55 protein-coding genes, 3 pseudogenes and 2 riboswitches (2 of these 60 cut by a window edge) are annotated in these 57,671 nt (G+C 34.3%); of the genes and pseudogenes, 15 read left to right on the top strand and 43 right to left on the bottom strand.

Going from position 1 to position 57,671, the window contains the following annotated elements:
- Together Q3V31_RS10905 and Q3V31_RS10900 are read left to right on the top strand one after the other, a co-directional pair.
- On the top strand, positions 1-627 hold the 3' end of the coding sequence (locus Q3V31_RS10905; protein WP_329765052.1) for a serine hydrolase domain-containing protein. 633 nt of this gene lie to the left of the window's left edge; only the last 627 of its 1,260 coding nucleotides appear in the window; its start codon lies beyond the left edge, outside the window; its stop codon occupies positions 625-627.
- A gap of 159 nt (positions 628-786) precedes the next feature.
- Positions 787-1,158 (top strand): cupredoxin domain-containing protein, encoded by a 372-nt coding sequence (locus tag Q3V31_RS10900; protein WP_090814335.1) that lies wholly within the window; start codon positions 787-789, stop codon positions 1,156-1,158.
- Between the two features lie 162 nt (positions 1,159-1,320).
- Here the strand turns inward: Q3V31_RS10900 and Q3V31_RS10895 are convergent.
- A pseudogene (locus Q3V31_RS10895) lies at positions 1,321-1,874 on the bottom strand (alpha/beta fold hydrolase); the annotation flags it as partial.
- Between the two features lie 475 nt (positions 1,875-2,349).
- Complete coding sequence (locus tag Q3V31_RS10890; protein WP_000531369.1) at positions 2,350-3,579, bottom strand: serine hydrolase domain-containing protein; 1,230 nt, start codon at positions 3,577-3,579, stop codon at positions 2,350-2,352.
- A gap of 425 nt (positions 3,580-4,004) precedes the next feature.
- Here Q3V31_RS10890 and Q3V31_RS10885 point away from each other — a divergent pair.
- Positions 4,005-4,286 (top strand): annotated as a pseudogene (locus Q3V31_RS10885) (recombinase family protein); the annotation flags it as partial.
- A 2-nt stretch (positions 4,287-4,288) separates the two neighbouring features.
- Here Q3V31_RS10885 and Q3V31_RS10880 read toward each other — a convergent pair.
- Both Q3V31_RS10880 and Q3V31_RS10875 read right to left on the bottom strand, forming a co-directional pair.
- Positions 4,289-4,426 (bottom strand): annotated as a pseudogene (locus Q3V31_RS10880) (small, acid-soluble spore protein, alpha/beta type); the annotation flags it as partial.
- A gap of 128 nt (positions 4,427-4,554) precedes the next feature.
- A complete protein-coding gene (locus tag Q3V31_RS10875; protein WP_000541014.1) occupies positions 4,555-4,677 on the bottom strand; it encodes a hypothetical protein in 123 nt (40 codons plus the stop codon).
- 409 nt (positions 4,678-5,086) lie between these two features.
- Between Q3V31_RS10875 and Q3V31_RS10870 the strand changes: the two genes are divergently transcribed.
- Positions 5,087-6,502, top strand: a complete 1,416-nt coding sequence (locus Q3V31_RS10870; protein WP_000743643.1) for a S8 family peptidase — start codon at positions 5,087-5,089, stop codon at positions 6,500-6,502.
- Positions 6,503-6,512: 10 nt separating this feature from the next.
- On the opposite strand, the gene Q3V31_RS10865 is transcribed toward Q3V31_RS10870, so the two are convergent.
- From Q3V31_RS10865 to Q3V31_RS10795, 15 genes are all read right to left on the bottom strand, one after another.
- Positions 6,513-7,967: a sensor histidine kinase gene (locus Q3V31_RS10865; RefSeq protein ID WP_000914412.1), complete on the bottom strand. Its 1,455-nt coding sequence runs from the start codon at positions 7,965-7,967 to the stop codon at positions 6,513-6,515.
- Positions 7,967-8,647, bottom strand: a complete 681-nt coding sequence (locus Q3V31_RS10860) for a response regulator transcription factor (RefSeq protein ID WP_001014563.1) — start codon at positions 8,645-8,647, stop codon at positions 7,967-7,969. The genes Q3V31_RS10865 and Q3V31_RS10860 overlap by 1 nt, the downstream gene beginning before the upstream one ends.
- A 64-nt stretch (positions 8,648-8,711) precedes the next feature.
- Positions 8,712-10,559: an FtsX-like permease family protein gene (locus Q3V31_RS10855; RefSeq protein ID WP_016129902.1), complete on the bottom strand. Its 1,848-nt coding sequence runs from the start codon at positions 10,557-10,559 to the stop codon at positions 8,712-8,714.
- Entirely contained in the window at positions 10,534-11,313 is a 780-nt protein-coding gene (locus Q3V31_RS10850) for an ABC transporter ATP-binding protein (protein ID WP_329765047.1), read from the bottom strand. The genes Q3V31_RS10855 and Q3V31_RS10850 overlap by 26 nt, the downstream gene beginning before the upstream one ends.
- A gap of 25 nt (positions 11,314-11,338) precedes the next feature.
- Positions 11,339-12,097, bottom strand: a complete 759-nt coding sequence (locus Q3V31_RS10845; RefSeq protein WP_000646187.1) for an ABC transporter permease — start codon at positions 12,095-12,097, stop codon at positions 11,339-11,341.
- Positions 12,098-12,116: 19 nt separating this feature from the next.
- Positions 12,117-12,947, bottom strand: coding sequence for an ABC transporter permease (locus tag Q3V31_RS10840; protein WP_001214556.1), 831 nt, complete (start codon positions 12,945-12,947; stop codon positions 12,117-12,119).
- Entirely contained in the window at positions 12,944-13,678 is a 735-nt protein-coding gene (locus Q3V31_RS10835) for an ABC transporter ATP-binding protein (RefSeq protein ID WP_001058380.1), read from the bottom strand. Before Q3V31_RS10835 ends, Q3V31_RS10840 begins: the two co-directional genes overlap by 4 nt.
- 145 nt (positions 13,679-13,823) lie before the next feature.
- Positions 13,824-14,432: a flavoprotein gene (locus Q3V31_RS10830; RefSeq protein WP_001072911.1), complete on the bottom strand. Its 609-nt coding sequence runs from the start codon at positions 14,430-14,432 to the stop codon at positions 13,824-13,826.
- A gap of 25 nt (positions 14,433-14,457) precedes the next feature.
- The gene (locus Q3V31_RS10825) at positions 14,458-15,813 is read right to left on the bottom strand and encodes a lanthionine synthetase C family protein (protein ID WP_001177658.1); all 1,356 of its coding nucleotides are present in this window, start codon (positions 15,811-15,813) and stop codon (positions 14,458-14,460) included.
- 17 nt (positions 15,814-15,830) lie between these two features.
- Positions 15,831-17,714, bottom strand: a complete 1,884-nt coding sequence (locus tag Q3V31_RS10820) for an ABC transporter ATP-binding protein (RefSeq protein ID WP_016129903.1) — start codon at positions 17,712-17,714, stop codon at positions 15,831-15,833.
- Positions 17,686-20,901 (bottom strand): lantibiotic dehydratase, encoded by a 3,216-nt coding sequence (locus tag Q3V31_RS10815; RefSeq protein ID WP_329765038.1) that lies wholly within the window; start codon positions 20,899-20,901, stop codon positions 17,686-17,688. Before Q3V31_RS10815 ends, Q3V31_RS10820 begins: the two co-directional genes overlap by 29 nt.
- Positions 20,902-20,987: 86 nt before the next feature.
- Positions 20,988-21,128, bottom strand: a complete 141-nt coding sequence (locus Q3V31_RS10810; protein ID WP_000606628.1) for a gallidermin/nisin family lantibiotic — start codon at positions 21,126-21,128, stop codon at positions 20,988-20,990.
- A 48-nt stretch (positions 21,129-21,176) separates the two neighbouring features.
- Positions 21,177-21,317: a gallidermin/nisin family lantibiotic gene (locus Q3V31_RS10805; protein ID WP_000606628.1), complete on the bottom strand. Its 141-nt coding sequence runs from the start codon at positions 21,315-21,317 to the stop codon at positions 21,177-21,179.
- A gap of 48 nt (positions 21,318-21,365) precedes the next feature.
- A complete protein-coding gene (locus Q3V31_RS10800; protein ID WP_000606628.1) occupies positions 21,366-21,506 on the bottom strand; it encodes a gallidermin/nisin family lantibiotic in 141 nt (46 codons plus the stop codon).
- A 48-nt stretch (positions 21,507-21,554) separates the two neighbouring features.
- Positions 21,555-21,695: a gallidermin/nisin family lantibiotic gene (locus Q3V31_RS10795; protein ID WP_000606628.1), complete on the bottom strand. Its 141-nt coding sequence runs from the start codon at positions 21,693-21,695 to the stop codon at positions 21,555-21,557.
- A gap of 239 nt (positions 21,696-21,934) precedes the next feature.
- Between Q3V31_RS10795 and Q3V31_RS10790 the strand changes: the two genes are divergently transcribed.
- From Q3V31_RS10790 to Q3V31_RS10770, 5 genes are all read left to right on the top strand, one after another.
- Positions 21,935-22,108: a hypothetical protein gene (locus Q3V31_RS10790; RefSeq protein WP_001030236.1), complete on the top strand. Its 174-nt coding sequence runs from the start codon at positions 21,935-21,937 to the stop codon at positions 22,106-22,108.
- Positions 22,083-23,051, top strand: a complete 969-nt coding sequence (locus tag Q3V31_RS10785) for a polyprenyl synthetase family protein (RefSeq protein ID WP_016129906.1) — start codon at positions 22,083-22,085, stop codon at positions 23,049-23,051. Before Q3V31_RS10790 ends, Q3V31_RS10785 begins: the two co-directional genes overlap by 26 nt.
- The gene (locus Q3V31_RS10780) at positions 23,044-25,185 is read left to right on the top strand and encodes a sensor histidine kinase (RefSeq protein ID WP_001244598.1); all 2,142 of its coding nucleotides are present in this window, start codon (positions 23,044-23,046) and stop codon (positions 25,183-25,185) included. The genes Q3V31_RS10785 and Q3V31_RS10780 overlap by 8 nt, the downstream gene beginning before the upstream one ends.
- Complete coding sequence (locus tag Q3V31_RS10775; protein ID WP_016129907.1) at positions 25,157-25,765, top strand: response regulator transcription factor; 609 nt, start codon at positions 25,157-25,159, stop codon at positions 25,763-25,765. Before Q3V31_RS10780 ends, Q3V31_RS10775 begins: the two co-directional genes overlap by 29 nt.
- An 854-nt stretch (positions 25,766-26,619) precedes the next feature.
- Positions 26,620-27,183, top strand: a complete 564-nt coding sequence (locus Q3V31_RS10770) for a GNAT family N-acetyltransferase (RefSeq protein ID WP_000553354.1) — start codon at positions 26,620-26,622, stop codon at positions 27,181-27,183.
- Positions 27,184-27,502: 319 nt separating this feature from the next.
- Here the strand turns inward: Q3V31_RS10770 and Q3V31_RS10765 are convergent, their stop codons facing one another.
- The 3 genes from Q3V31_RS10765 to Q3V31_RS10755 all read right to left on the bottom strand — a co-directional run bounded on the left by Q3V31_RS10765 (position 27,503) and on the right by Q3V31_RS10755 (position 31,558).
- Positions 27,503-28,171 carry a protein kinase family protein gene (locus Q3V31_RS10765; RefSeq protein WP_002076388.1) on the bottom strand — a complete coding sequence of 223 codons (669 nt, stop codon included), beginning with the start codon at positions 28,169-28,171 and terminating at the stop codon, positions 27,503-27,505.
- A gap of 921 nt (positions 28,172-29,092) precedes the next feature.
- Entirely contained in the window at positions 29,093-30,733 is a 1,641-nt protein-coding gene (locus tag Q3V31_RS10760) for a M20 family metallopeptidase (protein ID WP_329765023.1), read from the bottom strand.
- Between the two features lie 75 nt (positions 30,734-30,808).
- Positions 30,809-31,558, bottom strand: a complete 750-nt coding sequence (locus tag Q3V31_RS10755) for an IclR family transcriptional regulator (RefSeq protein WP_000250741.1) — start codon at positions 31,556-31,558, stop codon at positions 30,809-30,811.
- A gap of 264 nt (positions 31,559-31,822) precedes the next feature.
- Here Q3V31_RS10755 and Q3V31_RS10750 point away from each other — a divergent pair, with 264 nt between their 5' ends.
- Positions 31,823-33,247 carry an amino acid permease gene (locus Q3V31_RS10750; protein ID WP_000195514.1) on the top strand — a complete coding sequence of 475 codons (1,425 nt, stop codon included), beginning with the start codon at positions 31,823-31,825 and terminating at the stop codon, positions 33,245-33,247.
- 174 nt (positions 33,248-33,421) lie between these two features.
- On the top strand, positions 33,422-33,769 hold the full coding sequence (locus tag Q3V31_RS10745) for a VOC family protein (RefSeq protein ID WP_000589586.1): 348 nt from the start codon (positions 33,422-33,424) through the stop codon (positions 33,767-33,769).
- Between the two features lie 218 nt (positions 33,770-33,987).
- On the opposite strand, the gene Q3V31_RS10740 is transcribed toward Q3V31_RS10745, so the two are convergent.
- Positions 33,988-34,758 carry a putative protein N(5)-glutamine methyltransferase gene (locus Q3V31_RS10740; RefSeq protein WP_090814331.1) on the bottom strand — a complete coding sequence of 257 codons (771 nt, stop codon included), beginning with the start codon at positions 34,756-34,758 and terminating at the stop codon, positions 33,988-33,990.
- 425 nt (positions 34,759-35,183) lie between these two features.
- On the opposite strand from Q3V31_RS10740, the gene Q3V31_RS10735 reads away from it, so the two are divergent.
- Positions 35,184-36,530, top strand: coding sequence for a short-chain fatty acid transporter (locus Q3V31_RS10735; RefSeq protein WP_000490043.1), 1,347 nt, complete (start codon positions 35,184-35,186; stop codon positions 36,528-36,530).
- A 179-nt stretch (positions 36,531-36,709) separates the two neighbouring features.
- Here Q3V31_RS10735 and Q3V31_RS10730 read toward each other — a convergent pair whose 3' ends face one another.
- The 4 genes from Q3V31_RS10730 to Q3V31_RS10715 all read right to left on the bottom strand — a co-directional run bounded on the left by Q3V31_RS10730 (position 36,710) and on the right by Q3V31_RS10715 (position 38,642).
- Positions 36,710-37,072 carry a group-specific protein gene (locus Q3V31_RS10730; RefSeq protein ID WP_329765018.1) on the bottom strand — a complete coding sequence of 121 codons (363 nt, stop codon included), beginning with the start codon at positions 37,070-37,072 and terminating at the stop codon, positions 36,710-36,712.
- Positions 37,069-37,644, bottom strand: coding sequence for an NAD(P)H-dependent oxidoreductase (locus Q3V31_RS10725; protein WP_016129912.1), 576 nt, complete (start codon positions 37,642-37,644; stop codon positions 37,069-37,071). The genes Q3V31_RS10730 and Q3V31_RS10725 overlap by 4 nt, the downstream gene beginning before the upstream one ends.
- Before the next feature lie 29 nt (positions 37,645-37,673).
- Complete coding sequence (locus Q3V31_RS10720; protein WP_000271519.1) at positions 37,674-38,057, bottom strand: SWIM zinc finger family protein; 384 nt, start codon at positions 38,055-38,057, stop codon at positions 37,674-37,676.
- Between the two features lie 264 nt (positions 38,058-38,321).
- Complete coding sequence (locus Q3V31_RS10715; protein ID WP_002094492.1) at positions 38,322-38,642, bottom strand: hypothetical protein; 321 nt, start codon at positions 38,640-38,642, stop codon at positions 38,322-38,324.
- A 38-nt stretch (positions 38,643-38,680) separates the two neighbouring features.
- Positions 38,681-38,779, bottom strand: a riboswitch (SAM riboswitch).
- A 123-nt stretch (positions 38,780-38,902) separates the two neighbouring features.
- Between Q3V31_RS10715 and Q3V31_RS10710 the strand changes: the two genes are divergently transcribed.
- On the top strand, positions 38,903-39,094 hold the full coding sequence (locus Q3V31_RS10710; RefSeq protein WP_000284539.1) for a hypothetical protein: 192 nt from the start codon (positions 38,903-38,905) through the stop codon (positions 39,092-39,094).
- A 30-nt stretch (positions 39,095-39,124) separates the two neighbouring features.
- Here Q3V31_RS10710 and Q3V31_RS10705 read toward each other — a convergent pair whose 3' ends face one another.
- The 7 genes from Q3V31_RS10705 to rraA form a co-directional block, all read right to left on the bottom strand.
- On the bottom strand, positions 39,125-39,847 hold the full coding sequence (locus tag Q3V31_RS10705; protein WP_016129913.1) for a YwiC-like family protein: 723 nt from the start codon (positions 39,845-39,847) through the stop codon (positions 39,125-39,127).
- A gap of 193 nt (positions 39,848-40,040) precedes the next feature.
- A complete protein-coding gene (locus Q3V31_RS10700) occupies positions 40,041-40,742 on the bottom strand; it encodes an ECF transporter S component (protein ID WP_000044912.1) in 702 nt (233 codons plus the stop codon).
- Positions 40,715-42,376 (bottom strand): ABC transporter ATP-binding protein, encoded by a 1,662-nt coding sequence (locus Q3V31_RS10695; RefSeq protein WP_329765017.1) that lies wholly within the window; start codon positions 42,374-42,376, stop codon positions 40,715-40,717. Before Q3V31_RS10695 ends, Q3V31_RS10700 begins: the two co-directional genes overlap by 28 nt.
- Positions 42,349-43,227 (bottom strand): energy-coupling factor transporter transmembrane component T, encoded by an 879-nt coding sequence (locus tag Q3V31_RS10690; protein WP_329765016.1) that lies wholly within the window; start codon positions 43,225-43,227, stop codon positions 42,349-42,351. The genes Q3V31_RS10695 and Q3V31_RS10690 overlap by 28 nt, the downstream gene beginning before the upstream one ends.
- Positions 43,228-43,255: 28 nt before the next feature.
- A complete protein-coding gene (locus Q3V31_RS10685; protein ID WP_329765015.1) occupies positions 43,256-44,062 on the bottom strand; it encodes a DUF4430 domain-containing protein in 807 nt (268 codons plus the stop codon).
- Positions 44,063-44,185: 123 nt separating this feature from the next.
- Positions 44,186-45,994, bottom strand: a complete 1,809-nt coding sequence (locus Q3V31_RS10680; protein ID WP_329765014.1) for a DUF4430 domain-containing protein — start codon at positions 45,992-45,994, stop codon at positions 44,186-44,188.
- A 353-nt stretch (positions 45,995-46,347) separates the two neighbouring features.
- Complete coding sequence (rraA, locus tag Q3V31_RS10675; protein ID WP_000266029.1) at positions 46,348-46,833, bottom strand: ribonuclease E activity regulator RraA; 486 nt, start codon at positions 46,831-46,833, stop codon at positions 46,348-46,350.
- A gap of 193 nt (positions 46,834-47,026) precedes the next feature.
- Here rraA and Q3V31_RS10670 point away from each other — a divergent pair, with 193 nt between their 5' ends.
- Positions 47,027-48,457 carry a YfcC family protein gene (locus Q3V31_RS10670; RefSeq protein WP_001176937.1) on the top strand — a complete coding sequence of 477 codons (1,431 nt, stop codon included), beginning with the start codon at positions 47,027-47,029 and terminating at the stop codon, positions 48,455-48,457.
- Between the two features lie 142 nt (positions 48,458-48,599).
- On the opposite strand, the gene Q3V31_RS10665 is transcribed toward Q3V31_RS10670, so the two are convergent.
- From Q3V31_RS10665 to ybaK, 9 genes are all read right to left on the bottom strand, one after another.
- On the bottom strand, positions 48,600-49,448 hold the full coding sequence (locus tag Q3V31_RS10665; RefSeq protein WP_000672203.1) for an endonuclease I family protein: 849 nt from the start codon (positions 49,446-49,448) through the stop codon (positions 48,600-48,602).
- A gap of 529 nt (positions 49,449-49,977) precedes the next feature.
- Positions 49,978-50,859, bottom strand: a complete 882-nt coding sequence (locus tag Q3V31_RS10660; RefSeq protein ID WP_000739901.1) for a 5'-methylthioadenosine/S-adenosylhomocysteine nucleosidase — start codon at positions 50,857-50,859, stop codon at positions 49,978-49,980.
- 177 nt (positions 50,860-51,036) lie between these two features.
- Positions 51,037-51,140, bottom strand: a riboswitch (purine riboswitch).
- 186 nt (positions 51,141-51,326) lie between these two features.
- Positions 51,327-52,352: an alpha/beta hydrolase family protein gene (locus Q3V31_RS10655; protein ID WP_329765013.1), complete on the bottom strand. Its 1,026-nt coding sequence runs from the start codon at positions 52,350-52,352 to the stop codon at positions 51,327-51,329.
- A gap of 16 nt (positions 52,353-52,368) precedes the next feature.
- On the bottom strand, positions 52,369-53,493 hold the full coding sequence (locus tag Q3V31_RS10650) for a helix-turn-helix domain-containing protein (RefSeq protein WP_001206778.1): 1,125 nt from the start codon (positions 53,491-53,493) through the stop codon (positions 52,369-52,371).
- Between the two features lie 285 nt (positions 53,494-53,778).
- Positions 53,779-54,072 carry a hypothetical protein gene (locus Q3V31_RS10645; RefSeq protein WP_000751573.1) on the bottom strand — a complete coding sequence of 98 codons (294 nt, stop codon included), beginning with the start codon at positions 54,070-54,072 and terminating at the stop codon, positions 53,779-53,781.
- 450 nt (positions 54,073-54,522) lie between these two features.
- On the bottom strand, positions 54,523-55,032 hold the full coding sequence (locus Q3V31_RS10640) for a DUF6141 family protein (protein WP_071735426.1): 510 nt from the start codon (positions 55,030-55,032) through the stop codon (positions 54,523-54,525).
- A 25-nt stretch (positions 55,033-55,057) separates the two neighbouring features.
- Complete coding sequence (locus Q3V31_RS10635; protein WP_329765012.1) at positions 55,058-55,240, bottom strand: hypothetical protein; 183 nt, start codon at positions 55,238-55,240, stop codon at positions 55,058-55,060.
- 296 nt (positions 55,241-55,536) lie between these two features.
- Positions 55,537-55,716 (bottom strand): DUF4177 domain-containing protein, encoded by a 180-nt coding sequence (locus Q3V31_RS10630; protein WP_000272495.1) that lies wholly within the window; start codon positions 55,714-55,716, stop codon positions 55,537-55,539.
- Between the two features lie 607 nt (positions 55,717-56,323).
- Positions 56,324-56,800, bottom strand: a complete 477-nt coding sequence (gene ybaK / locus Q3V31_RS10625) for a Cys-tRNA(Pro) deacylase (protein WP_000710871.1) — start codon at positions 56,798-56,800, stop codon at positions 56,324-56,326.
- Positions 56,801-57,140: 340 nt separating this feature from the next.
- Between ybaK and Q3V31_RS10620 the strand changes: the two genes are divergently transcribed.
- Positions 57,141-57,671: the beginning of a histidine--tRNA ligase gene (locus Q3V31_RS10620; protein WP_329765011.1), read on the top strand. The gene runs 762 nt beyond the window's last position; the window shows 531 of its 1,293 coding nt (coding positions 1-531); the start codon lies at positions 57,141-57,143; its stop codon lies beyond the right edge, outside the window.

The raw sequence follows: 57,671 nt of genomic DNA, 5'->3' as shown, positions 1-57,671 counted from the left end.
AGTAATATTTTATCCCGAGGAAAAAACTACGAGGGCCCTATGAAAATTTATGATATGTTACTAGAAGCAGAAGAAACTGCACCACCCGGTTCCGCTTTTTCTTACAATAACGGATCAACAGAAACACTCGCTTGGATTATCCGAACCATTACAGGGAAATCGTTAGCTGAAAATGTAAGCGAACGAATTTGGTCTCAAATTGGTATGGAAGAAAACGCGTATTACGTTACAGATGAAACAAAAGTAGAACAAGCAAGCGCTGGCTTAAATGCAACTGCTAGAGATATGGCGAGGTTCGGACAATTACTATTAAATAATGGTCAATATAACGGAAAACAAATCGTCCCTTCTTCTATTACAGAAAGTGTGAAAAATGTACAAGAAGGTGAGCTCGCAATTGGTCGTGGTGCTTCCATTTCTTATCATAATCAATGGTGGATTCCGCACAATGAACAAGGTGCTTTCGAAGTGTTAGGCAGTTATGGACAAACTCTTTACATCGATCCGAAAGCAAATATGGTAATCGTCCACTTCTCTTCTAACGCTGCGCCTAGTAATGAAATTCATTCGGTTTATTCCGATATGTATATTGATATTGCACATCATTTGGAGAAGCTTCCACAGTAGTGGAGGCTTTTTTTATTTACCTAACTCCTACTCCAGTTAGCACTTAGTTAGTAGGATTTGCCGAAAGAATTACTATTTGAACCACTCCTAACCCCCATTTATATTGATAATATTTTAGTAATTTGAAAACACTAGTGCTTAGGAAAGGAGGGATTACGAATGTCTGTGAAAAAGCTATTAACTGGATTAATCATTTCACTTGCGATGATTGTAGGTATGACTACTTTAGGTTCGCCCCGTGTATTTGCCGAATCCGACGCTGTGAGACAGCCTATTGAGGTTGAATTGAATGATGATTACTTTAATCCGAGTACCATCACTGTTCCGGTTGGGAAAACGACAACGTTGCTATTGAAAAACAAAGGAAATAGAGAACATACCTTCACGGTGAAAAAACTCGGAATTGATGCCGAAGTCCCGTCAGGAAAAGAAATAACAATTACCGTAAAACCTGAAACTCCCGGTACATATGAACTAATATGTCGGTTCCACTACTTGAAAGGAATGGATGGGAAAGTAATAGTCAAATAACGAGCGGTACCGGTCCTTACAAGACAGAATTATCAATTACTGAGTATTAATATTCTATAATTGGGTAACAGCTCCAAAACTGATTTTCAATAGAAAAAAGGTTACAAATTCGATTGTAGCCCTTTTTCCAAATGTTTTTGTTTTATGCAATTCCTATAATAATTATAGGAGTGAAGTATGGTTCGAAATAGCGCTGATTGTATGAATCCAATCGTCGCAATGAATCTCGTGCCCCGTCCTTCTAGGGTTAGTAATACAGCATGGAGAATTTCATTAACAAGAGCAAGACCAAAACCATGCTCGTATGGGAGCACTGTATCTTCTGTACCGTGGATAACCAAAGTAGGTATATTAATTTCTTTTAACTTCCCCTCATAAGAATCATCGCCTTTAAGAAGTGAGTGATTAAACATACTGAGTAGGTTATTTGCTCGTTTTATTTCTTTTTCTACCTGCTTATAAGCCCTCTTCTCATCGAACTTATGCTTTGAACCACAGAGTAACACTGATCCTGTAACCAAGTAATTTGCAACAGATTCTTCATCCGACGAATTTAGTTTGGCCCCATTAGCATGGTAAGTGAGTATCTTCTCATCGATCGGAGGCAAATTCCGTTTGTTGTCTTCAGAGCCAAAAATACTTGATGCAATCAAAGTTATACTTAGAAATCTCTGAAGGTTCCTCAAGGCTACAATTTGAGCAATCATTCCACCCATTAGAAAAAGCAGGAAAATAATATTAAATTGGCTTCCATTCGCAGGAGTTTAGGCCTTGCATTTATGACTATTTGGTTGAGCAATCGATATGTTGTGCTGAAACGTCAATATATTTAAAAAAGGATCTCTCTTGATAAAGAGAGATCCTTTTCTTATTTCTTCTTCTTTTCTGTCGGTTGGCTTTGTTTAGCGAAATTAGATGAATCATCGAAATTCGGTTGCTTTTTACCAGCATTATTACTTCTACCTTTTCCCATATGTAATGCACCTCCCCTCACCCTTACTATTCCCAAATAAAAAATCCTCTTACATCCAAGAGGATTTTTTATTTGGCTCTTATTAATAATGCCAAACTGTTCTCATAGCATTTCCAACACTTCCCGTCCTGCCATACCTTTTAACCATGGTGTTGATGGTGGCCATCATGCGTATAATTGTCTTGGAGTTCTCCTTTAAACAATACCTAAGTTCAGTTTCAGTCTTCGATTGCTTGGTAGACTGTGGTCCAGAAGTCTTGGATAAGATGCGATGAGGCCGGAGTGGACATCCCAACCTGGGTGAACAGAATTCCAATAAACTGTTTGTCTGGATCAGCGTAAGCTGTAGTGCCAGTTCCGCCATCCCAGCCGAATTGACCGATAGACGCGTAATCTCCAAGATAGGTACGCACCGCCATCCCAAAGCCCCAGCCACCTTGTATCCCTTGTCCAAACGACAAATGGACGTTGTTTTTGGCCAAATCGTCTCGGTATACTTGTTGTTCAAGAGTAAGACGGTTGGTGGTCATCAACTGGACTGCGGGCCTAGACAGAATCCGTTTGGTTCCGTGCATCCCTTTGTTCAACAGCATCTGCAAATACGCATGATAATCGTCGATGGTTGCGAGCAGCCCACCACCGCCTGCTTGAAATGCTGGAGGTTTGCTGTAACGTCCGCCTGCACCCTCATCCCACACGATGAACTCACCTGTCTGCGGATCGGGATTGAAGGCAGGTGGAAGCCGATCAATCTTGAGCTCAGGCACATAGAAACCAGTGTCCTTCATTCCCAGTGGATTGAATATGCGTTCGCGCAAGAACGACTCGAATGTCTGACCCGTGATCCTGGCAACAAGAATGCCGAGCACTTCAATACTGATATGATACTGCCACCGCTCTCCGGGCTGGTAGCTTAGCGGAAGTGCACCTAGGCGACACATAAACTCATCTGGATCGGGCATATCCTGCCCTGGCGTGTCGAATATCCCACTCTCGAAGAACGCGTTCATGATCGGAGAACCCATCAACGTGAGATCCACTCCGAGCCCGAATGTGGAGGTCAACAGGTCTCGTACAGTGATAGGACGCCGTGCTGGGACGGTCTCTTCCAATGGACCATCGGGTTGTTTCAACACCTGCCGGTCAGCGAGTTCGGGCAGCCATTTGTCTACTGGGTCGTCTAAATGCAGTTTGCACTCGTCGAGCAGAACCATTACTGGTGAAACTGCGATCGGCTTGCTAGTGGACGCCAATCGAAAGATCGTGTCCCGACGCATTGGTGCACCACCATCATGCCTCATTGTTCCAAGCGCTTCGACGTGCGTCTCGCCGTTTCGGCTGACTAAGGCGACGAGCCCAGGAATCTTTCCAGAATCGACATGCTGCGCCAGTACATTGCGCATTTTGCGCAATCCTGTTTCAGAAAAGCCTTTATTGTTTTGTCCCATTTTGTTCTCCTTTAGTTTAGATTGAGATTTCTAATACATATCGACAATCAATTATTAGTTCTTCAAATAGAAAAATTCCCCTTTTTAATAATTTCGACAAAATGCATTTATGTATATGGAGGCATCATACATCACTATCAACCTAAGATAAACTTATATCCATACTTCATAAAGAACGTTATTCTTTTTGTAGACATATACAGAAAGGATGGCGATGTATTGCTATCCCATTGTAGATTAAGTAGGAAGAGGCACTTTGAGGATAGTGCCTTTTCTTTATAAAAAATCCAAATGCTGATACATAATGAATTAATAAAGATAGGCTAATTTAAATTTATAGAGATTTAATAATAAGGATAGTAGACTTATAAAATCTTAGTTAAGAGCGTCTCATAAGACTTAATCTCAAAAAAGGGGGTGATATTTTGCGGAAAATCGGTTATATACATGTCAGTTCGACTAGCCAGAACCCTTCAAGGCAATTTCAGCAACTGAACGAAATTGGAATGGATATTATTTTTGAAGAAAAAGTTTCTGGAGCAACAAAGGATCGCGAGCAACTTCAAAAAATGTTAGAGGATTTACAGAAATGTGACATTATTTATGTTACAAACTTAACTCGGATCACTCGTAACACACAGGATTTAATTAAATTAATTGAGTTTATACGAGGTAAAAAAGCGAGCTTAAAATCACTAAAGGATACATAGCTAGATTTAGCAGATGTTTCTGGACCAAGTGTAATCCCTAGTTCACGAGCAAATTCACATTTCATCTGCTCGATTGCACTTGCAACAGCGGAAATATGAATTTCATTATTATTATTTTCGTGTCTTTGAATATTCATAATTACACCGCCATTTTATTCGTATATAACATGTGCGTGATTATGATATTTATACATAACACGATTCATTTCTGTCTCATATTCTGTCTAGTAAATTGCTTTTCTTTTTTATACTCGATTAGATGAATTTAGAACGCATCCGAATCTTTGATTCCTAAAACATTCATTTCTTCTTTAAATAAACGCCATGGCTCTACTATTATTGCTTTTTCACGACCATCCCTTAAGGTGAAAACTCTTAAATATCCCATCATACACTCTCCTAAATATTTAAATTCACATCTCATTTTTATTGCTATTGCTATACATATTTATAACCTTCAAATACAAAAACAATAAGTTTTCTACTGAATAAAGACCTAAATACAGATACTCCCTATTTACTTTAGGATACTTTTTTAATTTCATTCACTCATTAGAACAAAAAAATTGATGGCTTCTCCACCAAAAGAATTATGCTTCTGTTTTTAAAGTAACTCCAAAGAAAGTAATATTGCGCTAAATACCACTTATATGTACGGTATATACAGATTTGAAATTCTGAATGATTTGTTACCTTATTTATAGGATCTAAGTGGAATTATAAAGTGGGCAATAGGGCCTTGTTCTGCGGTTCATCTTCAAATTCCAACTCCAATTTATAAAAGTAAGGGGATAATTATGAAAAAACAAGCAATCACTGTCATTTCAACCGCGTTAACATGTTTTTTACTTTCTAATGTAGGACATGCTCAGGAAAAACCTAAGCAATATTACACCGTTTTATTAAAAGACCCATCAAAATTTGAGCAAGGCATCACTGAGATAAAAAAGGAGAATGGAGAAATTACTTATACTGTCCCGGAGATAGGACTCATTCAATTCAAAGGAGATACACAAATTTCTAAAAATCAATCTCCCTTATTTGAATCAGTTAATCCTTCTTTGCAAGTCGAAAAACCAGAGGTTCCTCATTCCATAAAAATGCCTAATTTATCAACTCTTTCAACAAAAACATTAGATACAAACCTACCTCCCTTATGGGATATGCAATGGGACATGAAGGAAATTACTCATAATGGAGAAAGTTATAAAAAAGAAACTGGCTCTCATAATGTGGTTGTTGGAATTATTGATTCAGGAGTCGATGTGGATCATCCTGACTTAGTAAAAAACCTTATTCCTGGATCTAAAAACTTCGTTCCAAAGGGAGGATTGAGAGGTACTGAACCTGAAGAGACAGGTGATATTAATAATATAAATGATATCAATGGCCATGGAACTCTCGTTTCAGGATCTATTGCTGCAAATGGGGAATTAAAAGGCGTTGCTCCTGATACGGGAATCAGAGCATATCGTGTATTTGGAAATAAATCAGCTGATGCAGCCTGGGTCATTAATGCCATCATCGAAGCAGCTAAGGATGATGTAGATGTTATCAACCTTAGTCTTGGTTCCTATTATGTAAATGGAAAAGTCTATGAAAATGGAAAACTTGTAGACAATGGATGGGCAGAAGTAGAAGGTTACAAACGTGCTATAGAATATGCCAATCAGCATGGTAGTGTAGTAGTAGCTTCTGCAGGAAATGATTCTGTAAACGTGGCTAATAAACAAGAGCTAAATAACTTTCTTAAACAAAAATATGAAAAAGAGGGGAAAATATTTACTGGTGTAGGAATAGAAGCACCTGGGGAATTACCAGGTGTAGTAACAGTGTCATCAACTGGTCCAACCGGACAACGTTCTGTATTCTCTAATTACGGAGAAGGGGTCATTGACATATCTGCTCCAGGAGGAGATTATCGTTTATGGCAACAATATGGCGAAGAGGTATGGTGGAATACTGGTCTTTTCCGACAAGAGGAAGTACTGACAACTTTTAATACTGGAAGATACTTATTTGCCGCTGGTACATCAATGGCAGTTCCGAAAGTATCCGCTACACTAGCTCTAATTATCAATCACTATAATTTTAAAAATCAACCGAAAAGATCAATTTCACACCTTTACAAAAACGGAATAAAGAAAGATATAGCACCTGATAAAGCCTCTTGGGGGAACGGACAGCTGGACGTATATAATGCTATTAAATAATGAAAAGGAACTATGACAATTCATAGTTCCTTTTTTCGTTACTAAAAAGAGAATGTATCGTGAATGAAATGCATGCCCCTTGAATCTCATTATTTTCAGCATGAATTTCTCCACCGTGTTTTTTAACCAATTTTTCCACGATATACAAACCAAGTCCATGATGTAGTTGATTTGACCTTGAAAGGTCACCCTGGTAGAATTTGCTAAATAAAAACGGAATATCTTTTGTATTAAATCCAACCCCAGAATCCGAGATAGAAAAAGACATAACGTCTTTTTCTATCTCCACTTGCACATCAATTCTTCCTTTTTTTGGAGTAAAACGAATGCTATTAGAAATAATATTCGTAAGAATTTGATGCAAACGATTCGGATCAAGTGCAAACTTAAGATTTTTTTCTTCTGATTTAATAAGTAAAGTATAGGTTAATTGTATATCTTCATTTTCTGCCAATTCCTTAAACTCTTCAAGCATTTCTGGAATCATTTCAGCTGGAGCTATATTGCAAATCATAAGAGTGAAATCAGGGTTGTCCACTTCAGAGACTCTCCTCATTTCTTCTGTTAAATGCAATACTCTTTCTGTATTATTCTTAATTGTTTGCAAGTAGTGATGAATCCGTTTTTGATTATTTGGCATGGGTTCCATTAATACTTCTACATGAGACAAAATAATAGTTAACGGTGTTCGCAAATCATGTGCAATGGAAGCAACTATATCCCGACGTTCCTGTTCTAATTTCCATTGAACATACAATGAATTTTTTAATTCTTCCTTCATACTATTGAAAGAATCAATTAATATACCTATTTCATTTTCACTTTCATATTTTATTTCAAAGTCTAAATCCTTGTTTTTAATTTTTTGTGAGGCCATTACTACCTCTTTGATAGGTTTATTCAACTGTTTTCCTAAACGCTTAGCTAATAAATAAGAATAAAGCGTTAAAAATATAAAAGGAACAAGAAAAGCAATAATAAATACATATTCTATGTAATAATCAATAGATGCAGCTAATATGTATCGTGCAGCAAGCACACCAACTAGTTTACCATGACTTATAATTGGAATGTATTTTGTAATTAGTTTACCATTTTGAGTAGATGTATTTATTTTATGATACACTTCTTTATCATTTTTCAATAATTCATCGCTTAATGTACCATATAATCTATTTCCATTCGTATTCATAACTTGATAAGTAATTCCTTGCATTGGAATCACTTTCTCTAGTTTTTTTTGATAGGATAAATCTACTATTTTATCCCCATTCATTTCTACAAATTTTTCAATGCTAGGCACTTGTTTTTCATAATGGTTGGCAGGTAAAACAGATTTTTCATTATAAATAAAAAGAAACGAGTATATTAAAATTAACGTACAAACCGTACTGACAATACTTAAAAATATTACAGCTGCAAATGTTAGAATAAATTGGTTTTTCAACGATAATTTTTTTAACATTAACATTTCTCCAACTTATAGCCAACTCCCCATACGGTTTTAATATGGTAAGTTGACATACCTAAACTTAACTTAGCTCTTAAGTTATTAATATGTACTATTATTGTATTGAGATCCCCAACTGCATCCAGCCCCCAAATTTTTTCATAAATTTGTTCCTTAGAAAAGATTTGTCCTAGATTTACCGTTAAAAGCTCTAATATTTTAAACTCTTTACTCGTTACATCTATTTTTACTCCATCAATGAAAACATCATGCTGTGAATAGTTAATGGTCAAGTTTCCTAAGAAACGTTGATTTTGCAAGTTTACACGTTCTCTTTTCTCACGCCTCAAGTGGGCCTCAACACGTGCAATTAGCTCCTTAACTTGGAATGGTTTTGTAATATAGTCATCTCCACCTAAAGTAAAGCCTTTTACTTTATCTATTTCTGAATGTTTAGCACTCAAAAATAGAATCGGGCATTTTATTTGTTCACGAACGACCTTACAAAATTCAAAACCGTCCATTTTAGGCATCATAATATCTAAAATGACTAAATCAACTTGTGTTTTTAAATGATCTAGCGCTTGTTCTCCATTGTAGGCCTTGAGAACTTTATAATCACGATCAGAGAATATATCAGAGAGTACATCTACTATTTCTGACTCATCATCTACAACAAGAATCGTTCCATTCATAAAAAAAACACTCCTTTCTAGTTTAGATTAAAAATCTTATTATTTCGTAAAATATATTTTCTTGTTAATTAATATTCTTTTCATGAACAACTTTTTTATAGTAATAGTGGTTTGAAATGAAGAAAAATATCAATTGGAAGACTAAGAAAATAAAAAATATTAATATTATTGAGTAAATTTTAATTCCTCCCAATATATTTTGCAAGGCATAGATTGCTATAAACAGATTTATCCCCCCCAGAATAATTGGTACAAAGAAAATTATAGCAATTTGAACCCTTAATGTTTTTTTTATTTCATTGAAATTCAAACCAATTTTTCTTAAAGAGTGAAATATTTTTCTATCATTAGATATATCTTCATATAACTTAAACCAAAGAAGACTGGATAAAGCAATTAACAAGATAAAACCGATAAATAATGCTATTATCCATAAAACTGAAGTTAATTGAACTGTATTTTCATAATGTAGAAGACGAACACTGGACTGTTCCTTTATCTCTAAAGGGAGTGTCTCAAATAATTTTTTTAGTGCACTATAACCTTTATTATTTTCCTTGAAATCTAATGTGTAAAATGAAACATGTTGAGTAGGTAATGATCCCTTCTCTAATTCATTAAAAGTATCTGCTGGTACAAAAGCTACATTATCTATCCAAGATACCGAGTTAATCGCCTGTTTTTCGACCATATTTTTTACTATCAATTTTGTATTACCGTTATTTGTTTGGATATGCAACTTATCGATATTCTCATTTTTTTTACTAAATAACAGGTTATCTTTTTTTGTTTCTGTCCAGTCCTTTATAAAGAATGAATCTGTTTGTAGTATAAAGGTTTTACCTTCTCCCTTTGATGAATTCAGTAATATACCTTCCCATTTTTTCTTATGAAATCCCTCAACCTCTCCTTTGAAGTTTTTCTCTAAAGCAGATTCTAGTGTATTCTCTTGTTTTTTATCAACAATAAATATAGCTGGCTGTGGGTGGCTATTTCGCATTCTTTGATCATTCAACTCTGAATATAAATATATGGAGCTGATTAATATCATTATCATTGATAAGAGTATTGAAACAAGGAAGATAATTTTAGCATTATAATAAAGTTTTTTCCTTAGACTTATAAATATTAGCATTCGAATGCCATTTAAATGCTTTTTTTCTTTATTGATTAAATAGGATACAGTCCCTACTAATCCGTGCGAACAAAAAAGGTACGTTCCTAATAATAAAAGAGTAGCTACAGGTAGAAAAGAGAATAATAGTACGGGTAAAGATGCATTAAGGATAAAAACATAAGAAATAACCAAAATTAACAGGGAAATAATGAATTTCTTCTTTGAAAACCTAGGTAAATCCTTTGGTTTTCTTGTCTCTTGAAATAATTCCAAAACAGAAATGCGTCCGATTTTATAATAACTACGCAATGAAACAAAAAAGAACAGAACTCCAAACAAAATAACTGTAAAAAAGGTAGCAATTGGAGAGAAGAAATAGGAAAATGACTCGCTTAAGAAGAGCGATTTCCCGATGAAATCAAAAAAGCTTTTGGATAGTACTATACCAATCATAATCCCAATTAAGATAGAAATTGCTCCAATTATCGAATTTTCTAAAACTATGATAATAAATAATTGTTTTTTTGAAGCTCCGAATGTTTTCCAAATACCAATTTCCTTTTTCCGTTCAGTAAGAAAATGGTCATAAGAATATGAAATGAAAAAGCATGAAAATAGCAAGATGATGAATTCACACGCAATTAACAGTTGCTCTATTCCAGAAACTTTTGGATATGCAAGAAATGCTGCGTACATATAAAAAATTGTAACTGATAGAATACAACTTACAAGATACACTATATACAGTGAAAGATTGCGAGTTATATTTTTAAGTGCGAGTGAAAATATTGACATCATTCTCCCCCACTTCTTTAGATATATAGAGTAGTATACGTTGATTGAAACTGAATTGCTTTTCTTCATGGGAACGTTGCATCTCATGAACAATCTTGCCATCTTTCAAAAATATGACCCTGTTGCAAAAACTAGCAGCTACAGAGTCGTGAGTTACCATTAAGATTGTTGATTTATGTGTTTCATTCAATGTTTTTAGTATATTCAATACATCATAAGCAGATTTTGAATCTAGATTTCCCGTCGGTTCATCAGCAAATAACAGATAAGGATCGTTAATTAACGAACGAATAATAGCAGCTCTTTGCTGTTGTCCCCCAGAGATCTCATAGGGATACTTTGGCAAAAGCGGTTCAATATTTAGTTCATTCACTAATGTTTCGAGTTTATCCCTAACACCCTTTTTGCTCCCCATTCTTAAAGCTGCGGGTAGAAGAATATTTTCTTCAATTGTTAAGTGATCTAACAAATTGTAATTTTGGAAAATGAAACCAATATTTTCACGACGATAATTGCTTAATTGATCACTATTCATATTAGTTAAATTCTGTCCCTTAATTGTAATTTCTCCATTTGAAGGAAAATCAAGAGAGGAAAGCACATTTAAAAGTGTAGACTTTCCACTCCCTGAAGGTCCCATAATCCCTACAAAATCTCCTTCATGAACAGTTAAGTTGACATTGTTTAAAACTGGATATTCTTGAAAATTAGTTTTATAAACTTTCTCAATTCCTTTAGCTTCTAACATAAGCATGGTAAACCTCCCTTCTATCCTTTTATTAACATGTAAATTCTTTTTTATTCCAAATGCTTATACAAACGCTAACACTAATAATCATGATACCTAGAATCAGGACGTATAAAGTGTTACTTCCTGTGCTGAGAGCATGGAAGATACTTTGAACGGATAATAAAAAGAACGATAACTGACTTATGTACAAGCAGCCGATGTAAATTCCAATCAGAAGGAAAAAGCTAATAACTGCATTTGAAATTATGATACTTATTAAACTAGCAATAGCTAAACCACACATTTGAATAACAAAAAACAATCCATATACTTGTACCGTATAGAATATTGCTTCTATAGAGGTCTTTTGTTGACCGTAGAAAGTAAAAGCATCATCTGCTTTAAAAAACACCAACCCAAGTACTATGCCAATAAAAAGAACAACAAATAAGTAGAGTAATACCATTACAGAAAGAGAAAACCATTTTGACATAAGAAAGGTTAATCGTTGAAAAGGCCTAATTAAAAATAGACGATATGCTCCTGAGTTGTATTCTACATTTAAGCTATTCAAGAAACATACAGGCATGAAAATCAAAGTAATTAAGAAAGAAGATTCCTTTAATAAAAACCATGAAAAATTCCAAGAATTTAGTGGCACTTGTTGCCCATCATTATAAATCCCAACCCCATAGTACTTCAAAAACCAAGCTTGAAGAAAAACAATAACAGTAAAAATCCCCAACATCCATTTACTTTTTTTCTGATTCCATAGTCGTTCCCATTCACTTATAACTAATGCTTTCAATTGAACTCCCTCCTAGTTTTCAAATAAAATAATCTCTTTTCACAAATGACAAGTATGCGAACACTCCAAATAGGAAAATATAAATCGCTTCCACTATAACAATGTAAATGTTTATACTATTACTTGATGAAAGTAGAAATGCTATACCTGTATGCTGAATTTTAACGATTGACATGTACATAAGATGTAGTACAGTATTAGCGCTAATTATCGTTTGGCTAGAGAATTCTAAAATCTGTGGAATTGCAATAGCAAAGAAAATAAAGGCCACCCCTGATCCAAGAGTAATCATCGTACTTCTACTTAACGCCCCTATTAATGTAAATACAGAAACAATACAAATCATAGTAATGAAACATGCAAAGAAATACTTTAAGTTATATAGTATCGCCCCTGCAATAGAAACCTTGGTTTCATCTATAAATGTTATTAATGTATCTACTTTTGGAAAGAATAAATAGCCTGCTATGGAATTAAAAATCCAAAACAAAGTTAAATATAGGAACATGGTAGTTAATATAGTAGCAAGCTTAGCTACAAAAAGTTGTGAGGTAGAAAATGGACGAATCAAAATCATTCTTAATTGTCCATTTTCTACTTCATGCGCTATAACAGTAGAAATCAGTATTATAGCAATAATATTAAACGAAACCACAAGATGCTCAGAAATACTTATTATAGGAAAATTTAAAGCAGTAACGTAATCTGGTCTTCCAGGAGAAGTATGTTGATTCCAGTTTAGATAATATTTAACTGACGCAACTACCATTAAAGGTAAGAAAAACAAGATTATCCAAGTTATTTTTTGCGTCCAAAGCCTTTCAAATTCAGAGATAAAAAGCCCCCTCATGATGTCATCATCTCCACAAACACATCTTCCAACCTTTTTGTTGGATCTGTAATTAACTCTTCTTTCCTTCCTTGGGTGATAAGCTTTCCATTTCTAATTATGACAAGGCGGTCACACATTTGCTGAATTTCATCTAGTAAATGGCTTGAAATAAAAAAGGTTAAATTTTTCTTTTCACGAAGTTCAAGAATTAATTCCCTTAGCTCTCTCATGCCCATAGGATCCAGACCATTGGCTGGCTCATCCAATAAAATAACATCTGGATCACCTAGAAGAGCTTGTGCAATCCCGAGTCGCTGTCTCATTCCTAATGAATAATTTTTAATTTTCACATCTGCATCGTCAGTTAACCTTACAATAGATAGTATTGCTTCTACTTGTTCCAATTGCTCCTTTCGAGAAAGAGCAGGGTATAATCTCGCTAAATTTTGTAGCATTTTTCTACCCGTCATATATGGGAAGAATATTGGTGATTCGATAATTGCGCCCATATTCATCAAAGCCTGTTGTCTATTTTGATTTACATCTTGACCACTTATTTTTATGACTCCTTTTGTCGGGCGAATTAATCCTGTAAACATACGCATAACAGTTGTTTTTCCTGCCCCATTCGGCCCCAGAAAACCACAAATATCTCCTTTATATATTTTAGTTGAAAAATCATTTACTATTGTCTTGCCACCTACAGTTTTTGTTAAGTGATTTGCTTCTAAAACTATTTCATTATTCATATAAAATCCCTCCTTATGGACTAATATAGAAGACAAATATTAAAAAAAAATAAAGAAAAGAAAAAAAATAAAGAAAAGAATAAAGAAAAGAAAAAAAATAAAGAAAAGAATAAAGAAAAGAAAAAAACTCACAATAATGTGAGTTTTAGTACATTTCAACCGTTTCATGTACAGTTACTGACTTTCTTTTCTCAAATTCCTTAAAGAGTATATGCAATACTTCTTGATTATTAGGTAAAACATAGTTCGGTTTCAAAGACATAGTCGCAATTTCAAAAGCTGTTGTTTTCAAAGGCGGAATCACTATATGATCATATTCTTTTAAAAGTTTAACATTATTCTGAACTACTTTTTTCTCCCACATTAATTTGTTCATATTAGGAAAAAAGAGAACTGGTTTATCATGAGCAAGAATGACTGTACTTAATAAATCATCAGCTAAACCATGAGCTACTTTGGAAATAGTATTTCCTGTAGCTGGTAATACCATTAGTAAGTCTGCCCATCTAGCCAATTCCACATGACCTGGTTTACCACTTAGGGTAAGTTCCTCATCGATAAATACCTCATTACAATATAATTTCACGGTTTCTGCAGGGATAAGTTTTATTGCACTTTTTGTCATGATAACCTTTACTTCACTAAAATTCGCTTTCAATATAGCTAAATATTGAAAAATTCCAGCTACTGCAATAGAGCCGCTTACTCCTACTAATATTTTCTTAGAATTAAGCAATTGATTCATTTGGTTCATACTGTAACATCCTCTCAATTCTTGATTAGGAAATTAGAAATACTCCGTCCCACCATGGTTCCTCTATTGCGCTTAGACTTAATAATGTTAAAAGTACACCACTTACACCTTCCAATAGTCCTACCTTGTTTAGCTCGTTTGAAGTCTGCTCATTGGATTGTAAGTCTTTAAAGCCAAATGGTGCTTGAGGATCATATGCATCCATTACATAATCTATTAATTTTGTAATGGATTGCATCGATATTTCCCCGTCTTCATCTTTTGCCATCCTAATAGACATTTGTAATAATCCCGCTCTTCCATGACAAAATGTTGGAGACGATAAATCCCATTCTTCCTCACTTTGTAAAAGTGTATCTTGATAAGAACTTAATGCAACTTTCATGGCCTTCTGATCCTTCAAGGATCTCCCAGCCAGATAGAGAGCTCTTGCTACTCCTGGATTTCCATAGCACCAGCCTTTTCGCTTCGGATACACGTGGTATGATTGGTCATTGACCACTTCTTTAAAACTAAGCCTCGCAGGCCACGAACCTTCATCTTGCCATTTTATTAGCCAATCTATCATTTTACGAATCGCTTGCTTTTGTCCAGGAACTTCAATTCCTTGTTCGATAGCCAACGCCATCAAGGAAAGTGGGCCAGGCATTCCATGAGCATGGCCGCAATTGAAATTCCCATCCGGAAATAATATCTTATCTGTTTCCAAAAACTGATTGGTGTACGGTACGTACCAACCAGGTAGAACTTCTCCATTCACCTCAATGTCATTAGACATATTAATAAAACAATTGAGAATTTGTTTGAGTGCTTCCAAATTTGATTCAAGTTGAATATTTTGCAGCAAATAACGCCCTACTCCAGTAGCACCTTGGATAGTATCGTACATAAATGGATGAACACCACATTCTTCTTTCCCGTAGTTCAATACAAGATGTAACTGCGAAAGTACAAATTCATTTAACTTTTGCAAAAATATATGATATCTTTCATAGTTACGCGAAGCATATGATGTCGCATACGCAATACCAGAAACACCGCCAAACATAGAAATACTATTCACACCTTGTTTTTCTATTGCCTTTTGTATTTCTACCAAGTGACTATGTGCAATAAGATCCCATCCCTCTTTTGGAAACTGTCGATCTAATTCTGCAAATAACATTATAGTACCTGGATAGCCATGGGATAAAGTAATGGGGTCCCATGGATGAAGTGTTCCTCCATTTGGTATATTATCAGGCTCCATAACAATTTTTTCTACATACATCGGATCCTTTAATTGCTCTGCTATATCACGAACTAACTTTAATGCTTTATTTCTTTTTTCAATACTAATTCCCTGTAACCAAAATGACTTTTTTTCTGTAGTTAATTGCATAGTTTTCTCCTCTCTAATTAAACATTCACTTGAATTTTGGAATAATCTATAAAGTTTTTAGCTTGTAACTCAAATAGTCTTGCGTATATTCCTTTTATCTTTAATAGTTCATTATGAGTACCTAGTTCCACGACTCTACCTTTATCGAGGACCATAATTTTTGTAGCATGCCTTACAGTTGAATACCGATGGGATATAAAGAGCCCCATACAATTCTTTGTAATTTCTTTAAAATCTCTAAAAACCTCTTCTTCTGCTTCTGGATCTAATGCGGCAGTAGGTTCATCTAGAATATATAGGCTCGCATCCCTCATGTATGCTCTTGAAATGGCGATTCTTTGCCATTGCCCTCCAGATAACTGAATTCCGTTCGCAAAAGTTTTCCCAAGTTGTGTATCCATTTGGTTAGGCAAACTATTAATCATCTTTAATGCTCCAGATTTTTTAGCAGCAGCTTGTATAGCCATTACTTGATCGGCTTTTTTATAGTCACCATAGCCAATATTATCTTTAACATCTAGTTCATATCTAACAAAGTCTTGGAAAATAGCACTAATCTTATCCTGCCATTCGTTTGCACTGTATTGATGAATGGGTTTTCCATCTAATAGAATAATCCCTTCAAAGTCCGTATAAAGTTTTGTAATTAACTTTACAATCGTAGATTTACCCGAACCATTAGATCCGACAAGAGCCAATGTTTCACCTGGTTTTATGTGAAAATTCACTTTTTTTAATGTATACTCTTTTTGACCAGGATACTTAAAAGAGACATTTATAAATCGAATACCTTTTTCCTCAAAAGAGATGCTATCTAAATAAGTATTGTCTCCATTATTTGAAACATCCCTTTCTTCAGGAACGTCCAAAAATGAGAATAGTTGAGTCATATAAAGATTGTTTTGGTGCATATTAAAAATCATATACATTAATTCATTAGATGTTTTTTGTGTAGTATTTACAGCTTGAAAATAAGCGATAAGACTTCCAATAGCAATAATCCCTGTTACAGCATCCATAACCACCATAAACTGCACAAACATTACAAAAGCCACGCTGATTAATTGAAAAAATAGGTCAATCCTCATCTTTTTTAAAAGCAGACGTCTATCTTGCAGATAAAATCGATTGAACATATTTGAATAATTTTTTAGAAGTAAATTGCCCAATCCAAATAATTTCACTTCTTTTACTGTGATGTCTGTCGTTAGCAAATAGTAGTAGTAAAATTGTTTTCTTGTTTCTTCGGCACGCTTATGACTAATTAAAAAAATTTCTTTTCCAATTTTCATGATTGACCAGGAAGAGATTAGTGGTAATAGAATTAAAATTAGGGTAAACTGCCAGTTCCAAATCATTAAGATACCGGAAATAGAAATCACAGTTATTCCACTTTTTATAATCCCCATAAGTTCTTCAAAAATAGCAAATGGTTTATATGTGGAATCTTGGCGCGCCCTTTGAAGTTTATTGTAAATTTCTGGGTTCTCGAAACTGGAATAAGGTAATCTTTTTGCTTTTTCTATTAATTTTACATTGATTTTATTAGAAAGAAGATTTCGGTAAAGCTGTTTATATGTTTCCAAAACTGATCCTGTAACACCCGTTAAAATTGTAACTAGTGCAAAGGCTATAAAAAACGGTAAAACATGAGTAAAATAATCATCCTTGTACCCATTCTGGTAGATGTTTTGTACTGTATTAACAAGGTATTGGATTGTCAAAATCAATGCTGCAGGTAATAATCCATTTAAAAAATTTAAGGTAAGCACACAGAAGAAATATCCTCTGTGCGTTTCCCATAAAAGTTTAAATAAACCAGGCCAATAATGAAAAGACTTTAAAATATTTGAAAATGATAGTTTCTCATCTTCAGGTGTGTGATTGAGTATCTGTTTCATTCTGATTCCTCCAATATCGCTGGCTTGATAAGATATGCCGCGTAAAGGCAAGTGCTTTTTTTTCTAGTTCCCGATTAGCTCCCAATAGTCGATTACAATGCATATGAATAATTGCTCCCATAATTGTTTGCTGTTTATTCCAGAGCTTGTCTTCATTTTTATATTGTTTAATACTGGAAACATATTCTTTTAATGATTCTCTCCGAACTAATAGACTTTTATAAATCTCTAGTCCAATTGATGAATTGTAATTACGTAAATTATTCCAATCACCTTCAGGATTTCCAATGTTACTTAATAATTTTCTCATTGGTCTAAATTCATCCATGAATTCATATTTATCTGTATTTCTTTCAATAGTTTCCAATTGTTGTTCATAAGTTAAACCAAAATTCTCCATAATCTCAATTATGTTTAAGGATGCCAGTGCATGTACTGGCAGTTCAGCTTGTTGTCCGATCACATTAAGAAGCATTGTTACTGACCTACTATCGTAATGGAAGAAATTCTCGGCCAATTCTATCAGATACGGACCACCATATCGCTCTACTTCTCGTTCATACGTATCAATCGTCATTTTGTGAATAAATCCAGAGTTCATTAAATTATTTGCCCAATCCCTTAAATGAGTAAGAACAGATGCATTCAACTTCTTGGGATCTCCATAAAATCGCAAACGAATATGAGCATCTGGATCACGATATCGCATGAAGAACCATGATTGAGCCAAACCATTTTGTACAATATTATTAGCAAATGATGTCATATATTTTGAAATAAATTCATTTTCTCTTGCTTGTGGAACATATAGCTTAACATATAGCCATTCACTTCCGGGCAAACGATAAATCATTTTCTCACTAACCATCTCTTTTTTTCCGTCTTCAACAGCTCCTAAACTCTTCCTTTTAGCGACATCGTTCATTTTTTTCAACGGAAATACAACTTCCATTGCATGACTACCCAGCGGGCTGCTAAGGCAATTTTTATTGATGTCATGTAATGATTCCCTCAACTGTAATCTACCCTGCTTAAAAAGTTCATTCTTTAATTCTCGAAGATGAAGAATATTTTCAAGATCAATTAAAATTCTATTGTCACTATACGTCATAAATACATAGCGTGGAACAGCCCATTTCACTCTCCATTTTTCAAATAAGATTAAAAATTCATCATCACTTTTAGGTTTATTTTTCATACCAATAGTTTCTCTATTTAACTTCCAAATTGCAGGAGACAGAATGATATTTTTGTAACGAATCCTTGGATAATAAGGTGAAGATGTCATATTACCCCAATTGAATATTCTCCAGTGGTCTAAATCATTTAGGGAAACTTCTCTCATAAAGCGATAAATATTAGGGCCACTTTGGTAATTTAGTACATTACCAGCTACCACCTTAATTCTTTTCCCTAATTTTTTAGATTTCAGATAAAAGTTTTCTAATGATGCTCCAACGACAATATCATCAATTGGAATTTGCAAAGTATCTTCATCTCCATTTGTTCCAAGGGTTACAGTTACTTCTCTTGTAGTTTTTCCAATTGCCACATTCGCTGAACGGCCAGTTGCCGGAAGAAAACTTCCCTCTACCATAACGACATCATTATTAAATTGATGGTCAATCTCCACTTCTTGTTGCTGAATTTCACGTCTAACATTTGGATCTAAGATATCTAAAAATCGACCAAATGTGCTTCCTGCTGCATGAGACCCTGGATTTGGGCTTAGGCATAAATTATACTTTCCATTGTCTAATTCCTTTTGCGAAGTAGCATACAATTCTCCATATACTTCAAATGAATCTGGAGCGTATCGAGTATCTTTTTCTATTCCAATTCTGCTAATTATTTCATCAGTAATTTCAATTTCTTTTTGCTGATTATGAATAGCTTCAATAAGCATATATGATAATTGGACATTACGTTCTTCATCTAAAGGCGGCGTAAAATTTTCTCCATCCCTACTTCCTTTTGGATTTTTATATGTCGCGGGTGCTCCAAGCCCTAATTCCTCACTTAAAAGTTCTACCAATGGAACCTCCCTAGTTGTTCCGTATTTTTCTAAAAATTCAATATGATATTTTTGGAGATGAGGAAATCCAACTCCGCTATCGGCTATGCTCCATAACACTTGAGCTGCTTTACTAACATCATTTGCTACGTTTTTTCCTATAGCTAAATCATGCATATTTAAAGCGAAATCTACTTGAAGAGGCGTTGAAACTTCATAAATCCCCTTCATTAATAGGATAAGATCGTTGTATATAGAAAGCCCCTTTCCAAGCTGTAATTGATCATAAACAAGTATTAAATCTTTTACCTTCAATAAATCTTCCCATATTTGATTTTCACCAACTCTTACTTTTAACTTGTCAATCACATAATCAAATGGGGAGTCATATGTAAGTGGCGGTCTTAGCTCAGTTATAAGGTATTCTTGCTCTACCAACTGGAGAATAAAGTTTTCCATTACCTTTATATCTGTGCCTGGATAGTCATTATTCAACTTTTGGAGAAGCTCTTTCACTGTAATATGTGTTTCAGCTAAATCTAAAACTTTCTTAACAACTTCACTATATGTAATTGAAATATTTTCTTTTTTCTCCATATCTTTCTTACGAAGTTGTCCACATTCAGTTGAAAAAGGTAAATATAGGCGGTTTCCGACACGATAAGTAGCATGATTTTTACTAACCATTAAAAATTGGAGAATACAAGGATTTTTTTCAAGTGATGAAACCACTCCCAATAACCATTCCATATCAGGCCGAGTTCTTTTCTTAAATTGTTCAAAATGGCTCATTTCAAGTAAAGATTTTTCTTTAAACTCTCCGGATGCTACCCCGGAAAAAGCTCCAAAAGGTGTTGGGCGTGTTGTCATTCTTAACATATATCGTAATACAGAAGATATTACTTGTTGTGTTTTCCTATTACTTAAATCACCATGTATATATTTAAGAGATTCAAGCAATGAAGGACTTGCAATGGCAATGGCTTCCTTAATGTAATCCATTTCTGCATATTCCCTTAATTTTTCAATCAATAATTCTTGATCCTTAATTTGATATAGTGCGTTAAATGGTAAAAACGGGGATCTAATCATAAAAAATGGTAGAGGTTCAAATATATTATTACATGCGGTTTTATTTGATGTATGAATAGTCTTCCTTTTTTCTGTAATCATTTGGAATCTTCCCTTCTGTTCTAATCAAATATTATAATAGGAGAAAAAGAGGGACACATCTGTGTTCCCTCTTTTTGGGCATTCAATTAGCAACAGAAGCTATTGAATGAACCTGTGTTTCCACAGCCAGGCGTACAAGCTGAAATACTTGTAATTTGTGGATCTACATCACCTGAAGCTGTCGTTACTTGAACATCTAAATCAAAAAGGTTTTTTTCATTAATCATTTTCTTTTCCCCCTAATTTTTTTTAAGATAATATATCTTATATAGCAATTAGCAACAGAAGCTATTGAATGAACCTGTGTTTCCACAGCCAGGCGTACAAGCTGAAATACTTGTAATTTGTGGATCTACATCACCTGAAGCTGTCGTTACTTGAACATCTAAATCAAAAAGGTTTTTTTCATTAATCATTTTCTTTTCCCCCTAAATTTTTTTAAGATAATATATCTTATATAGCAATTAGCAACAGAAGCTATTGAATGAACCTGTGTTTCCACAACCAGGCGTACAAGCTGAAATACTTGTAATTTGTGGATCTACATCACCTGAAGCTGTTGTTACTTGAACATCTAAATCAAAAAGGTTTTTTTCATTAATCATTTTCTTTTCCCCCTAAATTTTTTTAAGATAATATATCTTATATAGCAATTAGCAACAGAAGCTATTGAATGAACCTGTGTTTCCACAACCAGGCGTACAAGCTGAAATACTTGTAATTTGTGGATCTACATCACCTGAAGCTGTTGTTACTTGAACATCTAAATCAAAAAGGTTTTTTTCGTTAATCATTTTCTTTTCCCCCTAAAATTTTTATTAAGACGTTATGTCTTATGTGTCTAATTTATCAGATAAATATCCTAGTAGAATCCGTATATTCCGCAAGTTTATATTGTAAATTCACGCATAATAAAAAAAATATATGTAAATTAAGTATTAAAAATTTAAGGACTATATTGAAAATATCCCGTTTTTATTGTATTTTTTTATATAGAACTAAAATACAGAATATTTGGAAAGAGGGTTTTTTTATGAATAAAGCAATATGGGAATTTTTAATGGAGATGAAAAAAAACAAACTTACCTTTGAAACTTATGAATTATGTCCTTCATTGGAGACACTATCAGTTGAAGAGCGAATTGTATTAGATGAGTATGCAAAGGATTTCCGGGTGAAAATTGATGGTGGAAATCAGTGGGTTTAAAGATTGTTTAATCAATCATATTGATTACCATATCTCCTACCGTAATCAAAGTGATGAATCTGAAATACTTCTACTTATTCAGAAATGTCTTTCTCATAAAGGAAAGATTTTAAATCCTGAATCTTCTGGCTTCTCATGGGGAGAGCTATATCTAGCTCTTTCTTTTTTGACCAAACGACAACCAATAACAAAAAGAGAATTAGATAAGGCAATGGGGGTTGAATTTATCTTTTTATCAGCGGATATAATAGATGATTTGTGTGATGGAGACGTATTAGATCCATTATATTTTAAAAACGAATATCCTCGTTTTTTGTTAGTTTCTCAATATTTACTTATGCAAGGACTGATATACTTAACTTATAAGACAAAAGATACTGCAACACGAGATCTTCTCCAACAATTGATACATTCGTGTTGTGGAGAATGGAAAGATATCCAATTTTGTTTTTCAATAGATAAAAAAATAATTTTAAGTGAAGAAGAATATATGAAACTTATTGAAAAGAAATCTGGTCTACTCACAGAAATTATCTTTCGAACTATTAATCCTGAAAATAGATTTTTAAAAGAAATCACATCTTATATAGGGATAGCTGGTCAGCTAAGAAATGATGCTAATGATGCCATGACAGATAATAAAAATGACCTTCAGGACTTAAAGGCTTATCTTCCTTTTTTAAAAGCTTATGAATATAGTTGCAAAACACAGGATAATTTTTTTGAAAATTTAACGGATAAACAAATATCTTCTTCACCTGAAGTTCGGGCATTAGTCCGGGATTACATAGAACAATCTGGAGCACTACACTATTGTCGTATCCTATCTCAACTATATTATAGAAAAGCATTTGCACTCTTAGAAATGCATTTTGTTCTTTCTAAAGACGAAATGACTTATTTTCAAATGATGGTTATGGGCAGAGGTCACTCCTATGCGTAATATTTGGTTCTGTATACCTTTAAGCATTTTATATTTATTAATACTTTTAATAAATAACTACTATTTTCACTCTAGTAATTTTAAAGAAAGCGTTAACTCTTTATTAATTAGTCATTTTTATATGATCAGCGTTATTAGTCTTATTTTTTTTACTATAGGATTAATTAGCTTTTTAAAAAAAAGACAATCTATTGTAGCAAAAAAATTCTTTTCTCTAACATCAGTCTTTGGGATAGCTATTTTAACATCCTTATTATCTAGCTATGATATAAATATTTTTAAAGCTATAGAGGTGAGTAGTATTTTTATGCTTTCTTATCTCTTAATAAGTTTTTTCTCTAATTTCCCTGTATCTACCAAACCAAAATATGTAAAAATATTCAACCTTGTATCATTTGTAATTTCAACAGGATTGACAATTATTTATATAATTTTTTGTTGTTTTGGATATATGTCTAACAATAATTTTAGCTTTTTATTTAAAGTTTTACTAATTACTAACCTATTTCTGAGTATTAGCATCTGTGTTTTTCTTGTTTCATTACATTTACGAGAAAATAATCTTAAGGTGAAAAGTCAATTATATATTCTGATTTTTGGTATTATTCTTAGTTTTTTACCTATTGTTCTACTTAATCTGATTCCCGGTCTACTTTTTGGGGAATCTAAAATTCCATTTACATATTGTTTACCTAGTATTATTATATTTCCTTTAACTATTTCTTATTTATTAATAAAGCAAGAAGTTATCGAATTTGAGATTAGAATTTCTAAATGGCTAACAAACTTACTCTTTTACTTGCTCAATTTCTTATTTTTTAATTTTTCAGTTGAGCAATTCATAGATTTGTCACAAAAAGAAATATTTATACTATGCAGCTTAAGTGTATTATCTGTTGTACTCTCTGTATATATATATAAACTTATTCTCTCATTATTTAGGTATTTAAACATAAAAAAGGATGCACAATCAGGTTTACATAAGATTGAGCTTTTTCAAACACTCTCGAAGGAAAAACATGCTAAAGAGCTTGCGAAATTAGTCGGACAGCTTATTAACCAGATGTTTAACATTAACGGCGTTTCCGTAATATGGAACTCAAATAGTATTTATCATTCATTATATGAGACAGGTATTTTTCAGGATATGGATAAATTTGAGCTGTTTAACCAATTGAATCAACTTGAACAGAATTACTTACTAAAGGAAGGTACTACTCCAATTCATATTCAGTTTGAAAAATACCACTTAATTTGTTTTCCAATACTCATTTACCAAGGCATGCAGGGAGCTATTATTATTGGTGAAAAAAATGATTATACATTATTTAAACCTCAAGAAATTAATGAACTTGAAGAGGTTGTAATAAACTCGGCAAATTTACTATTAAGTGTTAATACTCTCAATAGTAATAAAAAAGAAATTCGAAAAGCAAAGGTAAAAGCTCAAAACTGGAAACAATTTAATTATCAGATTATTCAATCTCTAGAGAGTGAAAGGAAAAGGCTTTCGATTTTCTTACATGATGAAATTCTTCAAATTCTTATTTTGCAATTAAACGAAATAAGAATGCTTCAGACCAAAAGAAACTTTTCTATAGACATATTAAATTCAATGGATGAGCAACTTGAAGATATTATCTATAGTATTAGAAAAATGTGTCATAATCTTCACCCTATTATCGTAGAAGATTTAGGTTTAGAAGCGAGTTTACACACACTAAAACGCGAGTTCGAATTAAATTATCGCATTCTCATTCATATACAATTTAATTGCAAATTAAAAATTCTCTCGAAAAATATCGAAATACAGATTTATCGTATTATAAAAGAGCTACTGAATAATGCTATAAAGCATTCCAAGGGGAATAATGTTCAAATACATATCATAGAAGAAAGAGGCTGCTATGTTTGTACTGTAGAAGATGACGGCATAGGCTTTTGTGTTCCGAACAGTTTTTCTGAATTTAGTACAAGCAACCACCTTGGTCTAATGACCATCCAGCGTCAAATTTCCGAGTTGAACGGAAATTTGAGGATATCTTCTGAAAAAGAACATGGAACATTAGTCACATTTACCATACCAGTAAATTGGGAGGAAAATAATGAGTATACATACACTACTAGTGGATGACCATTTGTTGGTTATGCTAGGCATCCAAAGACTACTAGAATCTGAGGAAGATATTGAGGTGATTAATACCGTTCACGATCCTTCCATGTTAATTAAAACTGTGGAAGATACCCGTCCTGATGTAATTGTTACAGACATCAGGATGAAGCAGTATAATGGTATTGAACTTACAAAAGATTTATTGTCAAAATTTCCGGATGTAAAGGTTGTAATTCTATCAGGATATGATCATGAAGAATATTATAATGCGGCCTTTGAAGCTGGAGCAAGTGCATACATTACGAAAGAAAGATCAGCATTTGACCTAGCTAACGCAATTCGTCAAAGTCACATGGGATATATACTATTTTCTAAGAATCAGATTATAGGAAATAATATTGAAGCACTAACTTCTGCTGAACAAAGAATATTACTCTTAATCTCAAAAGATAAAACAAATTATGAGATTAGTACGGACCTTTCAATCAGTAAAAGAACTGTAGAATATCACATTTCTTCAATTATTAGAAAACTGGGTGTAGATTCAAGAGTTGGAGCAGTCGTAAAAGGGATTAAAAAAGGATTAATTGAAGGTTTTTAAGGATAAGGGGACATTGCAGAACTGTTATGTCTAAAAGTTTATTGATAAATACAGAGAAACAGAATCATAGTATATAACCACCAATACCTGCAAATGAAGAAATAGGACTCATGATTGGGTCCTATTTCTTCATTTGAGATAACTTTAACCAGATAAAAATTACAATCTTTTATTATATTCATAAATTCCCTCCCCATTATATTTTAAATTCATTCTGTATATGTTCCCACCACATTTCTCTCAGGCTGGAAAAGCAAAATCTTGCTCAAAATGAAAACACGCCATCCTTTCCTATGATTCTACAGAAAGAATAGCGTATTTATTCATTTTAGGGGGATTTTATTTTGTTAGCTTGATAGCGATGTGACGCTACCCCATTATACAAAAGACAAAAGTTGGAAGATAATAGATGAAAAATAATAATTCCTTATTCAACTAACGCATGCATGAGTTGAATAACCTAAGGCTGCTTCGGTAGCCATTTTTTCGTACCAACTGGCAGTTTAGTTTTCAATATGTGAAAAGGGATTTCTAAGTGATGAATTGAATATATATTTATTGTTTACTAATTTTTGGGATGTCCCTTTATGGGAGATAAGTTTTACTGTATTGCTGTATATCAAGTTCTTAATGAAGAAAGACTAGGAGCTTCGCACGGTTCTATAATAACTTATAGTGATGCTGTGACAGGATTTCTTGTTAGTGAGATAGGGTATTTTTTAATTTATTTATTATAGTAACGTACCACGAAATTGCAACTCTCGTCCTCAAGAATTATTTCTTTTGGGTGAAAGTTTTTTTATTATATAAGTTTCATTCTGTCATAATTTAAAGTTTTCGAGAGGAGAAATGATATGCATCCTATTTTATTAGATGTTCCGTTACAAATAGAAACAGACAGACTAATTCTTCGATCACCACTTCAAGCTGGTGACGGGAATGTCGTACACCAAGCTATTAAGGATTCAATTAGTGAGTTAAAGCAATGGTTGCTTTTATTCCAGTCAATCCCCACTGTTGAAGAAACGGAAATTATCCTGAGAAATGCCCATATAGATTTTTTAAAAAGAGAAAGCTTTCGCTATCTTATCTATCATAAGGATACTAATGATTTTATTGGAACTGCTAGCCTTCACCGAATTAATTGGAAGATTTCTAAATGTGAAATCGGATACTGGATTAACACGCAATTTAGTGGCAATGGATATATGACAGAGGTAGTAAGTGAGTTAACAAACCTTGGATTTCAGTTACTTAAATTTAGAAGGATTGAAATAAGATGTGAATCTACTAACACGAAAAGTCGTGCGATCCCTGAAAAACTAGGTTTTGAGCTTGAGGGGATATTACGTAATGAAGATCTTTCAGCTGACGGTAAAAAACTAATTGATACCTGCATCTTTGCAAAGGTAAATTAGGTTAAAATTTTAATACTCAATTGAGTCTGTGTACATAGTTTATCCCCTTCTAATCCGTTATTGTGATTTGTTTAGAACTATAGTACATCAATATGTTTAAAATGTAATGTACTGAAATGGGTATTTTCTATTAAAACAAGAAGATTTACTTCTCATAATAATATCAGTATTATATACAAATGTTACAATCATTTTATAAATAAATTGCTTCATGAAATGATAAAATTAGGACCGTACATATTAGACATATCTAAAATGTACGGTCCTTTTGTTTACTAGTGGTTCACTTATCTAACCTAAAGATAAGTATGTGGGCCTTTTACAATTTGAATTTCTTTTTAAGCTTCTTATATTTTCTATATGAACGTCTAACAATGTTTAACATGAAATATGGTATTTTAACAGGGAAAGGCAATCTATAAATAAAAGGCAAGTAAAATGTAAAATACGCCTTTTCTAAGTCTCCCCACTTACTATCTTCTTTTGTTTTTAAGAAATCAGATACATCGACTACATATCCCCTTCCGTTTTCCATCATCACATTTTTCCCGTGAACATCACAAGGAGTTAATCCTTGCTCCCTTGCATACTCTATAGCCTCATTGATATCAAGGATTACCTGCTTAGGAATTTTAATCCCCTTATGGATAGCATCATATAAGGTAATTTCTTTTAAACGTTTCAATACTATGAAATTTTCTCCTTTATATATAAGCTTTGAATAAGAAGGATGATTTCCGATTCTTCGGTATACTTCTGACTCTTTTTCAATTCCTTCTCCTTCTCGCGCGTAAACTTTCACTACCCAATCTTTGTATTTTTTGTGCATAAATACTGCGGCATAATTACCTGTCCCTAAACACTTCCAAAGTCTAGGAATATCTTTAACTACTACAGGTTCGAATTCATCCTCGCTTCTTATGCTTACCTCTTTTAATAATTCGTCCTTTATCAATCTCACAAAACTATTTATACTCATCATTTCCACTCCGGTTTTGCTAAAAGGTGTACTACCCCATACCCATCAAGTTAAAAAGTACATCCTTCCCTGATACGAAAAAAAATGAGCAGACTTCACTAAGTAACTAACTTTAGAGAAATTAAATTTTCATTTAGGGGGGGTACTTCAAAAACCTTAAAATGGATATTCTACGCAAATATATACTATTGATACAATATGTTAACTTCACATGATTATATTATACAAAAACTCAGCAAATACCGTTACAAAAAGTGTACAAGCTACATTTATTAATAATATACAACTTATACAAGTTGTTCAATGAAGAATATTTCGCAGATAAAATTGACTGTTTTAAACCAGAAACTTTTAAAAATTCACTCCCATATACTCAAGGAGTTAACGAATGGATTGGCTTATTTTTTGCCTAAGGAAATAGATTAGCAGATGGAGAAAGCACTGGGTGCACTTTATGTGTACTGATTGTTCAGAATGGTGAAATAACCGATTCCCAAGCTAATATTGTTGTCACTGATGAAGCAGATCATTTGTTACTTGCTCATGAAATCGGACATGCACTATTTGCTAGAATAGTAAGGAACAATATAGAAAGCACAGCACCTTGTTGTGAAAATGATCCTACAGGTCATAGTAACGAAGAAAATGATCTAATGCTTCCGATAGTACCAGCAATCCCCAATCCTATTCTCACACAAAAAGAGGTAGAAAAAGTTCTGCAAAGTCCTAAAGCTTTTTATGTTCAATAATTAATATAAAAAAGAGGACAAGAAAATTCTTACATCACAATTTTCTCCCCTTTCTCTACTTATCAAGTAACATTAATAAATGAGGTACCGTCACATTCTCATAAAGCTAAGGCTTCACACTATTCATTCAGCAAAAAAAGACCGTATTACTACGGTCTTTTTTCTCTCTCTTATACAAACACTATGACTGTGTAACTTTATTAGAAACAAGTAATTTTTCAATACATATAGGTAACATATCTAATAGCGTTTCGAATGCGTAATTTACGTCCAGACGCTCCGTCCATTGATGTGCATCTTTTCCTACTGGCCCCATATTTAATACTGGAACGTCAAACTCTTCTAATTCCTGAAGTGGAATCGAATAACCTTTATCCCATAATGGCATATTGTCTACAAGGGAACTCATTGAATCCAATGGGTTTTGTAAGCCCACATAGCTCAAATCTGAAATTCCTCCAAAATAATTTTGATTTTCAAATGTAATACTATGATTATAGTGGGCATACTTTTCCATTTCTACAACTACCTCTTTAATGAAAGGATTTTTGCGTGAACTCACAGCTGGATAGTATGGCGGCGCAAAGAAAAGTACAATCATCGGAGCCTTTTCTTTACATAAAATAGATAATTTGTCTACTAAATCAATAGTTACCGCACGATCATCTTTATCTTCTCTATTTTTTATAATATCGGATTGAATTTCATCTATTTTCCCTTGCCCATGTTGTTCAATTGCATACGCGATAAGCTCTTCATACGTTAATACATTTACTTTAAGATTCGGCGGTATAAACGGATTATGCTTAGAAAAATGATACGCGCGCTCCTCATACGATTCTTCAATTTTCTCTGCTACTTTCGTTACCTTTTGACGTAACAACGAAACTACATCTGTCATCGTTTTTTCTAGTAAAAACAAATTAAATAATGTAACAGCACGATGAGGAATTTGTACAGAATAATCCTCCTTTAAGTCTCTTTGAAGCAAGTTAGTTGGTGGTGGACTCGCTTCACCATCTACAATATCACAAAGGTCAGTATTCAACTCTAATTCTGCTGTTAATAATGCAGCCATATAACTCCCATTTAATCCTGCAAAAGGTTCGCCTACATGTGTCTCTTTTCCATAGCAAAGGAAACCAGGTAACACCTTACCAATAGAACCAGTATAAATATACTTATTTTGGTCACCAGGATGTCTTGAAAACATAGGCTCTGAATTTAAGACCGTTTTATACTCTAAGTCATGTTCTTTTGCTAAATCTAATAATCTCGGAACTGCAGCTCTCATCCCTACAGAGTTCACTTCTTCATCTGGAACAGCCAATAAAAGAACATTCCCATCAAATCTTCCTTCACAAGCTTGCTCAACCATCGCCATTTGTAAAGCTAGACCACATTTCATATCCATCGTTCCTCTACCAAAGAGCCAATCTCCTTGCTCTATATCTTCACGTACATGATCTGGTAGCTCATCTTTATGAGAATAAAACATTGATGTTAATTTTTTAGGGTTAAATGCATCTTCTTTCCACACTCCATAATCTTGTACATCTACAACATCAAAGTGGCTAACAAGAATTACGGTATTTTTCGTACTATCGCTTTTCTTTACTAGGGCTGTAACAAAATATCGTCCATCCCCCGTCGGATTTTTTTGCAAATGATGCGGATTTTGTTTGAAATACTGTAAGTCAGATAATTGTTCTACAACAAAGTCTGGCAATATAACTTCAGCTTCTGAACCTGTAATACTAGGAATTTCAACAAGATTGCTTAATAATTGCACCAATTGTTCTTTAGATTGCCACTTTGACATATAAATCCCCCTATTTTTCCGCATTATGAAAATCAATTCCAATATATGAATAAAAAATGACGACAGTTATCAAAATTATACTTCTGATGTTCTGCCGATTTTTATTGATATTTCATGAGCAGCTTGTTTTACCTTACTAATAAGAAAAGATAGTCGATCATCATTAATGCGATGACTAATCAATCCGATACTTAATGCTCCTACTACTTTATGATTAAATCCTATAATAGGTGCTGCTACTGAAGCTGTCCCTTCTGTTTTTTCACCATAACTCACAGCATATCCTTCGTTTCTTATCTGCTTTATTTGATCGAAAAGAATTTGCTTTTGTTCTGGTAAAGAAGAAAGTAAATGTTCTACAATGTGTTCCATTTCATTCGTGTTCATATTGGCAAGCATCGTTTTATTTGCGGCGCCAATCGAAAGTGGAATCTGCTCCCCTAAGTTATCGATAACTCGAATTTTTAAAGGGCTATCAATTCTTTCAATGATAATAGAATGTGTTCCATTTGGAATGTTCAAATAAACACTCTCTTCAACTTCAGAGGCCAAACGCTTCATCACTTCTCTTGCAACAGATCTGTAGTCTACCTTCTCCAATTGACGTAATCCTATTTCCATCCACATTGGTCCAATCTTGTACTGTTTTGTCTCTGAAATTTGCGTAACTAATCCATGCTCCATTAGAGAGTTCAGTAACCTATGTACTGTACTAACCGGGAGATGTGTTCTATCAGCTATATCAGAAATAGCCCAATACTCTTTTTCATTTGTAGAATTCAACAACTTAATAATACCTATCGCTCGATCAATGGACTGTACCATAACTCGCCTCAACTTTACTTGTAGTATGTTTAGCCTAATTACCTATCAATTTAACAAAAATTTAAACTGAAATCAATTAATTTATTTAATTTTCTAAAAATAGAGATATAACACTATCAAAAAAATGAAAACGCAAACAAAAAAATATTGACTTTTCTTTTTAATTATCTGAAAATTAGAACAAGATTTCACATCACGGAATACATTCCATAATACGGAAAAACATCAATTTTCATACTACCAATTATGAAAGTGAGGAAAACAATGACGCAAGTAAACAATACAAACAATGAATTAAAGCGCACGATGAAAGGTAGACATTTATTCATGATTGCACTCGGTGGTGTGATTGGAACGGGGTTATTTAACGGATCTGGCTTTATTATTAGTCAAGCTGGACCTGGTGGATCCGTACTTGCCTTTATGGCCGGTGGATTATTAATGTATCTTGTTATGTTATGTCTTGGTGAGCTTGCTGTAGCAATGCCTGTTTCAGGATCTTTCCAGGAATATGCTACCAAATTCATTAACCCTGCAACTGGGTTTACAATCGGCTGGTTGTATTGGCTAAGCTGGGCGAATACGACTGGTCTTGAATTTACCACTGCTGGTATTACAATGCAGCGCTGGTTTCCTGATATTCCTGTCTGGGTTTGGTGTTTAATATTTGGTGTTACAATATTTACTATTAACGCATTATCCGCTCGTAGTTATGCAGAAACAGAATTTTGGTTTTCAAGTATAAAAGTATCTGCCATTATCGCTTTCATTATTCTTGGCGGCGCCGCTATGTTCGGCTTTATTGATTTAAAAGGAAACGAACCCGCTCCGCTTCTTTCAAATTTCGTAAATCATGGTGGTTTATTCCCAAATGGACTTGCCGCTATCTTATTAACAATGGTTACAGTCAATTATTCCTTCCAAGGTACAGAACTTGTTGGAATCGCAGCAGGTGAAAGTGAAGATCCAGCAAAGACTTTACCTCGTTCTATTAGAAATATAATATGGCGCACGATGTTTTTCTTCGTTTTAGCAATCTTTGTTCTTGTGGCCTTAATTCCTTGGGAAGAGGCAGGATTAACTAAGAGTCCGTTTGTTGCTGTATTTGATAATATCGGTATTCCATATGCAGCTGATATTATGAACTTTGTTATTCTTACTGCTGTTCTTTCTGTCGCAAACTCAGGACTGTACGCTGCAACTCGAATGCTTTGGTCATTATCAAAAAATGATATGGCTCCAGCCTTTTTAAAGAAATTATCATCACGAGGGATACCTCTAAACGCTTTAATCTTAACGATAGCTATTTCTGCTTTTTCTCTTTTGACAAGCGTTGTAGCTGCTGAAACTGTTTACTTATGGCTCATTTCAATTTCTGGAGTCATTACAATTATTGTTTGGATGTCAATTTGTGTTTCTCAATTCTTTTTCCGTAAACATTATTTAGCCGACGGTGGAAAATTAGAAGACTTAAAATTTAAAACTCCACTTTATCCTCTTGTACCAATTCTTGGTTTTGGATTGTATGGCATTATATTAATAAGTCTTATCTTTATCCCAAGTCAAAGACTAGGAATCTATTGCACTGTACCATTTATCATCTTTTGCTACATCTACTATCACTTTAAGGTAAAGAAAAGAATTGCTACTAACACTCATACAGAGACTAAAATTAGCGAAACTTCGTAATACTGTACGATATTTAAAAGACCTCACATTGCTTTTACTTCATGTGCGGTCTTTTATCATTGCTTTATTCATTTTTCCAGGCCCCCTATTTCCCACTTACTATTACTCTTTTGTTTTGATATATTGAATACATAGTCACATTAAAAATTAAAAGACAGACAGGAGTTAAATACAATGATAAAAGGTTTCGGAGGAATATTTTGGAGAACTAAAAATCTTGATGTTATAAAAAAATGGTACAGTGAAGTGTTGAAGATTGAAATAGAAAATTGGAATGGGACTGTGATTAAACCCGAATTAGGAACAGAGACTATCTTTTCTTTCTTTACTGAGAATGACAGTTATTTTCCAACAGAACAACAAGTAATGCTGAATTTCCAAGTACATAATCTAAACGAGACTATTCAGCATCTTGAACATATTGGTGTACCTCTTGAAAAGAAAGAAGAGATTAGTGAATTTGGAAAGTTTATTTGGATTAAAGATCCTGAAGGTCGATTGATTGAACTTTGGGAGAAATAGTGGATTTTAATCCTTTGCTATTAAGCTAACAGATGCCTTAGTTCAATAAGGTAAATAAAAAAGTGCATCTCCGTTTATTAGACACAGTCTAACAATCGGAGATGCACTTTTTTATGGATTAACACTTCTTAGTGTTGTAAATCCGTAGTTCCCTGATTCTACCCCTTGTAGAGATTGATTATCAAAATGATTATATTCATTGAATAGTGCTTATTTACTCAAAAGCTAGAATTAGAACCGATAATGACAGTAGCGTCCATTTCCTTGTTTCTAGCCACTTTTGTGCTAAGCCCAGCAGCAGCAAAGATTTCACAGGCCTGAGGTGCCTGAACTTCGCTCGCCTCTATCAAAAGATGTCCATCCAAAGCTAACCAGAGTAAAGCTTCTTCTGCGACTCTTCGCAGAATGTTAAGACCATCCTCACCTCCGTCAAGCGTCACATTTGGTTCATGTAGGCGTGCCTCCCGGGGGAGAAACTTTATTATTTCGGTAGGAACATAAGGTACGTTCGCGACTAGGATATTTACATGGCCCTTAAGTGAGTCTGGTAGAGCTTTATACAAGTCACCTTCAAAAGCATGACCGCCAAAATTCGTTACATTACGGCTAGCGCATTGTACTGCGATAGGGTCAATGTCAACAGAATATAATTCAACTCGTCCCAAAGCTGATGCCAGTGCGGCACCCACAGCACCTGATCCACAACATAGATCAACAATGATATCGCTAGAACGTGACAGAGCCTCTGTTTGATGAACAAGGAACTCGGTACGTTTACGCGGTACAAAAACGCCTCGATCCACTTCTATTCGTAGACCACAAAACTCCGTGTATCCAACAACGTATTCCAGAGGTAAACCGTTGACTCGCATTTCTACCATTTTCATAAGGTCCTCTGGAGTTAGTGCCTCTGACATAAGTAACCGGGTCTCATCTTCTGCAAAAACACAACCGGCACTTCGAAGCTTGCTAACTATATATTTTTCCATTTTCATATCCAAAAAGAAATTTGTTTTATTCTCTATATTATCTCACCACTTTTGATAAAGTTTGTTTGTAATTCAAAATTCGTTAAAAATAGCTAATATCCTTCTTCAATAATCCGGCTCTTACATCAACTTTAATCTGATGGACATATTCATCTATGACCACCTCTTTCCCTTGTATATAGAGCATTCTTTTCAATTTCAGTTCACAATGAAATAACATTTCAACATAGACTATCAATCTACCTATTCATTACGAAAACCAACTATTAAATATCTGAATTTTCTATATATTGAAAGGTATTACTCAAACAACCTCGAATATTGTAATACAGTGAAACTTTAATCAGCGTGGGGCTTTGTTCATCCCCCACTGATTATTAGCCCGCAAATAGCGGGATAAACATACATAAGGAGGTTGATCTATTTTGTTTCGTTCATTTACAAATGGATGTGTTGCCCTTGTGCAGCGTTTCTTGCCAGAACCGTTTATTTTATCATGTTTATTAACTGTTTTCGTTATCTTCTTCGGCATGTTTGCCACGCACCAAACACCGGTAGAAATGATTACGCACTGGGGCAATGGAATTTGGGGACTTCTCGCCTTTTCTATGCAAATGGCACTTGTACTCGTGACAGGATCTGCTTTAGCAAATGCCCCACTTATTAAAAAAGGGTTAACGAAAGCAGCGAAACTACCGAAAACGAATGGCCAAGGTATTATCGCAATTTCAATTGTAAGTTTACTAGGAGCATACATAAACTGGGGATTTGGTATTGTTGTCTCTGTGTTATATGCAAAAGAAGTGGCAAGACAGTTAGAAGGATTAGATTATAGGTTAGCAATCGCTTCTTCTTACTCTGGATTTCTCATTTGGCATGCAGGCCTTTCTGCTTCTATCCCTCTTACGTTAGCAACAGGCGGCGAAACTTTAATCAAAACGACGGCTGGAAGTATTAAAGAAGCGATTCCAATAACAGAAACTTTATTCTCACCATACGCTCTCGTTCCAGTTATTATCTTTTTAATTACGATGCCTCTCATTAATAAAGCAATGCATCCGGATGAAAAACATACGATTACAGTGGATCCAAGTGTATTCCATGAAGAAGCTGCAGCTCAAGAAGTAGGACAAAAAACATTTGCTGAAAAAATGGAAAATAGTATGATTATTACACTTTGCATTGGATTATTAGGTCTTATTTATATTTTTAACTATTTTAGTACGAAAGGCTTTAACCTTACACTTGATATCGTTATTTTTATGTTATTGATTGCGGGTCTTATTTTCCACCGTACTCCGATTCAATATATTCGCGCTTTCTCTGACTCAACAAAGAGCGCTTCTGGTATTTTACTTCAGTTTCCGTTCTATGCTGGAATTATGGGCATGATGATTGGAGCAAATAGTGAAGGGCTTTCGCTTGGGGGAGCCATTTCTACTTTCTTTATTAGCATTTCAAATGAAACCACATTCCCGCTCTTTACATTTTTAAGTGCTGGAATTGTTAATATTTTCGTTCCATCTGGAGGCGGCCAATGGGCAGTGCAAGCACCAATTATGATTCCAGCTGGCGCTGAACTTGGTGTACCTGCTGCGAAAACAGCGATGGCAATTGCATGGGGCGATGCTTGGACAAATTTAATTCAACCTTTTTGGGCATTACCGGCATTAGCGATAGCTGGTTTAGGCGCTCGTGATATTATGGGATTTTGTGTTGTTAATTTACTTTATGCAGGATTTATCATTAGTCTGTGTTTCTTATTTATTTAAACGAAAAGCTAGTTTTATACTAGCTTTTTTATATAATAATTCATTTACCCCGCTATTCTTGGGCAGTAAACTCCCACCTATATATCCACCTGAAGCAAAGCAGTTAGGCGGGAGATCAACTGCCCGTAAATGCCCGATTGGTGAAGGCTAATAATCAGTGGGAGGGAACCCCCCACTAATTAAAGTTTCACTTTATTTCCCATGCAATTTATAATCGTCTTCCACTCTATCTCCGTAAGATTTAATGCCGCAAATGCAAAAAAATCTTCACATACTTTTTCAATCAGATGTGGATTTCCCCTCAAGAAATTCCACTGTAACGCTTTAGGAAGACAATACGTTTCATATTCTTTACTTCCCCGTACTACCTCATCAACTTCTCTTTCACAAATCCCTCTTATTAAGTAATCATTTCTTAATTGAATCTTCATTTGCCGAAACGTTTCACTACATTTTTTCAATTGAAGTAAACATGTAATATACGTCCGAAAAAGTTCATTATCATACTGACAACAATTTATAATACGATCAAGTTCATTCATAATGTACGAACCTTTTCTTCTATTTGTAATAACCACTTTTCCCGCTTCTCTAGTTTACTCGTTTTCACAGATTGAAAAACAGACCGTTTTATATCGCGAATGCCGCAAAAACGTAAAACACCTCGTTTCATCATAATCCAATCCGCTGATCGATATAATAGTGCCACGTACCATAACGGTGAGTCTAACGTATTAATAACCCATGCTTTCTTTCCTTTCAATAAACCTTTCGGCAGGGCTCCTTCATATTTATAAGCAAATCCAGCTACAAAAATACGATCGATAAATCCTTTTAAAATAGCAGGCATGCCCCACCACCATATCGGATATATGAAAAGAAGAGTATCCGCCGCTTTCACTAAATCTCTATATCGCTTCGTCTCTTCTTCATATAGTAAATCCCGTCTTTTTTTCTCTTCATTAAATACAAGCACTGGATCAAATTGTTCTTTATATAAATCAAGTAACGTAACAGAATGATTTGTTTCCCCAAGTCCTTTTTGCACATGCTCTAAAATCGCCGCATTAAAACTTGAAGGACTAGGGTGAGCGTATATAATTAGTACGTTCACTACAAAGCAACTCCCCTCTACAGTTAAATCTACCCTTTCTTTAACATCTTCTCTACGATTTGGACATTTTTCGAACTTTGTAACAAACGATTTAGTACTGTTAGTAACTCTTCTTTTTCTAAGCCTTTCAGTTGGTCTTTTACTGTACTCTCACCAGCACCTTGAATATCATACACAACTGCCGCCATATGCTTACAATAGTTTTCATACGGACACTCGCAGCTACTTTTTGTAAAATCAGTAAGGTCAATGATCACTTCATAGTTTCCCGCATTTCCAGTAACAAAAGCAACTACTTTCTTGTCTTGTATTTCAACATCTTCTACATGTCCAGCTTCATAATATTCATAACCTTTATCCATAATGTACTTTGGAATCCATTTCGTTATATCTTTTAATAAGTAAGCGTACATAACAACACTCCTTCCTTTAATTCCCTTTTGACTTCAAAAACCCTGCATGTTATTCTAATTACTGTCAAGTAGCGAGTCTACATGACAAAACGACTGACACCTATTCGGCGAAGGTGTCTCTTTTCATTTGCAGCCGATAATGAAGTGCCTCTTTCAGGCACATTCAATCTTTGACACTACACACTCAACACCATTCCCTTGTATCAGGCTGCTTTAGCAGTCTTTTACTCTACATACTTCGTTATTTCAAGAAAAAAAGAGAGCCTAGCTCCCTTTTCCCGCTTTATAAAATACCCCTTTTTCAGTAAAGCGATATTCATCATCAGCTAAAGTAATTTTCCCATCCAGTTTGAGTTCATCTAATAATCTCGATAAATAAAATTGATGTAACATTTTTTTCGTGAATTTTCCTTCATGATGCGAAACGATATGTTCTTGAATATCTAACAATGATATTGGCTTATCTTGCTCTATCATATATTCATAAACTGTACTACGCAGTTTTACGTATTTTTCGAGTGTCACAGTACTTCGCAACCCCTTTCTTCTTATTATATGTTTTCGTAATCGGTTTTTTTGCAACAAAAAAACCTCTCCGATAAGAAGAAGTTACGTATATCTTCGTCTTATCTCCCAGAACAAAAATGTTCTGCTGGAATTAGCACCTGCATCGCGGTTGCTGGGTTTCATCGGGCCAGTCCCTCCACCTCTCTGGATAAGAAAATATTCACTTTATAATAAACTATACGTAATTTCATTTTAATTGTCAAATAAATATAACAAATTATATTTTTCTCCTCAGCGTTCATACTACATGTATATGAGTAAAAAAGGAGGACTATGAAATGTATCAAAATGCCCGCGGATATGTACAAGATTCTTTTCAATCATTAAAAGAAGCAAAAAATTGTTTAGAAGAAGCACTACAAACAGTTGAAAAAGATTTTAATCGCGCACGTATTGAACAATCCCTTTACGCCGTAGAGCAAGCATTGCAAAGATGTGATTATACCGTTCACATTTTAGAACAAGATTGAAAACTTCCCATCAATAGATGGGAAGTTTTTTCAAATGGCATACTTCATTATTATTGCCGTTATGATTAAAAAATATACAGAATTAACAATTTCTAAAACCCCTACTTTTAATATAGAAATTTTTTTGCCATACAATATAATTGCTCGAATGACACTTGGTACGAATATAAGAGAACACCATGGATTGATAGCAAATACAATTGCCGTCAATACAATATGATACCCCCAAGATATGAGACGATACTTTGGATTATTTTTCTCACGAATCATTGTTTTCACATAAAACGTACTTCCTAAAAAATACAAAAATGAAATAAGCGCAATGAATACTGCTGTTTTATCGATTTGCTTCATTGAAAAATAATAACTGATTAAACCACCTATACAAAACACCATAATCGCACAAATATCATTTAGTAATGCTCGTTCATTTTTTTGACGAGCGTAATACATATTTACAATAAACAATGGAATCATTAATACTGCGAATAAAAGAATTCGCCATTCATATAATAAAGAAATCATCCCAAATACAAATGCAGTGATAGAATAAACAATTGCAGCGTGTAAAAACTCTTTTTTTCGTCTTTGCCTTATGTACATGAGAAATGGATACGTAGCGAGATAGATAAAGAACCAGGCTAAAAACAGCGGGATATGATAAATAGTAGGTTTCCCAAGTATGACACTTAATAGAAATGGTATAACAAGCATGGCCCATGCTCCATGCTGCTTCGGAATAACTAACTTCATTAACTATACACCTCCCTCTTGAAAAGAATTCTCACCTACTATTATACAAATAACATCATATGAAAACGAAGATATATTACATCTATTCTTTGACACTTTTACAATAAAAAAATGCTCCTTACAATATGTAAGAAGCATGAAAGAGGCAAACGAATATGTAAGTCGCGACCCTACCTTATATGAGTATGCTTTTCTATGTCACGTTATGCTCATCTAATATACCGTATTTCTTTTTAAATCTTGTGAGGATCGTAATCCATGACGTACTAAATAGCAGAAGGAAAATAACATTCGATATCGCATGACTTAGATCGAATGAAAAACTTGCGGCATAGTACGCAATGACAGTTTCCCACGTTGCCTCCTGTATAAAACCGAGAAGACCCCAAAAATTCATAATCCATCCAAATAGAAATCCAACGACGAATCCGTACAACAATCTTCCCCATAGTTTTTTCATCAAAAATGTATTTCGGAGTAATCCTGCTATAAAACCGATCATGCCCCAAGAGAACATTTGCCACGGCGTCCACGGACCTTGACCTAAAAAGATGTTAGACACGATAGCTGCCGTTGCCCCAATCATAAAACCAGTTTCGCTCCCAAACACAATTGCAGAAACGATAATAACAAAAGAAGTCGGTTGTACACTCGGTAATATCGAAAATGGCACCCGGCTAACCGCTGCAATTGCCGCTAACACAGCAACGATAACAATTTCACGTGAAACAAACGCCTTCCTTTCAAAACGGACGTAGAAAGGTAACATAATAACAGCTAATAAAAACAAACTACTTAACATGTAATATCCATCCATGATAAGTGTAGTAAAGAGTAATGTGCCTATTATTACTGTAAAAATACAAATTATAAATGCAACATATCGTTTGGACACGCTTCGTACACATCCTCCCACGTTAATGCAAACGGTAACTCTTTACGGATGAATCGATTAATAGATGTTGTATAAAAGAAGTTACCACTAAAGAACTCTTTCGGTGCATCATTCATAATAACTTTCCCATCAAATAACATCATGCATTGATCTACATATTTTGCTGCAAACTCAATATCGTGCGTTGCCATTACAATTGTTGTACCTTCTTTTTGCAACTGTTTAAACAGCTCTCCTACTCTTTCCTTTTTCCATGGATCTAGCCCCTTTGTCGGCTCATCGAGTAATAATAAAGTTGGCTTTGATAATAACGTTGTACATAATGCAAGTAGTTGTTGCTCCCCGCCGCTACAATCATGTGGATGGCGCTCTTTAAGCGAATGTAACCAGAACTTTTCCAACATTTCTTCTGCTATTACTTTTCCCTCTTCGCCATATAATTCACGCGCACGTTCATACACTTCTTCCCACACTGTATCAAATGTAAAATGATAATACGGATGCTGTGATACATACCCGATACTTTTAAATCGTTCTTTCGAATCAATTTTATGTATCACTTTTCCATTCCACTTTACCTTACCTCTTCTAGCTTTTTGCAATCCTGCTAAAATCGTTAACAGTGTAGACTTCCCAGTTCCGTTTTTCCCAACTAGAGCTGTCCATTTTCCTTTTTCGATGTTTACTGTTAAATCTCGTAAAATAAGTGGACTATTTTTCTCATATTGAAAAGATATATGTTCTGCACTTAAAATTACTTCTTGCTTTTCACATTGTTCTACTTGCCCATTCCTATATGATATCGCTGAAAAATCATTCATTTTCATTTGCGCTTCTCGTACTGTAAACGGAATATCTTCTACATTCCACTCTAAAAACAATCTTGGAATTTGCGGAATAAATGGATGGAACTTTTCTACTTCCCACATGTTCGCTATCACACTTTTAGAAGTACCATCATAAATGATTCTGCCATTATCCATACAAATAACGCGTGTTGCGAGCGGTATAACTTCATCTAAACGATGTTCACTTAAAACTATCGTAATTCCAAGTTCTTCATTAATACGTTTTAACAATCCTAAAAACTCTTTTGCAGCAATCGGATCTAGCTGCGCTGTCGGTTCATCCAGTAATAGTAGCTTCGGCTGCATGACTAATACTGCTGCTAAATTTACTAGTTGTTTTTGACCACCAGATAACGTATGAACAGATTGGTGCAATAAATCTTGAAATCCTAAAAAGCTAATGAGTTCCGCTATTCTTTTTTGAATAATATGTGATGGTAACCCAATATTTTCCAAAGGAAATGTTAGTTCTTGAATAACTGTATCCATTACGAGCTGATTTTCTGGGTTTTGAAATACCATACCAATTTCTTGTGCGGATAATAAATCTGGTACATCTTCTAATAAAGCACCATCGTAATATGTATGCCCAGAACGCGTGCCAATTGGAAGTAACTCCTTTTTAAAATGCTTTAATAAAGTTGTCTTCCCAGAACCTGAACCACCAGCAAGTACTATAAATTCTCCATTTTGAATAGAAAGAGAAATATGCTGTAACGCTTCTTCATTTTCATCAGCATATATAAATGATAAATTCTTTATTTCTGCATGCGCCACCATATCCATTCCCTTCCTTCCATCATAATTGGTAAACTAACAAACATCATAAATAAAAAAAACATAACTCCATCGTATTGCTGGAACAGTATTGATTCCACTTTCGGATAGATAATCAATTTCCCTCCGCCATAATAACTAAATATGAATGAGGCTATAAATAGAATACTTAAATAACTTAGCGTGTACCAATCGCGTCTTTCCATTCTATACCGAATATAAGTCGTACGCTTCATTACACCAAACCCACGAGCTTGCATAGAATCTGCTGTTTGTAGTGCATCTTCTAACGAACAAACTAATAACACTTGCAGTAATTTCATCCCATTTTTTATACGCTCAATGAGTGAACCTGAATCTAATTGTACACCTTTCGTTTTTTGGACGAGTGTAATTTTCTTTAACCGCCTAATAAACAAAGGAACAAACCTCACTGTAATCATCGTTAACAATGCTACTTTCGGTGAAATTCTTGAAAATAAATATAAAAATTTATGACTCGAAATAATATCGTTATAAGAAGAAAACGTAAACATAATCGCAACTAATAATAACCCCATAACAAGTCCATACATACAGGCCTCAAGCTTAATTCGGCTATCTCCCAAATGAAATAACGTAGTCGCTCCTCTATGTGTTAATAAAGAGTTAAATAAAATAACCATTAAAAAGAACACGATAGTACTAGGTAGCATCTTTCTTATTTTCCCGCCATTCCCTTGTACTATATTTAAAATTACTATTAGTATAATCGCTCCAATTAAAAAAAGAGGATGAAGACACATCATGCATAGTATCATCACCCCAATATAATAGAAAAAATTCACAAAAGGATGTAAAGAAGAAAAACTTATTTTCATAGTCCTTTACCGAAGATCCTTTCTTAATTTAGTATACATACACCCATTCAACTGTATCTCCTGGTTTAACTGTAACTACACCAGCACTACGGTTTGGAAACGATCCGTTCACACGATATTTCCATCCGCTATTATCATTTACATCTTTTTCATATAAATTTTCAATACCTTTTACGTAAACATCACCTTTAGATCCACTCGCATCAACATCTAATCCTGTGCCCGTTAGCACACTATAAACAGTGTCGCCTTCTTGTACATCAACCTTTTTCGCACCTAATAAGTATCCTTCATTTCCTTTTACGGAGATAGTAACTTGTTTCGCTTTAGGTACTGGTGGTACTGGATCTGGTGGTGGTACCGGAGTTGGCGGAGCTGGTACATTATTGTTCTCTTCTGGATTTTTCTTTTGCTCCTGCTTTGGTGTTTCTTTTGGCTGATTAACAACCTTTGCTTCTTCTTTTACTTCTGGCGCTTTCGGCGGCTGTGGTTTCTCTTCTTGTACTTTTTGTTCCGGTTGTTTATTTGCAGCAGGCTGTTCCTTTGGTTTCTCTTCTTTCTTTACTTCAGGTTGTTCCTGCGCTTTTTCTTCTTTTGGTTTCTCTTCTACTTTTTGTTCTTGTTTATCTTTCTGCTCTTCTTGTGGTTTCTGTTCCGGTTCAGCTTGTTTCTCTTCCGGTTTCGGTACATCTTTTTGTTCTTCCTGTTTCGCTACTTCTTTTTGCTCTTCTTGCTTCGGTTCTACCTTCTTCTCAGGCTTTACAGCCGTTTCTTCACATCCGGCTAATAATCCCAATGAAAGAATTAAAGAAATGAACCATTTCATCTTACTCATGCTGTCCCTCACCTTTCTTATTAAAGTGAAACTTTAATAAGTGGAGATTTTGTTCATCCCCACTCATTATTAGGCCTCACTTTTATAATAAAATTAGGAGCAAATGATTGCTCCTAATTTTTGTTAAGCTGCTTTACGTCTCCATAATACATATGCAGAAGCGATACATAATACACCCATACCTACTTGTGTAGCTGCACCATGAGAAGTTGCTCCTGTTTGTGGTAATTGATTCTTATTCTTGTTTGTTTCTTTATTAACTCGTTCGTTATCTACAACAACTTTTAGATTTTCATCTTTTGGTTGTTTTTGTAACTCTTCTTGTTGTTTCGGCTGTTCTACAACTTCTTTTTCTTCTACAGTTGTCTCTGGCTCTACAATTGGTTTCGTATCGATTTCATTCTCTACTACATTTGACCAATCATAAATCGATTTTCCAAGATCTTTAAACTGAAGTAACGCTAAAAATACTTGCTCTGTAGCCATTCCGCTACCTTTTTGATCACTCGGTAACCATTTGAACTCACCATTTGGAAGCTGGTATGACATTACATTTTGTACTGCTTTATTAAGACGATCGTGATCTACATCTTTAACTAGCGATAGTCCAATAATTGCTTGTGCAGTACTATTAGAATTCTCTTGTCCATCAGCGGCAAAACCACCATTACTTAGCTGCTGCTTGTATAAATAATCAACAGCTTTTTGGATAGCTGGCTTTACATCCGTTTGATCTTGATAAGGAGCTAATGCTGCTAATACCATACTTGTTACATCAACGTTACTAGCACTTTCTTTACTACTTGAACTATCATACGTCCAGCCACCATCTGTATGCTGCGTGTTTAAAAGTGCTTGTACTAAAGTAGCTCGATTCCATTTCGCTTCGGCCGGAACCTCATATTTCTTTGTATCTAATGCAAGTAATGTAAATGCGTATCCTGTAACAGAATTCACTTTATCTGATTCAAATAAATTTTGCACTAAATTTTGTCCCTCTACCTTTGTAGGATCTACATTCATTGCATTCATCATAATAATCGTTCTAGCTAAATCTGTTGCTGAAAAACGATTTAAACGCTTCTTAACTTTTTCAGCTACTGGCTGAACATAGTTTATTTTCGTTTCAAGTGGAATATTTACACCTGAACGAGCAAGTCCAATCGCAACCCAATCACTACCAATTCCATCTTGTAACATCTTTTCTGACGTTTTAGAAATTGCTTCATTTAATTGTGCTGCTGGAATTTCAACTTTCTCTTGCTTTGGTTGTTCTGTTGTTTTATCTTCTGGTTTTGGTTCTTCTGTTTTACCGTCTGGTTTTTCTGTTTTCGGTTCTTCTGGTTTTGGTTCCTCTGTTTTACCATCTGGTTTTTCTGTTTTCGGTTCTTCTGGTTTTGGTTCCTCTGTTTTACCATCTGGTTTTTCTGTTTTCGGTTCTTCTGGTTTCGGTTCCTCTGTCTTTGGCTCTTCTACAGTTTTACAAGTGCCAAATTTATCTAACGTTTGTTGCAACGTTTCTTGACTCATATTACTCCAGTCCGCAACGTAACGAAATGCAACAACATCCCCAGACTCTAATTTATAACTATCTGCCCCAACTTCTGCAGATTTGTCATTTACATCATACAACCAACCGCTCGTTGCTCCGGCCATTAATCCGTCGATGCCCTTTATATACGTTCCAAATGACATGCTTTCAGATATTACTTTGTCACCCATGACTTTTTGCAACAAACTAAAAGCTGTTTCTCCATCTTCAATCGAAACTTCTTTTGGACATAACATAATTCCTTTTTGTGATTCACCAATAATTGCAAGTTTCGCTGTCTTTCCTTCAGCAAACGTAATATGTACTGTATTCGCAAAAGAGACAAATACAAGTGCCACTGCCATTAATGATGTAAGCAGCCATTTCTTTAACATTGCCATTCCAAAATTCCCTCCCCTTACTAACATTTACACAAAAAAAGACCCTTTAAGGGCGTGTGATTGACACTCTCTTTTTGTAAGTGTCGAACAAAATGCACAACACCTCCTACCCGCATTATTCGCGGCTATATTTGTATAGGAAAAATAATTTCGTTTATGAACGCACCATTGTGATAACATTCACTTTTCTAGGCACTACTTACTTCCATTTCAGTTATCGTAAAACGATAAACCTATACATTCTGCAAATTTTGATTTTCTGTATTATTTTACTATTGACAAAGATTTTTGTCCATGCTTTATCAGATTTATTTTCTAAGAATAATAGCTTAATAAGCTTTCATTAATAGAAGTCATCCCTCACTATGTAAGCTTTTATCACTAACAATAATCCCATCTTCATCTACATAAACATATTCATTCGGCTTCCATTCAACTTCACCAAATTGCACCGGAATATTTCTTTCTCCTTTTCCTTCTTTTACACTTCTATTTGGCATTGTCCCTAACGCTACAATACCAATATTAATATTTTTTAATTCACTAGAATCACGAACATACCCATTTACAATAATTCCTGCTAAGTTTCTTTCTTCCGCAATAGCTGCCAAATTATCACCGAGTAACGCACAATTTTTAGAAGCTCCGCCATCAACAACTAATACTGTACCTTCCGGCAGTGTTTGTAACCCCTCTTTTACTAGTACATTATCATCCTTCACTTTTACCGTTGCGATTTTCCCATAGAATTGTTCCTTCTTCCCAAACGACTGAAAAGACTGGCGACATATTTGTAATTCCTTTTCAAATTCATCACATAAATCCGTAGTTTTCCACATCTCGTTCCCTCTTTTCTTTTTATATTACATATTCTTGGATTTTTTTCGTTTCCCTGTCTAATGTTGCAATAATTTGTATGTGTAAGAAAAGGACAGAAAAACTATTGCCTTAAGAAGCCACCTTTATTATAATCTATTCCACAGATAAATTTCAGAATATTAAAAATTAACTAAGTGAAAAAGGAGGGGTTTTATGCAATTACAGACCGAGGCAAAAAAACAGCCTAGTAAACGAAAGTTTAAAATGCCTGACGCGTACGTACTACTATTTTTTATTGCTTTACTTTGCGCAATAGCTACATATTTCGTTCCTGCTGGAGAATTTAAAAGAGTCACAAACGGTACTGTTACAACGACAATACCAGGAAGTTATCATTCTGTTCCACAATCGCCGGTAGGGTTTGTTTCTTTTTTTACCGCTATTGAAAAAGGAATGACACTTGCTGCTCCTATCATCTTCTTAATTTTATTTACAGGTGGAGCCATTGCAATTCTTGAAAAAACAGGTGCTCTTGACGGTTTAATCTATCATGTAATTAACAAATTTCGGAATCAGCAATTACTTTTCATTTGTATTGTCGCCGCACTCTTTTCTATTCTCGGAACGACTGGTATTATCGTGAACTCAGTTATCGGCTTTATCCCCATCGGCATCATAGTTGCACGCACATTAAAATGGGACGCTATCGTCGGCGTAGCAATTATTTATTTAGGCACTTATGCTGGTTTTAATGCTACTATTTTATCTCCCTCACCTTTAGGCATTTCACAAAAAATCGCAGAACTCCCGATGTTTTCAGGAATTGGTTTACGTACGGCAATCTATATCTCTTTTTTAATTGCTACCATTTTGTATATTAATTGGTATGTAAAACGCTTAAAAAAATCGAATAAAGGAAGCATACTCGGAGATAACTGGTTTCCAAGTAATGCTCTTTCAAGTGAGAAAGAAACAGAGAAAACAGAAGTTCCTTGGACAATACGTCATAAATTAATTTTACTCGTTTCAGCTTTATCATTAATTGCATTTTTAATAGGCGCTTTTCGTCTACATTGGACGGACGCAGAAATGACCGCTACTTTTATATTCATAGCAATTACAGCGGGAATAATAGGTGGTATGAAAGCAAACGATATCGCTTCTACTTTTCTAGCAGGCTGCCAAAATCTCATATACGGTGCTTTGATCGTCGGAATGGCTCGTTGTATTTCAGTCATTTTAGAACAAGGCAAATTACTTGATACAATTGTTAATCAGCTAGCACAGTCTCTCGAAGGACATAGCCCTGTATTTGGCGTTATCGGTATGTATGTAAGTAGTGCCGCATTACATTTCCTCATTTCATCCGGGACAGGTGAATCTGTTATTTTCATTCCGATATTGGCTCCATTAGCCGATTTCATGCACATTACACGCCAAGTTACAGTACAGGCTGTTATGCTTGGAGAAGGTGTAGTGAACTGCCTCAATCCAACTTCCGGTGTTTTAATGGGCGTTCTCGCAGCGAGCGGCATTTCTTACGGAAAATGGATTCGATTTATGGCTCCACTTGCATTCATTTGGTTTATCATTGGACTTATTTTTCTTATTGTTGGTGTGAATATTGAATGGGGACCGTATTAAAAGACTCATATTATACTTAACTTAATAAAATATCTATTCTATTCTCCAATCCTATAAAAATCATTTATTCTAGTATAGATATAAACAGGGATTGATCATAGTGATCAATCCCTTCTCTCAAAGTAAAATACCTTTAAATATTTTAATTCCAAATTTTATTTACCCATTCCGGATGATCAATAAAAGGATTACGATTATGTTGATATTTCGTAAAAATCACTTCATTACGCTTTCGCTCTAAATCATCTACAGGGTCTTGTTCATTCCATTTTAGTAAAACGGATAGTTTGCCCATGTATGGATCTTTATTGTTATTCACCTTTTCATTTAATTCTAAGTCTATTTCGCCGTTGTCTCCTTCATAACGAACAGCCATGTAAAACAGCATTCTAGCGATATCTCCTTTTACACTATCACGAGGTTCCCAAGAATCACTATCGTATTTACATTCTGTCGCTTCCGAATGGTTCATACCACCATTATCAAAATCCAGATTTCCACGTGAACTATTTACAGATACATCTGTCGCTCTTAAATGATGCAAATCTGTTCCTGGTCCTGCAGCCGTTCCAAAATCACCGTGTGATTTTGCCCAAACATGCTCTCGGTTCCAATTATCAACTCCTGAACCATTCGTAAGTTTTCCTTGCGAACGCCCAGTATATAAGAGTATCACATTGTTTTTATTATTTGGATCTTCATCAGTATCTCTTAGTGCTTCCCAAACCGCACTGTATGATAACTTTGTATGATCATCAATAATATTATGAAGTTCCTTCTTTAATTCTAAACCCGTTTTTCCTATTGCATTATTATAATATGTATCGTCATAGTTTTTCACAGTAATCTCTTGTGCTGAAAACGTATCTACTTGTGGAGAAGCAGAAACTACTTCACCATGTATGATATCTGTAAATGATAGAGATGCAGAACCTAAAATAAAAAACGAAGATAGTGTAACCATAGCAAGTTTTGTGTTTCGGAACTTCATATACCCATTTCCCCTTTAAAATATAATTTGAAACTATTAACTAAAAAATGCTTTCTAACCCCCAAAAACTTTTAGAAAGCCATACCCACCCTTTTCTTTTTATTTAATACAAAACTCTATTGGGTCTGTATCATTTCCACACTTTTGATTTATCTACTTTTCAAGCAATTTCACTTTTCACAAGAAATATCCTTCTCTAGTAAAGGTTATTAAAATATTCTTTACAATTAAAAAGTAGTTTAATGTTAACTTATAAATTTCAATTTTTTTCATGCAATTATGCATATTCGATAAATCGTTCAAAAAACATTTTGAATAAAAATTAAGATGATAGTTCGACTTTTCCTTTTTCTATAATTGTCTTTATTTTTTTGTGTAAACCCCTTCTTCCTCTGAAGAATAAATACAAAAATAGATTGGATACCATGTAAGGCACCAATCTATTTTAATTAAAGAAACTTTGGTAATTCTGAGTTCACAACACATTGTGCAGTAATGATAACATTTTTATATTTGGACAGAACTACTACTATTTATTTGGCATCGAATCTATATACTTTTTAACTACTTCATATACATATTCTTGATTTGCTGCTGCTGTGTTTGGGTTGTATTTCCCCCCGTTTGTTTTATTGTTAGATAACACGCGAATCCCTAAAAATGGTACGTCATACGCTTTGGCGATTTGCGCTGCGGCAGCGCCTTCCATTTCTTCAACAGATGTACCGTATTTTGTATGGAACCATTTAATTCTATCAACTTCATTATTCCAAACATCTGCTGAACCAATCGTACCTTCCACTACTTTACCTTTTGTATATGTGTCTTTTACCGCATTCGCTGCTGCAAGTAAGCCCTTATCTCCCTCGTAGTATCGGATTTTCTCAGCATTTGGATCTTCTCCTGCACTCCCTTCAGAAGCCATCAGGTCCATAGATATCCATTTTTCCGGTTCAATTCCTTGGTTCTCATTCATATTTGTTGTTTTTAGTGAACCTATATTCGCGACTTGTTTTCCTAACACAATATCAAATACATTTAAATTAGGATCGTGTCCACCTGATGTTCCTTGGTTAATAATCGCCTTAGGCTTATATTTTTCAATAGCCACTGCTGTAGCGGCTGCTGTATTTTCCATTCCTTTACCTGTTTTCGCAACGATTACAGGATAATTGTCTACAGTTCCTTTATAAAATACAAAACTCCCAGATTTTTCTTCTTTCACATTTTTTAACCTTTTTGCAAATTTTTCAGCTTCTATTGGCATTGGGCCTTGAATTAAGATAGGGTTTTGATTGCTTTTCGCCTCAGCTACTTGTTTTGGACTAGCATTACATCCTGCAAGTATTGAGAATGATAATGCGATAGTAGTTGCTAGGGCACCATATTTTTTCAACAGATTTTTCTTCATAAATAATCTCTCCTCTTTCTCTTGTTGTTTTCTATACTCGATGTTTTGGTCCAAAGAAAAAAGCTCTAGAAATTGTAGAAGAATCTCTACTTTCTAGAACTACGGTAGTCAAAGTTAATTAAGCAAAAGATGAGGCCATTGCTAAATTATAGATCGGTAGCGGCTCAATACAACTAACGACCGAATACTTTAACCCGTAGTCCAGTTCTTTCATTGGGAACTAGGTAGAAACGCTCGGACCATATTACCGAGTATATACGAGTGATGTTATTTAAAATTATTATATTGGTAATATAACAAAATATTAGTGTACACGCAATCTAAAAATGAACATTTTTAATAAAAATAATAAAAATGTTCGTTTTTAAAACTTAAATCATTAGTATTTTCCATTTCGAAATGGAAAACGACGATAAAAAACTTATAACCCATATACTAAACTAGATCAACCTACAACAACCGATCTTTTACAGACAATTACTCTCCTTTCCAACTTCCTCACCTTCGCCTAATATTGAGCTGAGAGTCTTACTGCCCGCATATTGCCAAATAAAATGCGTATCCATCCAATTCACAATAATTTCTTCTAGCTTTGGATGAAGCGGCTTATCTGCACCTTCCGCATAAATCTTTTTAAATTCCAACGCTTTAAAATCACCTTCAAAACATTTTAAGGTATGATCCATATTTTTTATTACATATACTTCAGAATCACCTTGCACATAATCACCAATTCTCTTCGCTTTTTCTGGATTCGCCTGAAAGTCTTTATCACCAGCAATTGCTAATACTGAACATTTTACTTTCATTAAATCTTTATAAATGTCATGCTGAAAGTGCTCTCTAAACCATTTTGCATTCATTGGCTTAAAACCAATTTTAACAATATCTTTTTTGGAGTTTATCATTTTCTCTGTTGCTTTTTGCGCCTGCTTTTCTCCCCGTTTCTCAATATTGAGAAGACGCATTAACTTTCCTTTTATTCCTTTTTGCTCTTTTAACTCTTTATAAATAATCTCTCTTTGTCTTTTAGTAGCTTCTTCTAATGATTCCGCAGCCCCTGTAAGAAGTATGAGCCCATTAACTGGTGTTCTTGCGTTTACTACTGTCGCTAACATACACCCTTCACTATGACCAGCTAAAATGATATTTTCCGGATCAACAAATGATTGTTCCTTTAAATACGTAATCGTAGCCTCTATGTCACTAACTAAATCCCACATTCCAGTCTTCTGAAATTCCCCTTCACTCTTTCCTACTCCGCGCTTATCAAAGCGGAGCGTCACTACTCCAAGTCTCGCCATTACATGTGCTAAATCTTTATATATATTCGATTCAAGCTTTAGCGGCACTATCATTCCATCACGATCAATTTCTCCAGATCCAGCGATAATGACAACAGCTACATACTTCCCGTCAGCTTTCGGTTTAGTAATCGTACCGCGCAAAGTAAATTCACTATTTATCGCTACTTCATATTCGTCAAAGGTCATTATATTTATCCTCCCTCTATTCTTTTATATCCAATTTAAATTTCAAACTCGCTATTATATTTTTGTACTCTCTTACATCTTTCATCGATGCGAAAATCGGGTTCTCTGCAATACCTTGTAGCATACTCCGCTTTATAATCTCTTCATTTCTAACCGTTTTAGCGCCAAGCGGAAATTCTGCAAACCATCCATCAATTGCGTCAAAATATGAATCGCCGTGTAAATGCAGGCTATTTACTGTAAAACTAGCTGCACAAACTGCTACATACTTCCGTAGCATTTCTAATGCACGTTCAAAATTTTCTTGCATACAATATACTTGTGCAGCAGCATAGTATACTTTTAAAGTCATATTAGGATGTAGTTTTTCTATTTCATACATGTCTATTAACATAAAAGCTCTATTTAAAATTACCTCTACCTTTTCAGCTCTTGAGGCATTTACTACTACATAATTCGGTATTGTTGCAACGAGTTGTATTAAATGTTGGTACATACTAATTTGCATCATTTCATTCGCCTTTTCAGTATTTCCAAGCATTTGATACGCCTGCGCGATCAGATCTTCCTCTGGAACTTTAGGACGTATCGTTTCGCCAAGCAATTGCAACACTTCATTTGGTCTATTGAGTATAAGATAGCAAGTTGCTTTAAACGATACCGCCTCTTTCACAAGAGAAACATCGTCACTTTCTTCCTGCACCCTGCTAAAGAGATACATCGCCTCTTCTAAAATTTTAGTTCTTTTATCCGTATCCACTGTTAACATATGGTGGTTAATAAAAAGTAGTCCCATTTGAAGTAATAATGGAAAACAAGAATAATATTTTTTGATTATTTCCCTGCACTCCATCATTACTTCATCAAACGGTTCTTCACTAAAAGCTTCCGCTAGTCTATGATATAAATTTTTAATATCTTCCTGTTCCATTTGTGGTGTATAACTAATTAGTTCATCAATACTTATGTTAAAGTACGATGCTAACAGTGGTAAAAATGTAATATCCGGATAACTCTGCCCAGTCTCCCATTTGGAAACAGATGCCTTTGTAATACCGATATACGCCGCTAACTCTTCCTGTGTAATTCCCTTTTCTTTTCTCTTATCCGCAATAATTTTATGAATATGAATCTCTCTCACTGTATCACCTCATACTTTTATTATATGTACTATATTCTATACAAAATATGGATTTAAAGTCGACTTTCGTTAACAAAATCAACTGTTAGGAAACATCTCTCTAAAATTAAAGGCAGGAACATATTTGAAATGTTCCTGCCTTTTTATTGTGGGGTACCGATACATAGCCATCTAGCTAAGATTTTGAAGTGCTGCAAAATCAAAAAATTCATCTCACCACCGTTTTCTATGCGAATCCAGTGACCAGCTTATTTGCATTGTTTTCGATATAGGAAATTATCAAAGCTATTCAATTAAACCAACTATATCAAGAAAAGTTATAGTAGTTATTATTGCGATAACTGCTATAAGAAATTTAAATCTAAATTTAATCTTAATACCTAGCTTCTCTGGAATAAAATATATTCCCAAACCCATACTAATACGTCCTATTAATAAATATAATTGAAATAAAAATTCGTTATTTATTTTTTCCTTAATATATACTTTACTGTAATCAAACAATAGGAAATATATTAAAACAATAATTAAGTAAAGAATAAATAATTTCACATAGTTTCTCATTTTAGTTTTTTTCAAAATACTTTATACTCCTTTTAGATGCTCAATCAATTTATAAATTTTAAGCTATTATTTCTCCCCTTATCGATGCCCAAAATTGTTTAAACATGTGATGCCCCTTATTATCAAGACGTTCTCTATTATAATAGATTCGTGTAAGTAGTAAAGAGCTCCTCTTTTATATTCTATACAAATCTAATTGACATAACTTCTCTCTAAAATTAAAGGCAGGAACATATTTGAAATGTTCCTGCCTCTTTATTGTGGTACCGATACATAGCCATCTAGCTAAGATTTTGAAGTGCTTCAAAATCAAAACTTGTATCTCACCACAGTTTTCTATGTGAATCCAATGAACAGTTTATTTGCATAATTTTCGTTATCAGAAGTAACTTTAAGTTATTTTTAAAGTAAGTATACCTAGTACAAATTTCTAAGTTGTGCCCGTTTGTTGAAATTTAATTTTCATTATACTTTTTGTACTGAGTCCAGCGCTTTTTTTAATTCGTCTGGTTTTTGAGTGCCGATTACCACTGTGTTATATTTCAACTTTAACTCTATACCTTTATTTCCATTCATGTTATAGGCTTTTTCATTCTTAAGGTTAAAACGAATTCCCCATCCCCCAAATCGTTTTAGTGGACTGTAAGTAATGCATTCATAATGATGTATATTTTTGAAAAGGTACTGTTTATATTGAAAATGAAAAGGAACAAAACGAACATAAAGACCGTTTTCACGAACCTCAATGATCAGTTTCAATACACCAAGCATTAATATAGGGAAGACAATCCCGAAAAACAACCACAAAACAATTAATACACCATTAGATGCTGGTTTATCGCCAAACGGGGTATCAAGAATAATTTGTTGAATGAATCCATACCACATCAGCATGGCGATCCCTAATATGAGTATCCATGCCCAAATTGGGGATCGCTGCACCTCACGAAAGATAACTTGTTCTTGTTGCTTCATTTATGATTGTCACCTCCTAAGTGATTTATTTTTTCTCACTCATTTTAAACCGTTTTGCACTTCCGAAAAAAGCACTTCCAATTATGAATATAACGGAAGAAAGGTATATTGTTATCCCTGAGTATTTATTATCAAACATTGTAATATTAAGTAAATTAATGAACATCATCAATATAAGTGATATGTACAATCCATTAATATATTTCACTTATGCCCCCTCCTTACTTTACTTTTTTTCGGAAACCCCTATGTGATAAATAGTGGTTCTAACAGTATTATTCAGAATATTATTTTCCCTATTTTACCATTTTAGAGAGTTGATATGTTGTTTGTTTTCGGTTGAATATTGTATACATACTTGATTAACATTACGTCTCATTATTGGAAGGTGATTAATATTAGCTTATTTGTCTTATAAGTTAAATTGAGAACAATTAGATTCCAAAATATTTCAGTTCTTTTTGTATGTTGTTCAAAGCAAATCCCTCTCGTTCTCGAAAGGGGTTATTTGATTCGTTCGAAGATAATCTCAAAATATTGCGCGTATCCTGCGATTGATGGTGCAAAGATTTGAACAAATTTCCAACCGTCTTCAGCATGTTCGGCGATAATACGCTTATAATCTTCTTTAGGTTCCCCTTTCCAGTTATTAACTTCGACTTTCACGAATTTGTAATCGTACATATCCTTTCCCCCTTTTCCTAATTGTACCATTTCGAAGAATCGATTTGTTATGATTTTTGGATGTATATGGTATTCGCATTCAGTTAATATAACGTAACATTATCGGTAGCAAGGAAAAAGGAGAACCCTGCTCTCACAAGGGAATCTACTTTTTTAGTTCTATGAATCTATACATTTTTTTATACATTCCTATTCTGGCGCGGTTTCAGGGTTCTTGTTTGTTACTGGATTAGCCAGAAAACTATATAAAATCTTGCATACTCTTAGCGTGGGGGTTTTCCAAAATACTGGCATCTCCCAATATGTGCTTTCTTATGGGGATTTCTTGACCCCTCATTAAAACACTCTCCCGTCCTTTGTCTATCTTTAAGAGTAGCTTTGCTTGTTTATTTAAAGTCCTTGCAACGAGGTATTGTACTCCTCCTAAAGCCAAACAAATGATTAAAATTACACATCCATATTATACTGATTAAACTAAAAATTTAATTTCTTTTTATTTCATTCATTATGTAAATAAAAAAGGATAATCCGTCCTCATAATGGACTAACTATCCTATAAATTATTATTTAAATTCAATAAAACTAGAACTTCTTTCCCTATGTATCATTATTTCGTTATTTCACCAAACTGCGCTCTCGTCACTTTTTCCAAGTCATCCACTTTCAGCTCAATTTGCACGCCAATTTTCCCGCCACTTACAATGATCGTTTCAAGCGATTGAGCACTCGCATCAATACATGTAGAAAATAACTTCTTCATTCCTACTGGTGAACAACCGCCGCGAATATATCCTGACACTTTCGTAATATCTTTTACTGGAATCATTTCAATTTTCTTTTCACTTACTGCTTTTGCGGCAGCTTTTAAATTTAGTTCCTCATCTACTGGAATGATAAAAACGTGATAATTTTTACTATTCCCTTGAGCGATTAACGTTTTATATACCTCTCTCACTTCTCGTCCAATTTTCCCTGCCACTGATACGCCATCAATTTTTCCATCGTCCGGATCATATGACATCATCGAATATTCAATTTTTTCTTTATCTAATATTCGCATCGCATTTGTTTTATCTTTTTTCATAGCGGTCTCCTTAAAAGGTTATTTCATATTATTAAGTTTTATTATACACCCTTTTCCATTCCTCCTACATAACTTCACTTATATTTCAAAACTAAAAATATTGATAATTCAAAAATCATCTGATATAATTTGGAAAAACTTATGTTAAGGAGAGATTTGTAATGCGAAATTTTAATACTTCTTTCCAACTTCATCATCATACGTAACGCCGTGTATCCGAAGAAAAATTTTTCTTCGTGGGTACAGGGCTTTTCCTGTTGACCCACGAAGCGTTCATAAAGCTATGTGGGTATTTTTATACCTGCATAGCTTTTTTTAATTTAAAAAAGGAGAGATTACAATGGAAATGAAAAATGTAAAAGGAACGAAAGACTATTTACCAGAGGAACAAGTATTACGAAATAAAATTAAAAGAGCTTGTGAAGATACGTTTGAACGTTATGGCTGTAAACCGTTAGAGACACCAACGTTAAATATGTATGAGCTTATGTCTTACAAGTATGGTGGTGGCGATGAAATTTTAAAAGAAATATATACACTTAAGGATCAAGGAAAACGCGATCTTGCCTTACGTTACGATTTAACAATTCCATTCGCAAAAGTCGTGGCAATGAATCCGAACATCCGCCTTCCTTTTAAACGTTATGAAATTGGGAAAGTATTTCGAGATGGGCCAATTAAACAAGGAAGATTCCGTGAGTTCATTCAATGTGACGTTGATATAGTCGGTGTAGAATCAGTCATGGCGGAAGCTGAACTCATGAGCATGGCGTTTGAGCTGTTCCGAACGTTAAACTTAGACGTAACGATCCAATATAATAACCGAAAATTGTTAAACGGTATTCTCGAGTCAATTAACATCCCTACTGAA

It is taken from the genome of Bacillus nitratireducens, from assembly GCF_036320425.1.
GTDB lineage: Bacteria > Bacillota > Bacilli > Bacillales > Bacillaceae_G > Bacillus_A > Bacillus_A nitratireducens.
Note: the sequence above shows the minus strand (reverse complement) of the source record. Positions and strands in the feature narration are given on the sequence as shown.

Excerpts from the sequence above, each read along its gene's own strand:
- Q3V31_RS10865 (WP_000914412.1), bottom strand. The coding sequence starts at position 7,967 with ATGTTAAAAAAATTATCGTTGAAAAACCAATTTATTCTAACATTTGCA.
- Q3V31_RS10690 (WP_329765016.1), bottom strand. The coding sequence starts at position 43,227 with ATGAAAATAAGTTTTTCTTCTTTACATCCTTTTGTGAATTTTTTCTAT.
- Q3V31_RS10660 (WP_000739901.1), bottom strand. The coding sequence starts at position 50,859 with ATGAAGAAAAATCTGTTGAAAAAATATGGTGCCCTAGCAACTACTATC.
- Q3V31_RS10710 (WP_000284539.1), top strand. The coding sequence starts at position 38,903 with ATGTATCAAAATGCCCGCGGATATGTACAAGATTCTTTTCAATCATTA.
- Q3V31_RS10830 (WP_001072911.1), bottom strand. The coding sequence starts at position 14,432 with ATGAACCAAATGAATCAATTGCTTAATTCTAAGAAAATATTAGTAGGA.
- Q3V31_RS10695 (WP_329765017.1), bottom strand. The coding sequence starts at position 42,376 with ATGGATATGGTGGCGCATGCAGAAATAAAGAATTTATCATTTATATAT.
- Q3V31_RS10730 (WP_329765018.1), bottom strand. The coding sequence starts at position 37,072 with ATGAATGAACTTGATCGTATTATAAATTGTTGTCAGTATGATAATGAA.
- Q3V31_RS10770 (WP_000553354.1), top strand. The coding sequence starts at position 26,620 with ATGCATCCTATTTTATTAGATGTTCCGTTACAAATAGAAACAGACAGA.
- Q3V31_RS10875 (WP_000541014.1), bottom strand. The coding sequence starts at position 4,677 with ATGGGATATTTAAGAGTTTTCACCTTAAGGGATGGTCGTGAAAAAGCA.
- Q3V31_RS10805 (WP_000606628.1), bottom strand. The coding sequence starts at position 21,317 with ATGATTAATGAAAAAAACCTTTTTGATTTAGATGTTCAAGTAACGACA.
- Q3V31_RS10835 (WP_001058380.1), bottom strand. The coding sequence starts at position 13,678 with ATGAATAATGAAATAGTTTTAGAAGCAAATCACTTAACAAAAACTGTA.
- Q3V31_RS10670 (WP_001176937.1), top strand. The coding sequence starts at position 47,027 with ATGCAATTACAGACCGAGGCAAAAAAACAGCCTAGTAAACGAAAGTTT.
- Q3V31_RS10795 (WP_000606628.1), bottom strand. The coding sequence starts at position 21,695 with ATGATTAACGAAAAAAACCTTTTTGATTTAGATGTTCAAGTAACAACA.
- Q3V31_RS10855 (WP_016129902.1), bottom strand. The coding sequence starts at position 10,559 with ATGTCAATATTTTCACTCGCACTTAAAAATATAACTCGCAATCTTTCA.
- rraA (WP_000266029.1), bottom strand. The coding sequence starts at position 46,833 with ATGTGGAAAACTACGGATTTATGTGATGAATTTGAAAAGGAATTACAA.
- Q3V31_RS10685 (WP_329765015.1), bottom strand. The coding sequence starts at position 44,062 with ATGAGTAAGATGAAATGGTTCATTTCTTTAATTCTTTCATTGGGATTA.
- Q3V31_RS10745 (WP_000589586.1), top strand. The coding sequence starts at position 33,422 with ATGATAAAAGGTTTCGGAGGAATATTTTGGAGAACTAAAAATCTTGAT.
- Q3V31_RS10800 (WP_000606628.1), bottom strand. The coding sequence starts at position 21,506 with ATGATTAATGAAAAAAACCTTTTTGATTTAGATGTTCAAGTAACAACA.
- Q3V31_RS10815 (WP_329765038.1), bottom strand. The coding sequence starts at position 20,901 with ATGATTACAGAAAAAAGGAAGACTATTCATACATCAAATAAAACCGCA.
- Q3V31_RS10680 (WP_329765014.1), bottom strand. The coding sequence starts at position 45,994 with ATGGCAATGTTAAAGAAATGGCTGCTTACATCATTAATGGCAGTGGCA.
- Q3V31_RS10665 (WP_000672203.1), bottom strand. The coding sequence starts at position 49,448 with ATGAAGTTCCGAAACACAAAACTTGCTATGGTTACACTATCTTCGTTT.
- Q3V31_RS10825 (WP_001177658.1), bottom strand. The coding sequence starts at position 15,813 with ATGCAATTAACTACAGAAAAAAAGTCATTTTGGTTACAGGGAATTAGT.
- Q3V31_RS10790 (WP_001030236.1), top strand. The coding sequence starts at position 21,935 with ATGAATAAAGCAATATGGGAATTTTTAATGGAGATGAAAAAAAACAAA.
- Q3V31_RS10775 (WP_016129907.1), top strand. The coding sequence starts at position 25,157 with ATGAGTATACATACACTACTAGTGGATGACCATTTGTTGGTTATGCTA.
- Q3V31_RS10850 (WP_329765047.1), bottom strand. The coding sequence starts at position 11,313 with ATGCTTATGTTAGAAGCTAAAGGAATTGAGAAAGTTTATAAAACTAAT.
- Q3V31_RS10870 (WP_000743643.1), top strand. The coding sequence starts at position 5,087 with ATGAAAAAACAAGCAATCACTGTCATTTCAACCGCGTTAACATGTTTT.
- Q3V31_RS10890 (WP_000531369.1), bottom strand. The coding sequence starts at position 3,579 with ATGGGACAAAACAATAAAGGCTTTTCTGAAACAGGATTGCGCAAAATG.
- Q3V31_RS10860 (WP_001014563.1), bottom strand. The coding sequence starts at position 8,647 with ATGAATGGAACGATTCTTGTTGTAGATGATGAGTCAGAAATAGTAGAT.
- Q3V31_RS10740 (WP_090814331.1), bottom strand. The coding sequence starts at position 34,758 with ATGGAAAAATATATAGTTAGCAAGCTTCGAAGTGCCGGTTGTGTTTTT.
- Q3V31_RS10840 (WP_001214556.1), bottom strand. The coding sequence starts at position 12,947 with ATGAGGGGGCTTTTTATCTCTGAATTTGAAAGGCTTTGGACGCAAAAA.
- Q3V31_RS10705 (WP_016129913.1), bottom strand. The coding sequence starts at position 39,847 with ATGAAGTTAGTTATTCCGAAGCAGCATGGAGCATGGGCCATGCTTGTT.
- Q3V31_RS10780 (WP_001244598.1), top strand. The coding sequence starts at position 23,044 with ATGCGTAATATTTGGTTCTGTATACCTTTAAGCATTTTATATTTATTA.
- Q3V31_RS10755 (WP_000250741.1), bottom strand. The coding sequence starts at position 31,558 with ATGGTACAGTCCATTGATCGAGCGATAGGTATTATTAAGTTGTTGAAT.
- Q3V31_RS10630 (WP_000272495.1), bottom strand. The coding sequence starts at position 55,716 with ATGTACGATTACAAATTCGTGAAAGTCGAAGTTAATAACTGGAAAGGG.
- Q3V31_RS10720 (WP_000271519.1), bottom strand. The coding sequence starts at position 38,057 with ATGTACGCTTACTTATTAAAAGATATAACGAAATGGATTCCAAAGTAC.
- Q3V31_RS10655 (WP_329765013.1), bottom strand. The coding sequence starts at position 52,352 with ATGACCTTTGACGAATATGAAGTAGCGATAAATAGTGAATTTACTTTG.
- Q3V31_RS10750 (WP_000195514.1), top strand. The coding sequence starts at position 31,823 with ATGACGCAAGTAAACAATACAAACAATGAATTAAAGCGCACGATGAAA.
- Q3V31_RS10640 (WP_071735426.1), bottom strand. The coding sequence starts at position 55,032 with ATGAAGCAACAAGAACAAGTTATCTTTCGTGAGGTGCAGCGATCCCCA.
- Q3V31_RS10820 (WP_016129903.1), bottom strand. The coding sequence starts at position 17,714 with ATGAAACAGATACTCAATCACACACCTGAAGATGAGAAACTATCATTT.
- Q3V31_RS10810 (WP_000606628.1), bottom strand. The coding sequence starts at position 21,128 with ATGATTAATGAAAAAAACCTTTTTGATTTAGATGTTCAAGTAACGACA.
- Q3V31_RS10760 (WP_329765023.1), bottom strand. The coding sequence starts at position 30,733 with ATGTCAAAGTGGCAATCTAAAGAACAATTGGTGCAATTATTAAGCAAT.
- Q3V31_RS10900 (WP_090814335.1), top strand. The coding sequence starts at position 787 with ATGTCTGTGAAAAAGCTATTAACTGGATTAATCATTTCACTTGCGATG.
- ybaK (WP_000710871.1), bottom strand. The coding sequence starts at position 56,800 with ATGAAAAAAGATAAAACAAATGCGATGCGAATATTAGATAAAGAAAAA.